This is a genomic window from Mycoplasma nasistruthionis, from assembly GCF_006228185.1.
In the GTDB taxonomy this organism is placed as follows: Bacteria; Bacillota_I; Bacilli_A; order Mycoplasmatales; family Metamycoplasmataceae; genus Mycoplasmopsis; species Mycoplasmopsis nasistruthionis.
In genome coordinates this window covers 461,370-519,040 of sequence record NZ_CP040825.1, presented here as the reverse complement: position 1 = coordinate 519,040, position 57,671 = coordinate 461,370, and the positions used below count along the sequence as shown (strand labels likewise).

At 28.9% G+C, this 57,671-nt stretch carries 47 protein-coding genes, 1 tRNA gene and 1 other RNA gene (2 of these 49 cut by a window edge); 29 read left to right on the top strand and 20 right to left on the bottom strand.

The annotated features are described in order from the left end of the window. Together nrnA (FG904_RS02080) and nrnA (FG904_RS02075) are read left to right on the top strand one after the other, a co-directional pair. A protein-coding gene (gene nrnA, locus FG904_RS02080; RefSeq protein ID WP_139592271.1) for a bifunctional oligoribonuclease/PAP phosphatase NrnA crosses the window boundary here: on the top strand, window positions 1-883 show its 3' portion. It extends 80 nt beyond the left edge of the window; 883 of the gene's 963 nt are visible here — the last part of the coding sequence; its start codon lies off the left edge, out of view; the stop codon is at window positions 881-883. Beyond that, window positions 883-1,857, top strand: coding sequence for a bifunctional oligoribonuclease/PAP phosphatase NrnA (gene nrnA / locus FG904_RS02075; protein WP_139592270.1), 975 nt, complete (start codon window positions 883-885; stop codon window positions 1,855-1,857). Before nrnA (FG904_RS02080) ends, nrnA (FG904_RS02075) begins: the two co-directional genes overlap by 1 nt. A gap of 436 nt (window positions 1,858-2,293) precedes the next feature. Here the strand turns inward: nrnA (FG904_RS02075) and rplT are convergent, their stop codons facing one another. The 3 genes from rplT to infC are packed head-to-tail and all read right to left on the bottom strand — an operon-like array spanning window position 2,294 to window position 3,491. Then, on the bottom strand, window positions 2,294-2,647 hold the full coding sequence (gene rplT / locus FG904_RS02070) for a 50S ribosomal protein L20 (protein WP_139592269.1): 354 nt from the start codon (window positions 2,645-2,647) through the stop codon (window positions 2,294-2,296). 57 nt (window positions 2,648-2,704) lie between these two features. Further along, complete coding sequence (gene rpmI, locus FG904_RS02065; RefSeq protein ID WP_139592268.1) at window positions 2,705-2,893, bottom strand: 50S ribosomal protein L35; 189 nt, start codon at window positions 2,891-2,893, stop codon at window positions 2,705-2,707. Further along, complete coding sequence (infC, locus tag FG904_RS02060; protein WP_139592267.1) at window positions 2,874-3,491, bottom strand: translation initiation factor IF-3; 618 nt, start codon at window positions 3,489-3,491, stop codon at window positions 2,874-2,876. The genes rpmI and infC overlap by 20 nt, the downstream gene beginning before the upstream one ends. A 389-nt stretch (window positions 3,492-3,880) precedes the next feature. On the opposite strand from infC, the gene whiA reads away from it, so the two are divergent. Further along, the gene (gene whiA, locus FG904_RS02055) at window positions 3,881-4,756 is read left to right on the top strand and encodes a DNA-binding protein WhiA (protein WP_139592266.1); all 876 of its coding nucleotides are present in this window, start codon (window positions 3,881-3,883) and stop codon (window positions 4,754-4,756) included. Between the two features lie 18 nt (window positions 4,757-4,774). Then, window positions 4,775-5,335 carry a thymidine kinase gene (locus tag FG904_RS02050; protein WP_139592265.1) on the top strand — a complete coding sequence of 187 codons (561 nt, stop codon included), beginning with the start codon at window positions 4,775-4,777 and terminating at the stop codon, window positions 5,333-5,335. A 77-nt stretch (window positions 5,336-5,412) separates the two neighbouring features. On the opposite strand, the gene rpsT is transcribed toward FG904_RS02050, so the two are convergent. The 10 genes from rpsT to nadE form a co-directional block, all read right to left on the bottom strand. Next, entirely contained in the window at window positions 5,413-5,673 is a 261-nt protein-coding gene (rpsT, locus tag FG904_RS02045; protein ID WP_139592264.1) for a 30S ribosomal protein S20, read from the bottom strand. 50 nt (window positions 5,674-5,723) lie between these two features. After that, window positions 5,724-7,217 (bottom strand): hypothetical protein, encoded by a 1,494-nt coding sequence (locus FG904_RS02040; RefSeq protein WP_139592263.1) that lies wholly within the window; start codon window positions 7,215-7,217, stop codon window positions 5,724-5,726. A 501-nt stretch (window positions 7,218-7,718) separates the two neighbouring features. Further along, an RNA gene (gene rnpB / locus FG904_RS02035) (RNase P RNA component class B) lies at window positions 7,719-7,992 on the bottom strand. Window positions 7,993-8,012: 20 nt separating this feature from the next. After that, the gene (locus FG904_RS02030) at window positions 8,013-9,257 is read right to left on the bottom strand and encodes a CNNM domain-containing protein (protein ID WP_139592262.1); all 1,245 of its coding nucleotides are present in this window, start codon (window positions 9,255-9,257) and stop codon (window positions 8,013-8,015) included. A 41-nt stretch (window positions 9,258-9,298) separates the two neighbouring features. After that, a complete protein-coding gene (locus tag FG904_RS02025) occupies window positions 9,299-10,759 on the bottom strand; it encodes a DnaB-like helicase C-terminal domain-containing protein (RefSeq protein WP_139592261.1) in 1,461 nt (486 codons plus the stop codon). Further along, entirely contained in the window at window positions 10,746-11,207 is a 462-nt protein-coding gene (gene rplI, locus FG904_RS02020) for a 50S ribosomal protein L9 (RefSeq protein WP_139592260.1), read from the bottom strand. Before rplI ends, FG904_RS02025 begins: the two co-directional genes overlap by 14 nt. Window position 11,208: 1 nt before the next feature. Next, window positions 11,209-13,194, bottom strand: a complete 1,986-nt coding sequence (locus tag FG904_RS02015) for a GGDEF domain-containing protein (protein WP_139592259.1) — start codon at window positions 13,192-13,194, stop codon at window positions 11,209-11,211. Window positions 13,195-13,303: 109 nt separating this feature from the next. Beyond that, window positions 13,304-14,311 (bottom strand): ZIP family metal transporter, encoded by a 1,008-nt coding sequence (locus FG904_RS02010; protein ID WP_179950145.1) that lies wholly within the window; start codon window positions 14,309-14,311, stop codon window positions 13,304-13,306. Further along, a complete protein-coding gene (locus FG904_RS02005; RefSeq protein ID WP_139592258.1) occupies window positions 14,311-15,036 on the bottom strand; it encodes a YebC/PmpR family DNA-binding transcriptional regulator in 726 nt (241 codons plus the stop codon). Before FG904_RS02005 ends, FG904_RS02010 begins: the two co-directional genes overlap by 1 nt. A 14-nt stretch (window positions 15,037-15,050) precedes the next feature. Next, on the bottom strand, window positions 15,051-15,833 hold the full coding sequence (nadE, locus tag FG904_RS02000; protein WP_139592257.1) for an NAD(+) synthase: 783 nt from the start codon (window positions 15,831-15,833) through the stop codon (window positions 15,051-15,053). Window positions 15,834-16,123: 290 nt separating this feature from the next. On the opposite strand from nadE, the gene FG904_RS01995 reads away from it, so the two are divergent. The 10 genes from FG904_RS01995 to FG904_RS01950 all read left to right on the top strand — a co-directional run bounded on the left by FG904_RS01995 (window position 16,124) and on the right by FG904_RS01950 (window position 31,678). After that, complete coding sequence (locus FG904_RS01995) at window positions 16,124-18,454, top strand: class I tRNA ligase family protein (protein ID WP_139592256.1); 2,331 nt, start codon at window positions 16,124-16,126, stop codon at window positions 18,452-18,454. Window positions 18,455-18,464: 10 nt separating this feature from the next. Continuing rightward, window positions 18,465-21,209 carry an endopeptidase La gene (gene lon, locus FG904_RS01990; RefSeq protein WP_179950144.1) on the top strand — a complete coding sequence of 915 codons (2,745 nt, stop codon included), beginning with the start codon at window positions 18,465-18,467 and terminating at the stop codon, window positions 21,207-21,209. A 13-nt stretch (window positions 21,210-21,222) separates the two neighbouring features. Next, the gene (locus FG904_RS01985) at window positions 21,223-22,671 is read left to right on the top strand and encodes an amino acid permease (protein WP_139592255.1); all 1,449 of its coding nucleotides are present in this window, start codon (window positions 21,223-21,225) and stop codon (window positions 22,669-22,671) included. 84 nt (window positions 22,672-22,755) lie between these two features. Then, complete coding sequence (gene prfA, locus FG904_RS01980; RefSeq protein ID WP_139592254.1) at window positions 22,756-23,832, top strand: peptide chain release factor 1; 1,077 nt, start codon at window positions 22,756-22,758, stop codon at window positions 23,830-23,832. Further along, window positions 23,832-24,557, top strand: coding sequence for a peptide chain release factor N(5)-glutamine methyltransferase (prmC, locus tag FG904_RS01975; RefSeq protein ID WP_139592253.1), 726 nt, complete (start codon window positions 23,832-23,834; stop codon window positions 24,555-24,557). The genes prfA and prmC overlap by 1 nt, the downstream gene beginning before the upstream one ends. Window positions 24,558-24,567: 10 nt before the next feature. Further along, window positions 24,568-26,073: a 2,3-bisphosphoglycerate-independent phosphoglycerate mutase gene (gene gpmI, locus FG904_RS01970; protein WP_139592252.1), complete on the top strand. Its 1,506-nt coding sequence runs from the start codon at window positions 24,568-24,570 to the stop codon at window positions 26,071-26,073. A gap of 111 nt (window positions 26,074-26,184) precedes the next feature. Beyond that, window positions 26,185-26,988 carry a TMEM164 family acyltransferase gene (locus FG904_RS01965; RefSeq protein WP_139592251.1) on the top strand — a complete coding sequence of 268 codons (804 nt, stop codon included), beginning with the start codon at window positions 26,185-26,187 and terminating at the stop codon, window positions 26,986-26,988. Window positions 26,989-27,333: 345 nt separating this feature from the next. Further along, a complete protein-coding gene (locus FG904_RS01960) occupies window positions 27,334-28,371 on the top strand; it encodes an NAD(P)-dependent oxidoreductase (protein WP_139592250.1) in 1,038 nt (345 codons plus the stop codon). Beyond that, complete coding sequence (locus FG904_RS01955; protein ID WP_246051793.1) at window positions 28,364-29,428, top strand: aquaporin; 1,065 nt, start codon at window positions 28,364-28,366, stop codon at window positions 29,426-29,428. Before FG904_RS01960 ends, FG904_RS01955 begins: the two co-directional genes overlap by 8 nt. A 111-nt stretch (window positions 29,429-29,539) precedes the next feature. Continuing rightward, the gene (locus tag FG904_RS01950) at window positions 29,540-31,678 is read left to right on the top strand and encodes a Tex-like N-terminal domain-containing protein (protein WP_139592249.1); all 2,139 of its coding nucleotides are present in this window, start codon (window positions 29,540-29,542) and stop codon (window positions 31,676-31,678) included. Between the two features lie 132 nt (window positions 31,679-31,810). Here FG904_RS01950 and FG904_RS01945 read toward each other — a convergent pair. Further along, window positions 31,811-31,885: transfer RNA gene (locus tag FG904_RS01945), tRNA-Gln, on the bottom strand. Window positions 31,886-32,078: 193 nt separating this feature from the next. Here FG904_RS01945 and FG904_RS01935 point away from each other — a divergent pair. Next, complete coding sequence (locus FG904_RS01935) at window positions 32,079-33,053, top strand: hypothetical protein (protein WP_139592248.1); 975 nt, start codon at window positions 32,079-32,081, stop codon at window positions 33,051-33,053. A gap of 23 nt (window positions 33,054-33,076) precedes the next feature. Here FG904_RS01935 and FG904_RS01930 read toward each other — a convergent pair whose 3' ends face one another. From FG904_RS01930 to gmk, 5 genes are read right to left on the bottom strand one after another with little or no spacing between them, the layout of a single operon-like run. Continuing rightward, on the bottom strand, window positions 33,077-33,742 hold the full coding sequence (locus FG904_RS01930) for a ribulose-phosphate 3-epimerase (protein ID WP_139592247.1): 666 nt from the start codon (window positions 33,740-33,742) through the stop codon (window positions 33,077-33,079). Further along, window positions 33,742-34,590 carry a ribosome small subunit-dependent GTPase A gene (gene rsgA, locus FG904_RS01925; RefSeq protein ID WP_139592246.1) on the bottom strand — a complete coding sequence of 283 codons (849 nt, stop codon included), beginning with the start codon at window positions 34,588-34,590 and terminating at the stop codon, window positions 33,742-33,744. Before rsgA ends, FG904_RS01930 begins: the two co-directional genes overlap by 1 nt. Beyond that, complete coding sequence (locus FG904_RS01920; RefSeq protein ID WP_139592245.1) at window positions 34,590-35,585, bottom strand: serine/threonine-protein kinase; 996 nt, start codon at window positions 35,583-35,585, stop codon at window positions 34,590-34,592. Before FG904_RS01920 ends, rsgA begins: the two co-directional genes overlap by 1 nt. Then, a complete protein-coding gene (locus FG904_RS01915; protein ID WP_139592244.1) occupies window positions 35,572-36,351 on the bottom strand; it encodes a PP2C family protein-serine/threonine phosphatase in 780 nt (259 codons plus the stop codon). The genes FG904_RS01920 and FG904_RS01915 overlap by 14 nt, the downstream gene beginning before the upstream one ends. Next, the gene (gene gmk / locus FG904_RS01910) at window positions 36,341-36,955 is read right to left on the bottom strand and encodes a guanylate kinase (RefSeq protein WP_139592243.1); all 615 of its coding nucleotides are present in this window, start codon (window positions 36,953-36,955) and stop codon (window positions 36,341-36,343) included. The genes FG904_RS01915 and gmk overlap by 11 nt, the downstream gene beginning before the upstream one ends. 114 nt (window positions 36,956-37,069) lie before the next feature. Between gmk and truB the strand changes: the two genes are divergently transcribed. From truB to lepA, 11 genes are all read left to right on the top strand, one after another. After that, window positions 37,070-37,912 (top strand): tRNA pseudouridine(55) synthase TruB, encoded by an 843-nt coding sequence (gene truB, locus FG904_RS01905; RefSeq protein ID WP_139592242.1) that lies wholly within the window; start codon window positions 37,070-37,072, stop codon window positions 37,910-37,912. Next, a complete protein-coding gene (locus tag FG904_RS01900; protein WP_139592241.1) occupies window positions 37,912-38,730 on the top strand; it encodes a YcsE-related riboflavin metabolism phosphatase in 819 nt (272 codons plus the stop codon). Before truB ends, FG904_RS01900 begins: the two co-directional genes overlap by 1 nt. Next, window positions 38,730-39,572: an FAD synthase gene (locus FG904_RS01895; RefSeq protein ID WP_139592240.1), complete on the top strand. Its 843-nt coding sequence runs from the start codon at window positions 38,730-38,732 to the stop codon at window positions 39,570-39,572. The genes FG904_RS01900 and FG904_RS01895 overlap by 1 nt, the downstream gene beginning before the upstream one ends. A gap of 152 nt (window positions 39,573-39,724) precedes the next feature. After that, entirely contained in the window at window positions 39,725-42,892 is a 3,168-nt protein-coding gene (locus FG904_RS01890) for a hypothetical protein (protein WP_139592239.1), read from the top strand. Window positions 42,893-43,036: 144 nt separating this feature from the next. After that, window positions 43,037-43,303, top strand: coding sequence for a 30S ribosomal protein S15 (gene rpsO, locus FG904_RS01885; RefSeq protein ID WP_139592238.1), 267 nt, complete (start codon window positions 43,037-43,039; stop codon window positions 43,301-43,303). Window positions 43,304-43,422: 119 nt separating this feature from the next. After that, window positions 43,423-43,743 (top strand): hypothetical protein, encoded by a 321-nt coding sequence (locus FG904_RS01880; RefSeq protein ID WP_139592237.1) that lies wholly within the window; start codon window positions 43,423-43,425, stop codon window positions 43,741-43,743. Continuing rightward, window positions 43,736-45,376, top strand: a complete 1,641-nt coding sequence (locus FG904_RS01875) for a DAK2 domain-containing protein (RefSeq protein WP_139592236.1) — start codon at window positions 43,736-43,738, stop codon at window positions 45,374-45,376. Before FG904_RS01880 ends, FG904_RS01875 begins: the two co-directional genes overlap by 8 nt. Next, window positions 45,376-46,386, top strand: coding sequence for a phosphate acyltransferase PlsX (gene plsX / locus FG904_RS01870; protein ID WP_139592235.1), 1,011 nt, complete (start codon window positions 45,376-45,378; stop codon window positions 46,384-46,386). The genes FG904_RS01875 and plsX overlap by 1 nt, the downstream gene beginning before the upstream one ends. Beyond that, window positions 46,379-47,071, top strand: a complete 693-nt coding sequence (gene rnc, locus FG904_RS01865; RefSeq protein ID WP_139592234.1) for a ribonuclease III — start codon at window positions 46,379-46,381, stop codon at window positions 47,069-47,071. The genes plsX and rnc overlap by 8 nt, the downstream gene beginning before the upstream one ends. Before the next feature lie 15 nt (window positions 47,072-47,086). Then, the gene (locus FG904_RS01860) at window positions 47,087-50,020 is read left to right on the top strand and encodes an AAA family ATPase (protein ID WP_139592233.1); all 2,934 of its coding nucleotides are present in this window, start codon (window positions 47,087-47,089) and stop codon (window positions 50,018-50,020) included. A gap of 247 nt (window positions 50,021-50,267) precedes the next feature. Continuing rightward, on the top strand, window positions 50,268-52,070 hold the full coding sequence (lepA, locus tag FG904_RS01855) for a translation elongation factor 4 (protein ID WP_139592232.1): 1,803 nt from the start codon (window positions 50,268-50,270) through the stop codon (window positions 52,068-52,070). Between the two features lie 77 nt (window positions 52,071-52,147). On the opposite strand, the gene FG904_RS01850 is transcribed toward lepA, so the two are convergent. Continuing rightward, a complete protein-coding gene (locus FG904_RS01850; protein WP_139592231.1) occupies window positions 52,148-54,604 on the bottom strand; it encodes an MIP family Ig-specific serine endopeptidase in 2,457 nt (818 codons plus the stop codon). Window positions 54,605-54,822: 218 nt separating this feature from the next. Between FG904_RS01850 and FG904_RS01845 the strand changes: the two genes are divergently transcribed. The 3 genes from FG904_RS01845 to FG904_RS01835 all read left to right on the top strand — a co-directional run. Further along, on the top strand, window positions 54,823-56,730 hold the full coding sequence (locus tag FG904_RS01845; protein WP_139592230.1) for a M13 family metallopeptidase: 1,908 nt from the start codon (window positions 54,823-54,825) through the stop codon (window positions 56,728-56,730). A gap of 340 nt (window positions 56,731-57,070) precedes the next feature. Continuing rightward, window positions 57,071-57,346 (top strand): hypothetical protein, encoded by a 276-nt coding sequence (locus FG904_RS01840; protein ID WP_139592229.1) that lies wholly within the window; start codon window positions 57,071-57,073, stop codon window positions 57,344-57,346. Next, window positions 57,328-57,671 carry the 5' end (the start) of a putative immunoglobulin-blocking virulence protein gene (locus FG904_RS01835; protein WP_139592228.1) on the top strand. Its footprint extends 3,229 nt past the window's final position, so only the first 344 of its 3,573 coding nucleotides appear in the window; it begins with the start codon at window positions 57,328-57,330; its stop codon lies beyond the right edge, outside the window. Before FG904_RS01840 ends, FG904_RS01835 begins: the two co-directional genes overlap by 19 nt.

Genomic DNA, 57,671 nt, shown 5'->3' with positions numbered 1-57,671 from the left:
TGATGGAGACTGTTTAGGTTCACAAGCAGGATTAGCAGAATTAATTAGAACAAACTATCCAAACAAAAAAGTTTTTACAGTAGGTAATAACTTACATTTATTTGATTTTATGGAATATCACTTCGATAAAATTGAAGATGTTGACTTTAACAACTCATTAGGTATTGTGGTTGATGCTTCAAGTGGTGATAGAATTGAATGTTCAGAATTATTATATGAAAACAAAACAACAGCTAAATTAAGAATTGACCACCATCCAAATGGTGCTGATATTGATTATGACTACAACTGAATCGATGAGCACTTTGTAGCAGCCGCTGAAATGATTGCTCAACTTGCATATGATGCTAAATGAGAAGTAACACAAAAAGCTTCAGGACATATTTATTTAGGAATTAACACAGACTCTGGAAGATTTTTATTCCCAGACACATCAGCTAGAACATATAAGTTAGTGGCATTTTTAATGGAAAACGGTTTCCACCCTTCATCAATTTTAAGAGAACTATCTAAAAGAAGTTCACAATCTTTAAAATTCATTGGACGTATTTTAAATGGATTTAAAAAAGAGGGAAGAACTTTATACTATGAAATTGATGCTGAAACATTAAAGGAATGTAACATGGACTCTTTTGAAGCGGCACAATATGTTAATGAACTAGCTAACATTGATGATAACTCATGTTGAGCATTATTTATTCAATTAGAAGATGGAACAGTAAGAGGAAGACTACGTTCAAATGGACCATTAGTTAATAAAGTTGCTAACCAATTTGGTGGTGGAGGTCATGACAATGCTGCCGGAATTACTCTACAATCATGAGACCAAGTTCCAACAGTATTAGAAGCTCTAAATAAAGCTATCGAGGAGTTTGAAAAATAATGGTTATTGGAAATTTACAATTAGTAACAGAACAACTGTTAAAACATGACAGTATCGTTATTTTTCACCACATTCGTCCTGATGGAGACTGTTTAGGTTCTCAATTCGGACTTAAAGAATTGTTAGAAAAAAACTTTCCAAATAAAAAAGTTTATGCAATCGGAGATGCAAAGGGTTCATTTAAATTCTTAGATTTAGTTATGGATCAAGTTCCATCTGATGAAGTTTTAAAAGAATCTTTAGCTGTTGTTGTGGATGCCAACTTTAAAGAGAGAATAGAACTAAGAGAGGTTCTAGACAAAGATTTATTTAAGCAAGTTATTAGAATTGATCACCACCCTAATGATGATGATTTAGGTGAAAATGCTGTTAGATGAGTTGATTCATCATATGCAGCTGCTGATGAAATGATTACAGAAATAGCAGTTGCAAATAATTGAAAAATAACAAAAAGAGCAGCTAATTTATTATATTTAGGAATTAACACAGACTCAGGAAGATTCTTATTCAATAATACAACAAGCAGAACTTTAAACTTAGCTGCTAAATTATTTGATGCAGGTTTAGATTTAGACTTTATGCATACAAATTTAGCTAAAACATCACTAGAAGATTTAAAATACAATTCATTTTTACTTTCAACTTTAAAAACACGTGATGGTGTTGCATATATTCAAAATTCAGTAGCAGATTCAGCAAAATACGGCAAAACTCCACAACAATCAGTAAGAGTTAATTCAATTGCTAATATTGAAGGATATCCATTCTGAGTTCAATTCACAGAAGAAGAAAACGGAAAAATCAGAGTAGAGTTCAGATCTAATGGACCAATTGTTAGAAACGTTGCTATCAAATGAGGTGGAGGAGGACATGAAAGAGCCTCTGGAGCTATTATTGATTCATTTAACTTAGTTGAGGCAGTTATTGATGACTGTGTAGCAGAAGTTAAACGTTACAAAGCTGAAGCGAAATAATGATTTTATACAACCTTAACTCAGGTTGTATTTTTTTGCAAAGAAAAAACCACAATTGACTACATTGTGGCTTTATGTTACAAAATTTTATTATTTAATGAATGTTTAGATGTATATATAATGTTGAGATATGGGAGAATTAAGCTATTTATAATTAGGGTGACAAATCCTAATTTGGTTATAAATAACTTAGACGAAAGTAAACATCATTAAATTGGTAGCGACGTTTTTATTGCGAATCAAACGTCAAATACTTGAATTTTGGATAAACTACTGTTTATCTGTTTATATTATAAAATATTTTATCTAATTGCTAATTAAATAGTTCAGTTTTTCAGAAAAATGTCTGGCACTACAGTGTAATGCTTTTAGTAAATTTAGTTGAAAAAAGTTATATAAAATAAATAAAAAAAGCAACCTAAGTTGCTTTATATTATTACTTGCTTTCTTTAACAATTGCAACTAATTGTGCAAATGTTTTAGCATCGTTGATTGCTAATTCTGAAAGCATTTTACGGTTAATTGTTACGTTAGCTCTTTTTAGTCCGTTAATGAATTTTGAATAACTTAAACCTTCAGCTCTTGTAGCTGCATTAATACGAGCGATTCATAATTTACGGAAGTTTCTTTTAACTTGTTTACGGTCTCTAAAAGCGTATGTTCATGATTTAACAACTGCTTGTTTAGCAACTTTGTAACCGATTGATTTGTGCCCGAAATATCCCTTAGCTAATTTTAGTCATTTTTTACGTCTTGCTCTTGTAACTGTTCCACCTTTAACTCTTGCCATAGTGAAATCCTTTCTTTAAATTTGATTAATATGTGATTTGTTTTTAAAAACGTTTAATTAAAACATATGTTTAAATCTTTTTAGATCAGATTTTGACATTTGTACAGATTTACGAGATTGACGTTTTTGTTTAGTTGTTTTGTTTTGCGCTAAGTGTGAACGGTAAGCTTGTTCTCTAAGAACTTTACCTGTTCCAGTAACTTTTACACGTTTTTTTAACGCGCTTTTACTTTTCATTTTTGGCATTTAATTCTCCTTCTTTAGCTTCTTGATTTTGTTCAAGATTCTTTTCTTTTAAGTACTTTTGAATTTTGTTTTTATTTGGTTGGAGATTCATGTCAAGGAAACGTTCGTTAACTAATTTAGGTTCAGTAGTTTTATCAGCAATGTCAGCTAATGTAGCATAGAATTTTTCTAAAGTTCCTAATCCTAAATCTTTTCTACCTATTTCACGTCCTCTTAGCTTTAATGAAACCTTAATTCTATCACCCTTAAGAATGAATTCTCTAGCCTTACGGCTTTTTGTCATCAAGTCATTTTCACCAATCATTGGTGTCAATCTAACTTCACGATTTTGAATGATAGTTTGCTTTTCTTTGTTTTCTTTATTTTTCTTTTTACGGTCATATTTAAACTTACCGTAATCTAAAATACGACAAACAGGTTTAGGGTCTACCCCGATTAAAACTAAGTCCATTTTTTGGTTTTTTGCCTGTTCAATAGCGTCTCTTGTAGGCATTACTCCGATTTTTTCTCCATCAGCACCGATTACAAAGACTTGTCTGTATGGAATATCTGAATTAACGTAATGCTCAGAAACTGGCTTTTTTCCTCTTGGTTGAATAATTGCTCCTTAAATAAATTTGATAAATAAAAAGTGGTTTACCCACTTCTCTACTAAAAAAGGTATCTGAATTGTGATACGTTTAATTGTAGCTAAACCCAAGGCTATGACCATCAGGTGAGAAGTGTATTCTACTTTCTGCAATTTAAACATTATATTGCTTATTTATTTTATCAAATTCCTTAAATTAATTAACTATAACATTTCAACACAAACCTTGTGTTTTTTAGATTGATTAAACTTTTATGCCTATATCTTGGGAATAAAAGAAAATATAAAAAAAGTTTAATTTTTTATGTGAAAAAAATTATTTTTTGCTTGAAATAAATTTTAAAAATAAACAAGAAAATTAGGCTAATTAAAACTGCTTTTCTTTTATAATTTTACAAATGAAAAACATGCCTAAAAACTCATTTTCATGAGAGATCAAAAAAGAAATAATTAATAATATTTCAAAAAAACAAGAAATACTAACCTTTGTTAAAGGTTTTCTTTTTTGTGCCCCTCTTGATCCTGAAAGTGCTTATTTTTATGTTCAAATTAAAAACCCTTATATCTATGAAAAGTTTGTTAGAAAACTTGAATTAGCAGGTATTAATTACAAAATTAAACCAAAAGCAAAAACTATTTTATTTGTTGATTCAGCTCAAATAGATTTTGATTGAAATTTAAATTACAACGATTATTTAACTTACTTTTTTGCGGGGCTGTTTTGTGCGCGTGGAAGCATTTCAGCTAAAGAGTCTACTTCATATCATTTAGAACTTAAAACTAATTATTTACCTCATTCTGAAGCGGTTTTAAATAAGTTAAATAATTATGATTTTAACTTTAGTCTTAGTCAACGAAATGATAGTTATTTGATTTATATAAAAAATAAGGATAAAATTATTGAGTTTTTATCAGCAATAGGAGCTAAAGAGTCATGATATAAATTTCAAAATATTATTATTCAAAGAGATTTTGAAAACATGACTAATCGAATTAATAATATTGATATTGGAAATATTGAAAAAATAGCAATCAGTACCATGAAATACATTGAAAACATTCAGTATGTTTTTGATAATGATTTAGCTGATAAATTTAGTGATCAACAAATGTTGCTGTTTGAAATCAAAGACAGAAATAGGTGAATGTCTTTTCCAGAATTGTGTGAAGAATTAGCTAAGCATGATGTAGTGATTACTAAAAGTGGTTTAAATCATTGATTTAGAAAGCTTAATAAAGTAGTTTTAGATCATCAAAATAAAAAACAAATTTAATAACAAAAGGAGTAAAAAATGAACTTAAAAAATGTTGATGCAACATTGGATGTTATTACTGGTCCGATGTTTGCTGGAAAAAGCGAAGAATTAATTAGAAGAATTAAAATTTTAACTATTGCTAAAAATAAAGTTTTGATAGTTAAGCCATCATTTGATACTCGTTTTGGAATTGAAAAAATAACAAGTAGAAATGGTAATTTTATAGAAGCCATTCCGACCGATAAAAGTTCAGAAATTTTAGGTTTTATAAAACCTGACACTGATGTAGTAGCTATTGATGAAGTGCATTTTTTTGATGACAACATTGTTAAAGTTATTGAACAATTATTAAAGCTAAACATTTCAGTTATAGTTTCTGGGCTTGATATGGATTTTTTAAACAGACCTTTTGGTGTTATGCCTAACATTTTAGCAATTGCTGATTCAGTGAGCAAATTAAAAGCCGTTTGCATGGTGTGTCATAAATTAGCAGGATATTCATTTAGAAAAGTTTCAAGCAATGATTTAAATCTACTAGGTGATGATGAATATGAAGCTAGATGTAGAAAATGTCATTGAGCAGGATTAACAAAATAAGCCCTTGGTGGCTTATTTTTTTGTTGTTAAAAGCAATAAAAAAACAAGCCAATAGCTTGTTAATATATGTTTAATAATTATTTGTTTTTGTTAACAAATTCATCTAAACGTGAGTGTTTTCTTGCACCTTTGTTAGCGTGGAAAACACCTTTTGAAACTGCTTTAGCAATTGTTTTGTGAGCAAAAGCGACTAAATCGTTAGCTTTTTCATCTTTAGCTAAAACTGCTTCTCTTGCTTTACGGATAGCTGTTTTAACACGTGATTTCATTGCTGAGTTTTTAACACGAGCTGCTTCCATTTTAGCAATACTTTTTACTTTAGATTTAATATTAGCCATATTAACCTCCCTTTTTCATATTGAAAAATCTTATGTATTATACCAAAAAATTAATTTTTAAATGTTTTGAAATAATATGTTCCGATTTGTGATAATAATTTTTCTGAAACACCTGCAACATTGGTGTGTGTAATACCTTTTTCAGGCTCATCTTTTATTTCATAGATGTTAATTACTTTTTGATCTAACTCATTTCCTTCTTTAAAGAAGTAATTACGCTTCATTAGTTCATATTCAAAATATGTAGCTGGTGTATAGTTAACAAAATCAAAATTAATTAGATTTAAACTATTTTCTTCCATGTAAGCATAAAACAACTCGTTTGCTAAGTCAATGTGGTTAACAAATGAAATTAAAGCAGTTTTATCAAATGAATCAGCAGTATTTTCTGGATTAGCTTTTAAATAAGCATCTAAAACAGCATTTTTAATAACTTCATCATTTCATCATAAGTCAGCAAAATCGTCATATGTGTGCATTAATTCAATGTTGATTGAAGTTAAATTGTATAAAGACGCCAATGAGTTTTTAAACTCTTCATATTTTTGTTGATTTTGTTGGTCAAATGAGTCTTTTAAGACTATGTCCAAGTAGTTTTTGTAAAAATCAGTTGCATAATCAATATATGCTTGTTGTTTCTTATCCATAGATAATGGCGATGAATTATCTTTTGAATAATATTTAGTGTAAATTGTACCTAGGTTTTGATAAAAACTATTTCTTAAAGATTCATAAAACTTATCTTCAATTGAATCTCAAGCATCATTTTTATTTTTACCATTATTGTCACCATTAGCTAAAACCAAACCGTCAACTAGTAAAACGTTTTTGTTAATTTTAATAGCATCAATTGAACCATCTGGAACATTGCTATAATTTCCTTCTGAGAAATAAGCATCTAAAGCATCACCATTATACATAATAGCACTATCAATTTGTTTTAAATCAGGTTCAATAAGTTTGTTTAATATTCCTTGTCCATCACCATCAAACTGAACTAAACCGCTACTAATTTTCTTTTGTGTAGCAGTTTCAATTAATCACTTAAAGTCATCAATAATTCTTTGATAATCACTTTCTGTGGCTGAACCAGTGAATTTGTCTGAAATATAAGTTGTGTCATTTTTTTGAGAATAATCATATGGAGAACCATATAACATATTTACACGCACAGCGTCTGTTACAACTAAGTCTTTATAGTTTTTTTGTCTTAATAAATCAAGCACGTTAAAAATTGAATAAGGTGCTATGGCATTAAGGTTTTCGTTATCAGGGTTTTTGTACTTAGTTGATAAAGTCTGAGAATTAGCAATTAATTCAGCTTCAGTGATATAAGCATCATCAGGTACTACAGTTTCACCTTGGGCATTCTTAATAGCTTTTCTTAATGGGTTGTAAGCAATCATTCCGTCTTGAGCGAAATAAGGCACAAAATACTGTCATAAGTGTTTTGGAGTATTTGTGTCTGATAAGTTTAATTCCTTATCATATTTGACTAAATGATCTCAAACTACTGGTGTATAAATAGTTTGTAAGATTTCCATTAATTCTGATTCAGTAGGTTGATTTGGTAAATCAAGTAGTTTTTGGAAATCTATTGGTTTAATAAGGTCTTTTTAATTAATTCTACAGCTTGGAAGTCGCTCCCAATTCCACCGATTGCTTTTTTGTTTACTAAAGCAACAGTGAATTCATTAATTTCATCAAAGACTTTATATGTAAAATTTTGTTCAAGAACATTTTTATTTTCGGATGCGATATATGATTTGTAGTTAAAAAAGCAGGCTTAAATGGTGAAGATGCTTTAAAAATTGCAACTATACCAATAACCAAGGCAACAAGCCCAACTACAAAGTAATATCAAGTTTTTTTAAATATCTTTACTAAATTTCAGCCTATATTTTTAAGGCTATTTAATGAGGTTTTCTGTCGGCTCATAAATCCTTTACTTAAAATTTTTATTAATATATTTATTAATTGTACCCCCATTTTTCTAATGGTGAAACAAAAAACAAAAAAACATTCTTCCAAAGGAAGAATGTTAGCATAATAAGCCGTGTTCTGTTCTGATTACTCAGTGCTGACAATTTATCTAACGTTAAAAACGCTCCTTAATTACCTTCAATTAAGTAATTAAGATTCCCCTACCAAAATTTGGGTTTCTAGCTCGCGGAGTTTACCCGTTTCACAATTCTCGTCTCTGTGGCACTAGTCGTCTAAGCTATAGCTTCTTAGGCTATACACGATCACTACTACCATCGCAGGTAGTGCTAGCACGGACTTTCCTCTACAAATTAATGCAGCTGTCAGCTAATGCTGCAAATATTATAGCACAACCATTAAAGTTTATAAACTTCAACTATAGCAGGTTCTTTTTTGTTTTTAGGTATTTCAATAACTTTAAAACTAATTTCATCATTTAAAGTGAATTTAGTGTTTTTAGTTAATTTTTGACGGTTTGTTTTTTGAAGCAAGTATTCTCTTAGAGTTAAATCATGTTCTTGATCTGAAATTAAGTCTTCATCAATTTCAAGCTGTTTAAATATGTCTCACATAATTAAATCAGCTTGAACATGTGATTTTTGAAGAGAAATTTCATAAATTTCTTCATCATCATCATGCTCATCATAAATTTCTCCAATAATTTCTTCAACAATGTCTTCAATTGTAATAATACCAATTGTTTCGGTACTGTTGTTGTTTTCAACAATAAAAGCCATTTGAGCTCTAGCTGCTCTAAGTTTTTCTAAGGCACTAGATAAAATCGAGTTAGCCGAAATTAAAGGAACGTTTTGCATATAATCAATGATGCGTCCTTTTTTAAGACTGAATATGTCTTTTAATAATACAATACCAATTAATTGACCATCTTTTTCAACTGGTATTCTTGAATAATTAGTTTCTGCAAATAGTTCTAAAGCTGTAGCGATGTTAGCTTTGTAAGATAAGGTCGTTACATCTTTAAGCCTTACATAGTGTGATAAAACTTTTGTTGAGTCTAAATCTAACGCGTTTTGAGCTAAAATGCTTTCTCCGGTTTGTAAAACCCCTTCTTCATTAGCTAAAGAAAGCATATTTTTAATATCTTCTTCTGAGTTAGTTACATAGACTTTTTTGCTAATTTTTGACATCGGATAAGTTAATGGGAAAAATATTCAAAACATTACTTCATTAAATAAAGCAAATATCTTTAAGTAAATAACAGGATTCTTTTTAGCTATTAACTTAGGAGTAACTTCTCCAAAGATAACTAAAATGGGTGTTACTATTGCTGTAGAAATAATAACGTTTAAATTTTCATCAATACCAATGGCTTTTGACAGTAAAAAGGCCATTAAAGTAGACGAAGCAACATTAACTAAATTGTTTCCGATTAGAATTGTTGTTAAAAGTTGATTATATTTTTTAACTTGTTTGTGAATTAAATTAGCAAAGCGTTCTTTATTTTCTTGCATTTCATGAATTTTTACTGGTGAAATTGATGTGTAGGCAGTTTCTGAACCACTAAAAATACTACTTAAAACAAATAAAAGAACTAAAACAATTACTAAGACAATAAAAACTCATAAATCTACATTAAGCATATTGTCTCCTAATTATCTGCAAACAGGAACTACTATCCATTTTATACCTCATAATCTGAATTTTCATCGGTAAACTTAACGTTCTTACCGGTGTATATAATTGTTGAATTGCTAGTAATACCATTACGGTTTTTAGCAATGTCTAAGTTAATAGAGATGCTGTCTAACTTAGGTGCATCTTCACCTTCTTTTCGTTTAAGTTGTCTCTTACTTAAGAAAATAACAATGTCAGCATCTTGTTCAATTGCCCCCGATTCTCTTAGGTCATGCAATTGAGGTCTTTTGTTTTCCCTGTTTTCAACATTACGTGATAACTGAGAAAGAGTTAAGATTGGTATTTTTAACTCTAAAGCAAGGGTTTTTAATTCACGTGAAATTTGAGCAACTTCATTTTGACGATTTCCACCCTTTAAATTACTTGAAATAAGTTGTAAATAATCAATGATAACCAAATCAAGTTTATTGTCATTTGATTTCATTAAATGTTTAATTTTGAATTTAATATCGTTAATTGTACTTTTGCTGTTGTCATCAAGGAATAAGCCATCAGATTCTTTTAACTTAGTATAAGCAGCACTAAGTTTTTGAATTGAAGCAATATCATCTCTTAAGAACTTAGCAGGATCATGCAGTTTATGCATTTCAACATTTGAAACAGTTGATAAAATACGTGTTGTTATTTCACTTGATGGCATTTCAAGAGAAATAAAAGCAACATTTTTTTGTTCATTATTTTTTTGAGCGTTTAAAACTACGTTTAGAGCTATATTTAAGGCTAAAGCAGTTTTTCCTACCGCAGGTCTAGCAGCCAAAACAATTAACTGACCTGGCATAAAACCTTTTATGACTTTGTCAATTGTATTAAAGCCAGTAGGTAAGTAATTTGTAATTGATTTACCTTCAATAATTTTGTTTAAATTAGCTTCAAAAGTATCAACAGCTTGACTAATATCAATAAAATCACTGTTGTTAAGTGAAAGTTTACTGATGTTAGTCATTAAATTTGAAATATCTGTTGATAAATCATCTCAAGAAACTTTTTTATTTGTTGCTAAGGTGTTTAGTAAGTTTTGTGTAAACGATTGAGTTGTTCTTATCTTTTGAAGTTCTAGTAAGCGCTCTAAGTTTGAATTTAAGTTATCAGGATTGTAAAGCTTAGAGTTAATATTGTTTAAAAGTTCTAAAGATAAAATATTGAATTCATAACTTGACTTAAATCTTTCAATTAGGTCTTTAAGTTCAAAATAGTCAATAAATCTTGCGGTTTGTAAGTAAGTCTGTTTCATTAAGCGATACAGAGTTGCATATTCAGGCACAGCAAATGCACCAAAATCTAAATAACCAAAAACTAGATCTTGACGATCATTTTCTTTTAGCATTAAAGCTAAAACTTCTTTTTCAACTTTAGGGTCTACAAATAAAGTGTTATCAACAGGATATAGTTCTTGGGGCACTAATTTATAGTCGGTATAACTAAAATGTTTTTTGCTATTTTCTGACATGTTTTAAAGCAATCTCCACTCTAATGTTTGCTTTAATGTCTTTGTATAAAACTGCTTCAACATCATGCGGTCCTTCTTGTACTAAATGTACTTTAGATAAAGCATGTTTATCTAATTTAAATCCTAAATCTTTTAATTTCTTATCTAAATCTTTTGTTGAAACTGAACCGTGAACGTTTAAATTTGAATTAGCATCAGTGTTGGCTTCTAAAGAAAATTTAAGATTTAATTGTTCTAATTTTTCTTTTAATTCTAAAGCTGCTGAACGTTTTGAATGTTCATCTGCAACCAAATTGTTTAAACGTCTATCTAAGTCACGTTGTGTTTTCTCATTTAAAGGAACAGCAAAACCTTTTGCTACTAAAAAGTTTGTTCCATATCCTGGAGCTACATCAATAATTGTGTTTGCTTTTCCATCTTTGCAATCTTTAAGTAAAATAAATTTCATTTTAATTATCTCCTGAAGAAATTATGGCGTGTCTGATATTGTCAATAAAATCATCTAATTTTTCATTTGAAACAGCTGCTGCTGATGAAAAGTGTCCACCACCACCAACTTGCTCGCAAATAATTTGAACATTTGTATTAATGCCACGAGCACTAAGTTTGTAATCATTAGTATTTTCTAATTTAGCAACCACAAATGAAGCAACACGACCTTTAATTCTTAAAATTTCATTTGCAGCAATTGAAATAACATCGTTTGGGACTTCTAAGTCGCTATATGCTAAGAAGTATCCTTTTTTAATTTCTGTTGTATTTTTTAATATTTGTTTAACTTGATTTTCAGTATCATCATCAAGTTTTAATAAATCACCACTTACAGCAGCATTTGCGCCTTTTGATTCCAATCATCCAGCGGCTTCAAAAGTTCTAATTGTGGTTGATTTAGTGAATTGTGCAGTATCTAAATAAATACCATTTAAAAGTAATTGAGCAGTTAATTCACTGACTTTAATTTTGTATTCCATAAAGGTAATTACTTCAGCAATTATTTCTGAAGCACTTGAAGCAGTAGTATCGATATAAACATTTGATAAAGGTGCTACATCTAAACTTCTGGCAAGTCTATGGTGGTCAAATACAAATACGTTTTGACGGTCAGCATTAATTAAAGCATTTTTATTATCAGTCCTATTGACGTCAGCATTGTCAACAAAAATTACTAAAGCGTTTGAGTCAGTAATTTTTGTTGCAGTTTGAGCATTTATAAAAATTCCACTGTCTAATTTATCTTGTTCTATTAGTTTTTCAACTAGTTTATTTGTTGTGGAGTCTTTTGTTTCACAACAAATATAAACTTCTTTATTGTAATTTTTTGCTATTTCATAAATACCAAAAGCAGAACCTAAAGCATCTAAATCAGCAGTTGTATGACCGTAGATAATTACTTTTTTAATATTGTCTGAATTTAACTTGTTTTCTAGTTCTGAAGCAACAAGCTTAATTTTAGTACGTGAATTATTTGAAAGAATTTCGTTATTTGACCCAAAATACAATGGGCTTTGAGTATCTGAGAATATCGCTACCTGATCACCACCCCGGTTTTGTGCTTGCAATAAAGCTTTCTTTGATTGTTCAAGTTTTTCTTTTAAAGATGATCAACCATGAGCAAAACCTGCACTTAATGATAATTTATTAACAGTACCTTTTTCTAATCTGTCATTAATGTTGACAAATAAGTCAAATTTATCATTCATCATTTGTTTAAGTGATTTTTCAGTTGTGATAATAACAAACTTTCCGTTAGTGTATTGACGATAAATAAAGTTGTATTTTTCCATGTACTCAGTAATTGTGTCAATAACAACTTTAGAAATTTCAAACAATTGCTCTTCAGATAAAATTGATTGATACATTTGGTAGTTGTCAATTTCAACTTCACCAATAACTGAACGTTGTTCTCATGATTCGACTTTGAATAAATGTTCAGTGCTTATATCTTTAACAATGATTGTGTTTGAAAGCGGTCAACATTGAATTTGAAAAATATTATTTCCGTTATTAAACTCAAAGACTTCTTTGTTTAAGTCGATTTTATCTTTTAAGTTCGGATTAATCCCTTTGAAAAAGTCTTCAATAAACTTACCAACAAAATCCTTGTGGAACTTGTTTTTAATAAAGTCTGATGTTCAAACAATTCTTTGGTCTGTATCATAAATAACAAAACCAATGTTGTTATTAGTCATGATATTTTCGACAAACCCATTAAATGATTTTTTAACAAACTGTCTTGATTTAACAAATCGATAAATTGCAATAATTACAAAACTTAAACAAAACAGTAAAATCAGTATCATAGCAAGAGTAATTGCGGTGTTTTGAATAGAAGGATGTGTTGAAACTAAAGAAATGGCAATGATTGTTAAAATAAACCAAGCAAAAAATGCCACAACCGTTAAAACTAACAACCAAGTCTTAAATTTTATTTTCATTTTATCCTTTCTAATTTAATTTATTAATTAAATTATAACTTTTTTAATTGAATAGCACCATAAATTTCAAAACAATCAAAAAAGCACTGCAAAACAGTGCTTTTAAACTTTAATGACTATGTGCGTGGAATGAAAGAACAATAGCAGCAAAAATAATTCCGGCAAAAACTGAAATTAAAACAACAAATCAAGTTTTCTTAGATAAATCACGGTGGTAAAACTCTGGTATGAATTCAACGATTGATGTGAATAGGAAAATTCCGGCAATTGTTGAAAACATAATTGCTTTTAGTCATCATGTTTCAGCAATTCATTGACCAGCATAAGCACCAATTAGCATAAATGGCAGGAATAATGAAAGCCCTAAAAATGACAATAATAAGGCTTGAATTGGACTAAATTTAGCTTCTCTAAGTCTAAAATAGAAAATTGTTTCTTCTGGAATTAAGTGAACAATTAGTGAAATAAAGTAAGCAATTGTCAATGAATCATTATTTCCATTTGCTGCAAGCTGTAAGTTGTAGCCTAATAAAATTCCTTCAGGAATTCTGTGTGTTAAAAGTAATAATAGTGCTATTACTTTTAACATTGGATTTGTGTTGTTTAATACTGCTTTTTCAGCATTTTCTTGTGCTTCATCTTGAGTAAAAATATAATCAGGGTGAGAGTGTTCACCATGGTCGTGTGAGTGTACAAAAACACTCATTGTTCCATCTTTTTGTAGTCTTTTGTTGATTCTTGCTGTAATTACAAATTTTAAGAAAAATGAAAATGTAATTCCAAGTAATAAACCTATTACTAAAACACCTGCATTTCAGGCATAAATAGCTGTTGTCGATAACTCATTTGTTTCAGCATTTTCAGCGACTGTTTCAATCGATTCGCGTAAGAAACCAAAAGTTGCTAAAACAATGAAAAACCCAGTGCTAAAGGCATATAAGTAAAAACTAAATCCTTTAGTTTTATTTTCTTTTACCTTAAAAATAGGGAAGATAAATGATAAAACTGTTGGAACAGCTAGTAAACACAGTAATGTTAAAATAACAATTATAAATAATGCAAGTCCTGAGTTCAGACTGCTTGATAACTGTAAATAAAAAGTGTTAATAAAAGTCATTATTTAACTTCTACATTGTGGAAAACGTCTTGAATGTCTTCATCATCCTTTAATTTTTCTACAAAATCTAGTAATTTTTCTGCTTTTTCAGCTTCATATTCAACATACATTGAAGGTAGATAAGTTACTTCACATTGAACATAATCACTAACTGATAAATTATCTTCAATAGCATTTTTTAGGTTTGAAAAATCTTCAGGTAGTGAAGTAATTACATATGATTGTTCTTCAACTACAACATCATCTGCCCCATTTTCTAGAGCGACCATCATAATTTCATCTTCAGCTACTAAATCTTTAGCGATTTCAATAATTCCTTTTTTATCAAATCCATATGGAATTTGACCTGGTTTACCCATTGACCCGTTTTGTTTGTTGAAGTATGATTGAATGTTTGAAGTAACTCTGTTAATATTGTCTGATAAAGTAACAACAATAAAAGTTGCTCCACCAGGAACTGTTGCTGTGAATGTTTTTTCAACAAACGCATTTGCGTTTTTATCTCCTGAAGCTTTAGCAATTGCTTTTTCAATGTTGTCTTTTGGCATGTTTTTTGCTTTAGCTTTAGCAATTGCTAATTTTAAAGCTGGGTTCATATCAGGATTTGGTCCTAATTTAGCTGCAACATAAATTTCTTTTGATAACTTTTGGAAAATTTTTCCTCTTGCAGCATCTTGTGCACCTTTTCTGTGTGCAATATTAGCGGCGTGTGAATGTCCTGCCATGTTAACTCCTTAAATTATTGAGGTTTATAAATTGCATCTCTCTTATGCTGAGAAATTTTGTGTTTATGTTCGATTTTATTAATGATTGTTTCTGGTAGATTTTGTTTGACTAAATCATAATTATCTAAGTGGTCAAGGTAATAATCAAGCTGAGCATAACTAAAACCTAATTCTTTTTCATCAGTTTGACCATCTCATAATCCTGCTGATGGATCTTTGTTAATAATGCTGTTAGGTACATTCATTAATTTAGCTAAGAATTTTACTTCACCTTTAGTTAATTGACTAATTGGTAGCAAATCAGCTCCACCATCACCAAACTTAGTGAAATAACCAATAAATGTTTCATCATAATTATCAGTTCCTAAAACTAAAGCATTTTTAGCTTGTGCTTGATAATAAAGGGTTGTCATTCTTAATCTTGGTTTAATGTTTGCGATTGAAAGAGGGTGTGTTGATTTATTAGCTTGTGTAATTGCATAAAATGTTTCAGTTAAATTAATGAATGTAAATTTGTCATCAAATTGTTTTTCTAATTGATTGATGTGATTTAAATCACTATCACTCATTTTGATGATTGGCATAACAAAACCATAAGTGCTTTGTGGGAAAACTGATTTAGCAATAGCATAAACTAAAGCTGAATCAATTCCACCGCTAATACCAACTATAAAGCCGTTCGCATTAGCTTCTTTTGCGTGATTTTTTAAAAACTCTTGAATAGTTTTTAAATACTGTTTCGCTTTGATTTCATCATAAATCGGATTTAGACCGTTATATGTTGTAAATTTAGCCATAAAACCTCCAAAATACTTAAAAGAATTTTACTAAATTTTGTAGTTTTTAAAAAGTAGCAAATAACTTTAAAAAATAAGCTTTTGAAAGATTACTGTGTAGTAATATAATACCAGTTTTTTCCACATTTGTAAGTTATAAAGTGAACTATTTAGGGGTTTTTATTAAAATTAGTTTTTTGCTAGTTTTACAGTTTTAAAAGTTTATAATATAAAAAATAAATAGGGCAGAAAAAACTGATTAAAAAGTTTTATTTTTTTACTAACAAAAAATGGCTAAAAAGGGAGAAAAAATGGACAAATTCAATTTTAAAGAAATTGATCAAAAGTGACAGTCAAAATGAATGGAATCGAAGTATTTTGAACCAAAAAATGACTATAACCTACCTAAAAAATATATATTAAGTATGTTTCCATATCCTAGTGGAAAATTACATATGGGTCATGTGCGTAATTACTCAATTGGAGATGCTATAGCACGTTATTATAGAAGAAAAGGTTTTAATGTTTTTCATCCTTTTGGTTGAGATGCATTTGGTTTACCAGCGGAAAATGCTGCTATTAAAAATCAAGTGCACCCAAGAGAATGGACTTATCAAAACATTGCTTTAATGGATAAAGAAATCCAAAAGCTAGGAATTTCATTTGCTTGAGATTATGAATGTATAACTTCAGATGAAACTTACACAAAATGAGAGCAATTTTTATTCATCAAACTATGGGAAAAGAAATTAATTTATAAAAAGAAAAGTTTATTAAATTGATGTGAACAAGATAATACTGTTTTAGCCAATGAGCAAGTAGTGGACAATAAATGCTGACGTTGTGATGGTGAAGTTATTCAAAAAGAAATGGATACTTATTACCTAAAAATTACAGCATACGCTGATGAATTGTTAGACGATTTAAAAACTCTAGAAAATCACTGACCGCAACAAGTTTTATCAATGCAAAAAAATTGAATTAACAGAACTGAAGACTACAAAGTTACTTACATGTTATATTCACCATTTTTAACAAACATTGAAAAAATTGAAGCTTTTGAGTCAAATTTAGATTTTATTTCTAATGCTTCTTACGTTGCAATTTCTAATAAGCACCCACTTGTAGAAGAACTTAAAAAACAAAACTACTTTACAAATGATCAATTGAATTTATTAGAGCAGATAGATTTAAATTTCATTAAAAAAGATTTTAGCCAAAAAACATTTATTGACACTCCGTTTAAAGCCATTAACCCAATTGATAGAAGCTCTTTAAAAGTTTTAATTACTGATTTTGCATCATTTAACCCTAATAAACCGGTTGTTATTGTTTCACATTTAAACAAAACACACAAAGCTTATTTAGAATTTAATAAGCTAGAGTTTGATGAAACCTTAAAATCACAAATCAATGAAAAATTATTAATTAAAGAAGTTCACTATAACTTAAGAGATTGAGGGATTTCGCGTCAAAGATATTGAGGAACTCCAGTACCATTAGTTCACTGTCAAGATTGTGGCACTGTTCCAGTTAATTTAGATGATTTACCTGTTTTATTACCAAATGATGTTCAATTCACAGGTCAAGGAAATCCTTTAGATACAAGCAAAAATTGACTAAATACAAAATGCCCTAAATGCCACAAAGAAGCAAAAAGAGAAACCGACACACTTGACACATTTTTCGAGTCTAGTTGATACTTCTTACGTTATTCAACACCAACAATCCTTAGAAATGATGTAATTTTTGACAAAGAGAAATTGGAGTACTGAAATTCAGTAGATGAATACATCGGTGGAATTGAACATGCAATTCTACACTTGCTATATGCCAGATTTTTTACAAAAGCTTTATCAGATTTAAATCTTGTAAGTTTCAGAGAACCTTTTGCAAACCTTTTAACACAAGGAATGGTGCTAAAAGATGGTGAAAAAATGTCTAAATCAAAAGGAAATGTTGTAGAACCTAGTCAAATGCTTGAAGAATATGGTGCAGACACAGCTCGTTTATTCATTTTATTTGCAGCTCCGCCACAAAAAGAACTTGAATGAAGTGATGCCGGAGTTAATGGTTGTTATAAATTCATAACAAGATTATTTGAAAAATCTAAACTAATTGATTCGAATATTGATGTTAAAAATCTAGATTTATCAAATTTAACACAACAAGAAAAAACAGCCAGATTTAAGCTTCATTCAGGTGTTAAAAAGATGTTTGAAGTTTTTGAAAACAGAGAAAATGGTTATTCATTTAATACATTAATTTCATGAACAATGGAAACATTAAATGAGTATGTGGAAATTGAAAGAAAAGATTTAATTACTGAATTTTTCTACATAACTTTAAACATTTTAGAGCCATTTATTCCTCATTTTGCATGAGAGTTATCAGAGAAACATTTTAATTTAAAAAACTTAACAGACTTTAGCTATGATGAAAGCGCTTTAGAATTGGATGAAGTAACTTATGGAATTACTGTAAACGGTAAGGTTAGAGCAGAAATTAGCGTTTCTAAAACTATGCAAAAAGATGATGTAATATCGCTTGCATTAGAAAAAGTTGTTAAATGAACTGATGGAAAAGAAATTGTTAAAACGATTTTTGTTCCAAACAAATTAATCAATTTAGTTGTTAAATAACAAAGGATATATGAAAGGAAAATTAGAAGATATGAAAATAGCTCCTTTAATTAATTTAGATCCTAAATATGTTGCTATCCCAAAAGGATACCAAAAGGTATCTGTAAAAACAGGTGGTAGCATGCAATTGCAAATAGGTTTATCTGTTGGCGATGAGTTAGATTTAGAAACTAAAAAACTTTTAAAAGATATGAAGATAAACTCTAAAGATTATGTTACTAACAGAGTTATCTTGACATATGAAAATGACGAAAGTGCACTTCAACATTATTTAGACTATACAGTTGATGGAGATAATGTTGTCGGTTCATATGCTGTTTATGCAAGAATTACATCAATGGATGTTGATGGGAAAGACAAATGAGCACTAGGTCTAGAAATAATTTCACCAGTGTTAATTCATGAAGTTTTTGAAAAAGAACCATTAGATGGCATAGTAGTTAAATTTGCAAAATTCAGCACACAAAACGAAGAAGTATGAAACCACAAAAATTCTGCATTTTATGTTGACTCAGATGTTGCTGTTAAGTTATCTACACTATTAGAAACTTTAAATAAAACAAATGCATTCTCACCAAATGTTGATGAAATGGGAGGTGGATATTTAACAGATTTATTCCAAGAGCCTACCTTGACAAATGCTGATTATGATCTTCCTGTTGTCCCAGATTCAATGTCAATTTTTGATGGTTTTGAAAGATTGATATTAGAAGGTTATTCAGGGAATATTTCCCCTGACAGTGATGAATTTAAAAAAGTTTTATTAAATACTGTTTATAACTCACTATCTGTTGAAAAATTTCCGGACAAATTGCGTTTATTAGAATTACCACCACGTATCCCAGTAGTAGCAGCTGTTTTGGGTAAATTGAGTGAGTACTTAGTTAATTCAATGGAATTAGACGGCAAAATTAACACAAAAATGTCTGACCGTCTAAAAAAACAACAAACAGAGTTTTATTTACGTGAAAAAATTAAAACAGCCCAAGAAATGCTTGAAGACATTGATGCACCAGTCGAAAAAGATGACTATGCTTTAGCATTGGAAGATAAAGTTTTATCTCAAATGTATCCTGAGAATATTCAAAAAATCATTAAAGATGAGACAAAAAGATTTTCAGAAATGGTAGCAGTATCACCTGAAGCAAATATTGCAAAAACATATGTTCAAAACCTAAAACAACTTCCATGAAGAAAAACTCAAAAAGAATTTCTTGACATTAATAGAACAAGAGAAGTTTTGGATAACAATCATTATGGACTACAAGAAGTTAAAGAAAGAATTACAGAATATTTAGCTGTAATTATTAATTTAAAAAATCAATCAAAATCTTCTAAAGAAAAATTGTTAGATATTAAAGATACAGACTATCAAGTAGATCTAGAATTATTTACCGGAAAAGAAAACGAAGTTCACAAGAGAGAATTTAATAATGTTCCAATTCTTACATTAGTAGGTCCACCAGGTACTGGAAAAACTTCATTATCAAAAGCTATTGCTGAAGCTTTAAACCGTAAATTTGTCAAAATCTCATTAGGCGGAGTTCATGATGAAAGTGAAATTAGAGGTCACAGAAGAACTTATGTTGGTGCAATGCCTGGAAAAATCATTAAAGGTATTAAACAGGCAGGAGTTTCTAACCCTGTTATATTACTAGATGAAATAGACAAAATGGCATCAGATTTTAAAGGTGATCCTGCTAGTGCTATGTTAGAGGTTTTAGATCCAGAACAAAACACAAGATTCCAAGACCACTATTTAGAAGTTGAGTATGATTTATCTAAATGTATTTTTATTGCTACAGCAAACTATTTTGAAAAAATTCCTGCAGCCTTAATTGATCGTGTTGAAGTTATTGACTTATCAGCATATACCCTAAATGAAAAAGTTGAAATTGCAACAACTCATTTAATGCCAAAAGTATTAAAACAAGCAGGATTAAAACCTGAAATGATGCAATTATCATCTGAAGTTTTAAAATATGTAATTAAACATTACACAAGAGAAGCTGGTGTTCGTGGCTTAAAACGTGTATTAGATAAGATTGCACGTAAAATAGTTGTCAAACAAATGGATAATAAAAAGCTTAAAAAATATGTAGTATCAATCGAAGATATTTCAGATTTATTAGGAATTATTCAATACAGAGACGAACAACCTGAAACTGAAACAGAACCAGGAACAGTTACAGGGCTTGCATATACATCATTTGGTGGATCAACTTTACCTATTGAAGTAACAACACATAAAGGTAAGGGAGAAATTAAATTAACAGGTTCATTAAAAGAAGTTATGCAAGAGTCAGCTAAAATTGCCTTAACATATGTAAGAGCAAATGCTGAAAAATTTGAAATTCCTTCAGACTTTAATTTTGATGAAACCACTATACATATCCACGTACCAGAAGGTGCTGTTCCAAAAGATGGACCAAGTGCCGGTGTGACTTTTACAACTGCAATTATTTCCGCTTTAACAAAAAGAGTTGTCCCTTCAACTTATGCTATGACAGGGGAAATAACTTTAAGAGGTAAAGTTCTTGAAATTGGTGGATTGAAAGAAAAATCATTCGCAGCTACACAAAAAGGAGTAAAAACAGTATTTATTCCTGAAAACAACGTTAAAAACTTAAAAGATATTCCTGATGAAATCAAGTCAGAATTAACTTATGTACCTGTTAAAAATTATTCAGAAATTTATGATGTAATTTTCGGCAATAAAAAACCTTTAAACAAAGTGACTTTTAAAAATAAGTAGTTAATTTTAATTAATGGAAAAACAATTTACAGAAAAAAGCTTTACATTTTTCATAATTAATTTTGTCGTTGGTGTTGGTTTTATAACAACAATATCAACAGTTGTAAAAATGAGCTATTGAGGGTATTTAGTTTTAATACTTTCGGCTTTTTGTGTTTTTGGTATTGCTTTGGTATTTTCAAGATTAGCAAATACATATAACGATCATTATGGCGGTTCATATTCATTTGCTCGCCATTTAGATGATGATGTAGCTAATCAAGCTGAAGTTAAATCTAAAAATGTTTTTCTTAGGAATTTAGTCTTTTTTGTTGGATGAAATCAATTCATACAAACACCCATTCTTTCAGCAGTAGCGCCATTGTTTTTAGCAGAAGTTGCAAAAACAGCGTTAAATGCATTTGGAATAAATGAAGTTAATACGCCTAACTATAGCTTAATAACATGAATAATAAATATAGTATCAATTGGTTTTTTCATTTTAATTATTTTAATATCAACAATTGGTTTAAAAACAAACCAAGTAGTATTGTATATTTCATCAGCAGCTAAATGAATAATGTTAACTATAGCAATGGTTATAATGCTAATTGCTGTATTTAAAAATTCTCAAACAACTAATGCGGTCAATAAAATAGAAACCACCAAAATAACTTCGACTTTAATTTTTGGAAATATTTTACTATTCATGTACGCATTCGGTGGAATTGAAGACGCGGCAGCTATGGTGAAAGATGTTAAGTTCAAAAGTTTTAACAAAGTCTTACTTTATGCTTTTGCTTTTATCTTTGTTTTTTACTTAGTATTTTTTAGCCTGTACTTATTTTTACCTAAATCAAACGGCATTGACAGTTCTAATATTTCCAATATTTATCAATATGGACTTGGTGGATATGGTATTGTTATTTTTGTTATCGGTTTTCTATTAAATGATGTTGGTTATAAAATTTTTCAAAGCGTTTCAACTGCTAGAAAAATTGTTCCATTAGCAGAAGATCAATATTTATTCCCTGCTTTAGCTAAAAGAAATCAAAAAGGCGAATTTAGAAATGCTATATTATTTGGAACTGCTTTAGTATTAATTTCAATGTTTTCATTATGATTAATACCTACAATAGTTTCTAGCAAAGAAGTTAATGAGCAAATATTAAATGCCACAATTATTTCTTCATCAATTGCTTTATTTGTTCAAGATTTAATAACTTTTTCAACAGCATTTGGTTTAGAAAGGAAAAACAGAATTCCAACCATTCCAATTTGAGAAAAAATCATTTATATGCTTACAATGTGCTTAATATCAGCGATTTTATTATTCACATTTATACCTAATATTTTAGGTGGTTCATGATCATTAGCAAACACTATTGGAATATTGATTTATACAGTGTCTTTAGTAATGGGATTTATATTTAAATTTATTACTAAGATAATGATGAAAAAATCTGTATTAAAACAACCGTAGTAAGCGGTTGTTTTTTGTACTTTTTTACTGTATAACTAACAGTGAATAAATTAAAATTTAAAATCTGATAAAATTAAAATACTTATGGAATTAACTATGTATAACTCACTCATGCAAATTAAACAAAAGCATGAAGAATTAGAAAAAAACTTGCAAGATCCTGAAATTATTAATGACATTAAAAAGTACACAAAAATCAATAAAGAACTAAATTCAATTCAAGATATTGTTGATACTTTTAAGAAATTTTTAGACGCTGAAGCTAACTTAAGAAATGCTAAAGAAATGCTTCAAGAAAAAGATGAAGAATTAGTTATGTTAGCAAAATCTGAAATTTCAGAACTAGAACCTTTAATGGATAAACTTTCAGAAGAACTTAAAATTTTAATCCTACCCAAAGATGAAAATGATGACCGTGATGTTATTGTCGAAATTCGTGGAGCAGCCGGAGGAGATGAAGCAAATATTTTTGCTGGGGACTTATTTAGAATGTATACAAAATGAGCTTCACAGAATGATATGAAAATCACCCTTCTAGAATCACAAAATGCTGAAGCAGGTGGATTTACTTTAGTAACTTTCTCAGTTAAAGGAGTAAAACCTTATTCAAAATTAAAATTTGAAAGTGGTGTTCATAGAGTTCAAAGAATACCAGCCACAGAAGCAAAAGGAAGAGTACATACTTCAACAGCCACAGTCACTGTTATGCCTGAAATTGATGATGATATTCAAATTGAAATTAAATCAGAAGATGTAAGAATTGATGTTTATAGGTCAAGTGGTAATGGTGGACAATCAGTTAACACAACTGACTCAGCAGTTAGATTAACTCACTTACCAACAGGAATTGTTGTAACTTGTCAAGAAGGTAAGAGTCAAATTCAAAACAGAGAAATTGCATTTAGAGTTTTAAAATCAAAACTATACGACATTGAACTACAGAAAAAACAAGCTGAAGAATCGGGTTATAGAAAATTAGCCGGTTCAGGTGCTAGAAGTGAAAAAATCAGAACATACAACTATCCACAAGATAGAGTTACTGATCATAGGATTTCACATTCTACAAGTTTATTCCCTGTTATGGAAGGTAAATTAAACCCAATTATTGATGCCTTATTAACAGAAGAACAAAATGAAAAAATTAAAGAAGCTGGAATTTAATGCCAACAAAGCAAGATTTATTACTTGAAAAAAGAAGATATGGATTAAAACAGACTGTCACAGAATTTGAACTTAATCAATTACAAAAAGATACACCTGTTCAAAAAATAATTGGTTATATTGAAATGGCTGATGTTCGAATTTATGTCAAAGATTTTAATGTTTTAATTCCGCGTTATGAAACAGAGGAATTAATTTATCTTGTTTTAAATAATCATAAAAGTAATAATTTAAAAGTCTTAGATTTATGCACTGGTTCAGGTTTTATTGCGATTAGTTTAAAAAAACATAATCCAAATTGAGATATGGATGCACTGGATATAGAACAACAAGCAATTTTGGCTACAAAATTTAATGCTAAATATAACAATGTTGATATAAATTTATTTGAAAATGATTTTTTAAATAACTTTGAAATAAATCAAAAATATGACATTATTGTGTCTAATCCACCATATATTGACTATGATGAACAATTAGCAAACAGCGTTTTAATGCATGAACCAAAATCTGCATTGTATGCACCTGAAAATGGTTTTTATTTTTATCGAGTTTTATTAGAAAATCTAGATAAATACTTAAAGCCCACAGGTACTTTATATTTAGAAATTAATTCATTTCACACAAAGCAATGGCAATATTGATCACAGTTTTTTGATATAAGAATTTTAAAAGATATTAGCGGTAAAGACCGTTTTGCTGTTGTTAAATTCAAAAACACTTAATAGAGGAACTATGAAAAAAACAGTTTTAATTGTTATTGACGGTTTAGGTTTACGTCAAGAAACACAAGGAAATGCTTTTGCATTAGCAAATACACCGACTTTTGATGACTTATTTAAAAACTATCCAAATAGTTTAATACAAGCATCAGGGCAATATGTCGGACTACCAGCAGGTCAAATGGGTAATTCAGAAGTTGGACATTTAAACATTGGTGCTGGAACAGTTGTTTATACTGGTTTATCTTTAATTCAAAAGGCTTTAGATGATAACTCATACCCTAAAAATAAAGCATTTTTAGAAGCTTTTGAAGCAGTTAAGAAAAACGATGCAACCTTACACTTAATGGGGCTTTTATCACCAGGAGGAGTTCACTCGCTTGAAAATCATCTATTCAAACTTTTAGATGCGGCTCATGATTATGGACTAGAAAAAGTTTCTGTTCATGTTTTTGGAGATGGTAGAGATGTTGCTCCACAATCAATATCAGAGTCAATTACTAAATTGCAAGATTTATGTGATAAATATGGATACAAAATTGTTTCAATTTCAGGTAGATTTTATGCAATGGATCGTGATTCAATGTTTGATAGAGTTGAAAAAGCTTATGATGCAATCTTGGGTCATGCGGAAAATTCATTCACAAATGCAACTGAATATGTTCAAAATCAATATGATTTAGGAATTTATGATGAATTTTTCAAACCAGCTGTAAATTCTACTGTGGATAAATCAGCTTTTGTTAAAGATAATGATAGTATCATTTTCTTTAACTTCAGACCTGATAGAGCAAGACAACTAACTCACTTATTTATTGGTTCACCCTTATATCAAGTTAAACCAAGCAAAGAAGTTGCGATTGACAAGTTTGTTTCAATGATGAAATATGAAGGAATTAATACAATTGTTGCATTTGAAGAAATGAATATTTCAATGCCAATTGGTAGAGTTTTAGAATTAAACAACTTAAAACAACTAAGAATTGCTGAAACACAAAAATATGCCCATGTTACATATTTCATGGACGGTGGTAATGATATTGAATTTAAAAATTCAAAAAGAATTATGGTTGATTCATTAAAAGTCGAATCATATGCAGATGCTCCTGAAATGTCAGCGCAAGGTATCACTGATGAATTATTAGCTAACGCATTAGATTTTGATGTTACTATTATGAACTTTGCTAATCCAGATATGGTTGGTCATACAGGAAACTTACAAGCAGCTATTAAGGCAGTTGAATTTTTAGACAGTCAAATTAAAAGAATTTTAGATTGAACTAATGCTAATGACGTTACAATTTTCATAACAGCAGATCACGGAAATGCTGAAATTACAGAAGATGCTAATGGAAAACCTGCAACAAAACACACAAGTAGTCCAGTAATGCTAATTACAAACGATAAATCATTAAAACTTAAAGATGGTAAATTAGCAAACGTAGCTCCTACTGTTTTAGACTACATCAACATTGCAAAACCCGCTGAAATGGATGAAGAATCATTGCTTATTAAATAAATTTATAAAAACGCTTATTCAAGCGTTTTTATAATGCAACTTTGTGATTTTAAATACTGTTAAAATACTTCAATTTAACCAAAATAAGCGGTTTTACTGTACAATTAAGTTATGAATTCACAATATCCTAATTTAAGTGAAAAGTATTGGTATTTAAAACATGGTTTTTTCTCTTGAACAGGAACTTATTCAGTTTCAGAAAACCAAATAAACTTTACCAATACTAAGCTGCCTATTTATATATTTTTACTTTTATCGTTATTGTTAATTTTAATTTTATGAATGACAAAGAGATATATTTATCAATCATTTATTAATAACGCAAAATTAACCACTAAAAAACAAAAAAACTTATTATTAGCCTCTGGAATTATTATCTTCATTTTCATGATAATCAGAATGTCTTTAGTGTTTATAAGCCACTTTCCTAGACAATGAGAAGGATTACCACTTCATTTTTGTCGCATTATTTGTTTAATGATAGCAATCATTTTTATTCTAAACAAACCACAATGAATGAAATATATTGCACCAATGGCTATAGCAGGAGCATTACTGGCTTTAAGCTTACCGGACACTATTTCAATTTATGAACCAAAAGAAAACTTTGTCGCTTTTGGTCAAACTTTCAGCAAAGGTTCAAAAGTACAATTCCATTTACTATACAACAATTTTTATTACTGGGATTTTGTGCTTTGTCATGTTTTTGTTTTAATCACACCAGTAATTATTAGCATCTTATACCCTTACGATTTAAGATTTAAAGACACATTAATTACAACTGGTATTTTTGGTGGATTATTATTTTTCTCATTCCTTTTAAACCTTATTTTAGGGACTTATGGTAGTGCTGAATGAAGAAGTAATTACTGATATGTAGGAATGAATGTATTAACCCATTTGCAAACCTTCTAGGACCTTTAACAAAATTTGGAGTATCAACAATTAGCTTTTTAATCCTAGGATTTTCATATTTACTACTTGCAGGTACTATTTTTCACTTCCAAGATGCATTAGAATTTAACTTTAGAAAAAAATTACTTTTCATAAAAATAACAAAACAGCAAACAACTAAAAATTACTATCCAATTACACTAAAATAACTAAAAAGTTAAAAAAAACACCATTTTTTAGACTAAAAATGGTGTTTTTGTTTTTTATGCTTGACTTTCAGCTATGCTAAAATTCAAGTAATTAAATTAATTAAATAATTTATAATTAAAATAATCTGATTATATTACATAAAAATAGGAGTTATACATGAAAATAGCGTTTTTTGACGCCAAAGATTATGACATTGAATCATTTAATCTTTACAACAATAATCGTCATGAAATTACTTTCTTTAAAGAAAATTTAAACTTAAATACAGTTTCTTTAGCTAAGGGATATGACGCAGTTTGCTGTTTTGTTAATACTTATGGAGACAAGGTTATTTTAGAAGTATTGTCAAAACTAGGTGTTAAGTACTGATTCCAAAGATCAATGGGATACAACAAAATTGACGTTGCAAAAGCTAATCAATTAGGGATTGAAGTTTTCAGAATTTTTAACTACTCAGCTGAAAGTATTGGTGAATTTGCCTTTGCAGGTTTATCAGCTCTAAATCGTAATTTAATTACAGCTAACAAAAGGGTTGAAAACTACAATTTCTCATTAAATGGGCTTGAAGGAAAATGTATTGGTAATTCAACAGTTGGAGTTATTGGTTCAGGTAAAATCGGTCAAACATTTATCAAAATAGCTAAAGCGACAGGAGCAAGAGTTATTGTATTTGATTCATTTGCACAACAAAACTTTCCTGACTTAGCTAACCAATTTGGTTTTGAATTTGTTTCATTAACACAATTGTTAAAAGAATCAGACTTTATTTCAATTCACTGTCCATTACTACCTTCAACAAGATATTTAATTAATCAAGCAGCTATTAATATCATGAAAGACGGAGTGGTTATTGTTAATACTGCTCGTGGTGAAATTGTTGATATTAAAGCAATGTTAAATGGATTAAATTCAGGTAAAGTTAAAGGTTATGCAGCTGATGTTTTAGAACGTGAAGAAGGTCGTTTCTATGAAGATGTTTCAGCAGTTAAAGCTGAATTAGAACAATTAGACCCAGAGTGAAAAGAATTAATCGCTCATCCAAATGTTTTAATTACATCTCACCAAGCGTTTTTAACCGACTTAGCTTTAACTCAAATTGCTAAAGCAACTTTAGATCATGCAGATGCTGCTGCTAAAGGTGATTTTGCAAACGCATTAAGACTCCTAGATAACGGAAAGGTTTTAAATGGATAAGCATTTAGAAAATGTAAATCAGCACAACGTTACCTTTAAAAGCACTTTAGCAAAGGTGTTTTCACCTTTTAAGCTTACAGAAGCAAAAAGACAAAATGCTGAAAAACCAAAAGATGCTAAAACATGAATGATTCATGGTTTATCAGAATATTTTGGAACAATTTTAATTTCATTATTATTAGCAGGGTTAAGTACTTTTGTAACTAAAGATAGAGTTATTGAAGAATATTTAATTCACCCAATCATTGTTGGATTTTACGCAGGATTTATTGCAGTTGGAATTTGTTTATTCTTATTTTTACGTTGAAGTTGTGATTTAAACCCAGCGGTAAGTATTTTCCGTTATTTAAACGGTACAAACAACGGATATTACACAAGCTTTAAAATTTTCATTCAAATCTTGGGTGCTTTTACAGCCGGTGCAATTATTTTTGGAATTGGTAAAATCGGAAATCCTGAAGGATTATCAAACTTACCTATTTCAGCTGTGAATTCAGCTGCAAAAGTATTTCCACCATTTAAACCAGCAACAGGAAATCCAGCAAATATTTCAAGCGCTATTTCAGCAGGAACAGCATGAATTTTCTTTATCGAAATGATAATGACAGGAGTTTTATTATTCCCAATTTTTTCACCAAACATCAACAATAAATATCGTGATTTAATGATTATGTTCATTATTTCATTAAGTGTTTGAATGGGATTATTAGGAGGAACCGCTGCAATTAACCCGGCACGTGGTTTTGCACAACAATTCCCTGCTTTACTAAGCCTTTCAACAGAAGGTGGAGTTAACCATTTAGGTAGTCATATTGGTGTAGCTAACTATGGATTTGCTGATGGATTAGCTGCTAAAGGACACGTATTTCAATCAATTATTTATGGAACAGTAGCAATGATTTTAGGTGATTTATTAGCTCCAGTATTTTACTTATTTGTACAAGGTCTAACAAAAACATTTATTAACCCATTCATTGTTAAAGTTATTTCATTCCACAACTACAAATCACAAGTTATGGAAAAACCGTCTGATTACAATAAACCTGATAATAATTAAGAAAAATAATAATTTTTTAATCGTTTCACTAAATTTAGTGAAACGATTTTTATTTTTAAATAAAGATTATAAAAATGCTTATAATTAGAAAACTACAAAAAAGGAGAAACTATGGCTAACAAAAACCCTAATGAACTAGTTGCTAAAGAACTTAATATTACTGTCAAACAAGTGGAAGTTGTTTTAGAAATGTTGAATCAAGGTGACACTGTCCCTTTTATTTCACGTTATCGTAAAGAACTAACTGGCGGATTAAACGAAGAAGTTATTTACAAAATTGAAGAAACTTTTAAATATAAAAAAGAATTATTAGAACGGCAAGAATCAATTATTAAAATCTTGACTGAAAAAGATTTATTAACTGAAGATTTAAAAAATAAAATTCTAAACACTCAAACCAAAAGCGAATTAGAAGCACTTTATGAACCGTTTAAAGTCGGTAAAGTAACAAAAGCTTCAAAAGCCATTGAACTTGGTTTAGAACCATTAGCAAAGGCTATTTTTGAAAATAAAAATCCTAAATTTGATCGCATTAGAGAAGCTAAAAAATATGTGGATAATGCAAATATACCAAGCGTAGAATTTGCCTTAGAAAACGCTAATTATATTATTGCACAATGAATTTCACAGGACTTTAATATACGTGAAGGTATTAAACAAAATATTATAGCTTATGGAACTATTAATACATCAAAAGGTAAAAAAATCCAAGAAGACACTACTAAAAAGTTTCAAAATTATTACGAATACAAAATTCCAATTAAGTACATTAAAAACCATAATGTTTTAGCAATCAACAGGGCTGAAAAACTAGGTTATATAAAAGTTAATTTTGACTATAAACAAGAATATTTAGAAATCATCATTCTAAAGGTTATTGACAAATCAAGAAACAACAAAAATAACGTTTATGATGCTTTAAAAGACTCATTAAAACGTTTAATATTACCAAGTATTGAACGTGAAATTTTTAGTGATCTATTTGAAGTTGCACAAAGTTCAGCAATTCAGATTTTTTCAAACAATGTTGAAAAATTACTAAAAGCCCCAGCAGTTTCAGGACATAATATTTTAGCCATAGATCCAGCTTTTGTTAATGGATGTAAATTAGCTGCATTATCTGAAAATGGAGAAGTTAAAGGTATTGATGTAATTTATCCAAATGAGCCTAGAAAACAAGTGGATAAAGCTCGTGAAATCATGACAAAGATGATTAAGCAGCATAATATTGACATCATTGTTATTGGAAATGGAACAGCATCAAGAGAAACAGAAAGGTTTGTGGCTGATTTAATTAAACATTTAAACTTAAACATTAAATATGCCATTGTTTCTGAGGTTGGAGCTTCAGTTTATTCAGCATCACAAGTTGCGATTGAAGAATTTCCTACACTAAGTGTTGAACAACGTAGTGCAATTAATATTGGGCGTAAATTCTTAGACCCATTAAATGAACTTGTTAAAATCGATCCTAAATCAATCGGTGTTGGACAATATCAACACGATGTTAATCAAAAAGAACTTGAAAGTTATTTAAATTTCAAAGTCAATAAAGTCGTTAATGAAACAGGGGTTGACTTAAATACAGCAACAAAAGCTATTTTGACTTATGTTGCAGGATTAAGTAAACGTCATGCACAAAATATAATTGACTACCGTAATTCAAAGAAAAATCCAAAATTCGAATCTCGTGATGAAGTTAAAAAAGTTGCAGGAATTGGTGCAAAAACGTTTGAACAATGTATTGGTTTCTTAAGAATTTTTAATTCAGATAATTTCTTAGATAAAACTATTATTCACCCTGAGTCTTATAAGATAGCTAACAAAATTATTAAGGACTATAACCTAGAGTTAGATGAAAGAGGAATTGATGTTTCATCAATTAAAATTGATGAGCTTGTGTCAAAATATAATATTGATCAATATTTAGCAGAATTAATTTTAAAAGCGTTTGCAAGTCCAATTAAATTAATTTCAGATCAAAAAGAAGGATTTATTTTAAAAGATTCATTAACTGAACTTTCAGATTTAAAAATTGGAACAAAAGTTAAAGGAACAGTTGAAAATATTACTGATTTTGGAATATTCCTATATATAGGACTAAAACAAAGTTTATTTGTCCATCAAACAAAATTAAAACTAGAACCAAACCAAAGCATTTATGAGAAATATTTACCTGGCGAAATTTTAGAAATTGAAATTACAGAAATTGACCCTGAAAGAAATAGACTTTCAGGAGTTGAAATTTAATATTAGATTAATATCGACCCAAAAATCAAACAAGCATTAAATAATGCTTGTTTTTTTTGTTGCAAAAATTTTAAAAAAAAGCAAAAAAATAACTTAGCAATGCTAAGTTATGATTACACTTATTTAGTGATATGGCTGCCCCAGTTAGATTCGAACTAACGCATGTCGGAACCAAAACCCGATGCCTTACCGCTTGGCTATGGGGCAATAAATGGTGGGGGGAGAGGGATTCGAACCCCCGAATCCTAAGAAAGTGGGTTACAGCCACCCGCATTTGGCCGCTTTGCTATCCCCCAGATACTCAATAATTATAACATCTTTTTTCTTAAATAGAAGTATCTAATTAAAAAATATTATTAATTAATTACTGGTAAAATAATTATACACAAAGGAAGTTCAAATGTCAAGAAAAATATTTTTATTTACACCAATTTTAGCAGTATCACCAGCTTTAGTTGCTGTAGCTTGCAACAATAGTCAAAACCAAGTAGAAACAAGTAGTTCAAGACAAGGTTTTTTAAACAAAATAATTCAAACAAAACTTGAAGCAATTCCTGAAACTTTTAAAACATATCAAGAGTTTAAAAAAGAAATTAATGCTGATGTTAATAAAAGTTTAACTAATAATCAAGTTGCAAATATCCAAGAAAGATTTAATGATTTTATAAAGTTAAATAATGTTTTAACTACCTTAAAAAATCATCGTAAAACACTAGGTGCATCTATAAATACAATAACTTTTACCAGTTTTAAACAAAAAGCTTTGTTTTCACAAAATAACTTAGATACTTTGCTTGTAAGTTTTTTTCAAGCTTTTAACAATTCTACAGTAAAAGAATTGATTACAAAAACTTCAGAGTTTAATTTAAAATTTGAAAAAAATATTCAAACTATTGAAAAAGCGAATCAAAATATTAATAAAATAAATGTTTGAAATCAAAACTTATTTGCCTTATTTTCAGACACTTCACATTTACATAATTGAAGTGATCTGGAAAAAGAAAAGCTGTTAACTATTTTTCTTGTAAAACTTAAGTCAAATATTAATAAAAGTTGAAACAATTATCAAAACGCCCCTGAAATCGCTTTTTATCAAAAAGATTTTGTTGGTTATTTTCAAACACAACAAACTAATTTTGACGACATCAACAACTTTCTAAAATTATTGTTATACATTTTCAAAAATCATAATGATTTATTTAAAAACATGGTTCTAAAAATGACTGAAGTAGCAGAAAAAAATGAATCAAATAAAGAAGTGGCTGAAAGTGTTTTAAATCAATATAATAAGTTCTTCAACTTTGATTCTACATTATTCACCAATTCACAACATTCAATTGAAAGCTTTATCCAAAGTCTTTCAGAAAGCAATTAAAAAAGTCCTTTCGGACTTTTTTATTATTTTGCGAATTTTCCTAAAACTGAATCAATTCTTTCTTTAGTTGGTTCAACAACAATATAAGTTCCAGCAACACATGCATCAGCACCAGCACTAAAACATTCAGGACCTGTAGTTGAGTTGATTCCACCGTCAACTTGAATTAAATAGTCATAACCATTTAAATCTCTTAAAGCTTTTAATTCAGCAATTTTATCTAAGGCTGAAGGCATGAATTTTTGACCACCAGCACCTGGTTCAACTGACATAACTAAAACAAGTGATAATTTAGGTAAAAATTGTTTTATTTCTTCCACAGTAGTGTTTGGTTTAATAGCTAAACCTAATTTTAAATCATGATAATTTTGTTCTAGAAATTCTTGATACTTTACTAAATCATTTGAAATGGCTTCATAATGGAATGTAATAAAATCTACGTTATTTTTAACTTGATCCACATATTCATAAGGATCAACAACCATTAAATGTGCATCTTTAAGGTGTTTTGAATGATTTTGATCAATGTTAATAATTTCGTCCACTTCAATAGCTGTATTTGGCACAAATTTACCATCCATAACATCATAGTGAATTCATTTAATTCCGTTTTGTACTAATGTGTCAGCCATAGCTGGTCTTTTGTCTTTTTCGACATTTAAAAGACTAGGAGTAACATATTTTTTCATTATTTTGTTCCCTTTAATTCGTTTTGCATTTTAATATAGTTATTATATCTGATTTGTGGTATTAAATCAGTGTTTAAGTTCTGTTTAATAGCGCAGTTGCTTTCAGATTCGTTGATATGTAAACAATTTCTGAACTTGCATGTTTTTGACAATTCTTTGAAAGTTTTAAAACTTTGAGCTAACTCTATAGGGCTTAAAAACAAATCAAGAGACGAAAAGCCAGGTGTGTCAATTAAATAACCATTTAACAATTTAGATATTGCCACGTTTCTTGTTGTGTGTTTACCTCTATTGAGTGCTTTTGAGATTTCTTGAGTTTGATAGTCAAAATTTCCAAGCTTGTTTAAAGTGGTTGTTTTTCCGACTCCTGTTTGACCCATAAAAACATTATATTTATCTGTGAATAAGTTTTCTGGTAAATTCAATTGTTGCTCATTTTTATTATCAATTAAATAAACTGAATAACCCATTTTTTGATACAAATCTTTTATTTGATTAGCTAAATCTAGATCTAAATCCACTTTAGTTAAAAAAATAATTGGTTTTATATCTTTGCTTTCAATAGTTGCTAAATATTTATCAACTAAATAGTTTTGAAATTCAGGTTCTTTTATTGACATAAAAACAATCATTTGATCAACGTTGGCAACTTTTGGTCTAATAAAAGAATTTTCTCTTTCTAAAACCTCAACTATTAAGCCATTTTCAACTATAACATTATCTCCGACAACTGGACTAAAGTCATTTAATCTTAATTTTCCAGCAAGTGGAAAAACAACTTCTTGTTCCTGACCTTGACATTTTAAAGTGTATTGATTTGCTATTATTTTAAAAATTTTACATTGCATTAGAACAATCCTAAGAAGTATAAAGCAATTCCAAATCCAATAATAATTAGCAAAATAATAACGATACAACTAATTAAAAATGCATTAGAGTTAATTCTTTGAGATAAGGTTTTTTTGGGTTTTAAAGTCTTAGGAACAAGAGGTTTTTCAAATACTCTAGAAGCATCTAATGAAGTTTCTAAATCATTAATTAAGTCATAAACAGATTCATATCTGTCTTCCGGACGTTTAGCAGTAGCTTTAATAACAACGTTAGCTAATGGTTGAGGAACTGTTACAAAATCTTTTGGTGATGGGAAGGTGTTTTTGTAGTGCATTGAAATAGTATCTTGATCTCTTGCACCTTCGAATGGATATTGACCAGTTAACATTTCAAACATTAAAACACCAAGCGCATAAATATCAACTGCTTTTGTGATTTCAGCATTTTTAATACTGTATTCAGGAGCTGCATAAAATGGGCTACAAATTACAGCGTTAACTTTTGTTAAACGTTGTGAATCTTTAGTTAAAGAAATTCCTAAATCGATGACTTTAACTTCATTGGTATTGGTTAAAATAATGTTTTGACTTTTTATATCCCTGTGAATAACTCCATTCGCATGTAATTCACCAATTGCTTCAGCGGTTTTTTTAAGAAAATTTCTTGCTCTTTTTGCATTCATCGCACCTTCAGCACGAATTACATTAAACAAAGTGTTTCCTTGAATATAATCCATAACATAATAGCTTTCTTTGTCTAAAAAGCAATATGAATACAGTTTTGGAATGTAGTTTGATTGAATTTTTCTTAGTAAATTCACTTCTTCTTTAAATCTTTTTACAGTAATTGCATCAGCCATTGGGTGAAGGTATTTTAAGGCATATTGTTTTGAAGGGTCTTCATTATCAACTACTAAAAAAACACAACCCATTCCACCTTGACCAATTATTCTCTTGATTGTGTATTTTTGATAAATTGTAGAATTTTCAGGGACAAAATTATTTATATTCATTGTTTGCTCCTAACTCTAAATCTTCAAAAAATTCAACAACAATAGCACTCATATTGTCAGTTGGATTTGAATAATTTGCATTTTCTATCAATTCTTGAACTATTGCTCTTGGTGGAATTGGTTTATTAAGCAGAAATTCTATTTCATTTTTACTTAACACTCCATGAATACCGTCTGATGTTAATAAAATTTTAGAAATATTTTCAAAACCATTTTTTTGTATTTCATAAACTTCGATTGTAGTTGTAAAACCTGGTGAAATAGCACTAGTTAAAGATTTTAACTGTTCCATTTCGAGAACATCAGGCTGTTTACCAATTTTAAGAAGTTGATTTTCTAAATTTTGATCAACAGTAACTTGAACTAAATCTTTATCTTTTTTTAATACATAAGCTCTAGAATCACCGACATTAAAAAATAAAATAGTTTTCAGAGATTTTAAAATCAATGCACCAACAGCAGTTGTTCCTAGGTTCTGTGAATTACGTCCAGGAATTACATATTCTTTCAAACTTTCTTTAGATTGATTAATGCTTTGATAAATTCATTTTTTAGCATCAGAAACTTTTTGAATTCGTTTAGTTTCATTAAAAAGTTTACTAAAGGTATCTACTACAACACTAGCAGCAACATCGCCTAAATAATGAGACCCAATTCCATCACAAAGCAAAGCTAAAGTCACGTCTTGTTCATGCAAGACGTGAACTCTATCATCGTTTTTCTTTCTTGGTCCAATTACTGAATCAGCAAAATATTTAATGGTCAAGACCTAACTCCTTGTGCAGAATTTTTCTAATTCTATTTGCAGCTTTTTCAGGGACGTCATTGATAACAACATATTTGAATTTGTCTTTTTGTTCAAGCTCTTCTTCTGCCTTCTTTAATCTTCTTTCTAAAGTTACAGAGTTTTCAGAACCACGATTTAAAATTCTTTTCCTTAAATCATCAGTTGTTGGAGGTGCTAGGAAAATTGTAATCAGATTATATTTTTCGCTTTCTTTTGAATCTGGATTAGCAAATTTTTTCATAATGGTTGTTGCACCAAAAGTTTCAATTTCAAGTAATGGAACTTTCTTTTTCTTATAAATTTTGTCTAATTCAGAATATAAAGTTCCGTAATAATTTTCAAAGTGAAAAGAAAATTCAATGAATTTTCTTGATTTAATTTTGTTTCTGAATAAATCAGTGTCAATGAAATAATAATGAACTCCGTTTAATTCACCATCACGTGGTGCTCTTGTTGTTGCAGAGCAAGATAGAGAAAGGTTTAATTCTTCAAAGTTGAAAAGCAATCTTTCAACTGTACCTTTCCCTACACCACTTGGTCCTGTAAAAATAATAATCGGTAATTTCTTGACATCTTTATTCATAATTGTTAAATATTATAACACTTTTAAAATTGACTGATTTATTAATCATTAAAAATTTTATTTTTAATTTAAAAAAGTATATTATTTAAGTACTTAAACCATATTGGGGGCTTCATGTTTTATAAATTTCATAAACAATCAGGCACTTTTGCTAATAATTCAGTTCGTAAGTTATCAAAGTCATTAAACACTAAAAAAATAGGTCATAGTGGCATTTTAGATCCACTAGCAAGCGGTTTAATGATAGTAGCGACAGATTTTGAAACAAAATTATTAGAGTTTATAGACAATAAAAATAAAACATACATTGCGACATGTTTGTTTGGATATACAAATGACAGTTTGGACACTGATTTGCCTTTGATACAGATTGATACACCAAAAATAACTAAAGAAATGTTTGAAGAAGCAATTCAAAAAGCAAAAGCATTTAAAACACAAATACCACCAATTTATAGTGCTAAAAAAATAGATGGTAAAAAAGCTTATGAATATGCAAGAAATAATGAAAAAGTCGAACTAAGACCACAACAAATAGAGGTTTATAAATATCAACTTTTAAACTTTGATTACTCAAAACAAGAAGCAAAAGTATTAATAGAAGTATCTGAAGGAACTTATATTAGAACGTTGTTAAATGACACTGCTAAGTTAGTAAATAGTTGCTGTGTTATGTCATCTTTAGTAAGAACTAAAATAGGTGAAATAGAATTAGATAATCTATCAGAGAATCAAACTCAAAAGATTGATTTTTGGGATTTAATTTCTATGCCTACTATTAAATTAATGCCTGATATGTTTATAAAATTATCAAATGGTAATCCAATACAATTAAATACTAAAATGCCTAACACCAAGGCTTTAATGATTAATTCACTAGGTTTAGTAGCCAGCGTTGGTGAAATTAAAGAAAATATTTTTTATCCTAAAAAAACAGCATTAGAAAGGATTTTATAATGAAACAATTAAAAGATGAAATTAAAATAGCTGCATTTGATGTTGATGGAACAATTTTACCTAATGGACAAAATCAATTTTCATTAAATACAAGAAAAATTTTTCCTTTATTAAAACTTAACAACATAGTTTCGGTAATTTCAACAGCCAGAGAATTTGCAACAATCGGAGACTTCTTAGAACAATTAGACCCTGTTGATTACTTTATTGGAGCGAATGGTGCATTTATTTGAGACAATGTTAAAAAAGAATTTATTTACAAAAGCACTTTAAATAAAGAAGATGTTTTAAAAATCTATGAATATTTAAAAGATAGAATTAATGCATTTGCAGTTTCAGATTTTGACAAAGTTTTCAAATCCCCATCAATGCCTTTAAATTCATGATTTATAAAGCCTTTTATCTCAAATTATTATGATTTTGATGAAACAAAATTAAGCTCTGATAATTTATATGTAATTACAATTAACACAGATACAGTTAAAGAAACATCAGACTTGGTTCATAAATTTATTGATGAAAACAATTTAAACATGGAAATTTCTGCAAGATGATCTAGAGGCATTTTTATCGGACCTAAAAATGTGTCTAAATCACACACACTTTCAGTTTTATGTTCTAAATTAGGTTTAGAAATTGACAAAAACTTAATAGCTTTTGGAGACAGCTCAAACGATTTTGAAATGTTAAGAGATGCAAGATATGGTGTAGCTATGGAAAGAGCTAATGAAAAAATCAAATCTGTATCAGATGATATTGCTTTAGATTGTGAATATGATGGAGCTTATTTAAAACTTAAGGAACTTAAATTAATTTAATGCAAGACTTGGTAGTTTATAAATTAGAACAATTTGAAACTAAAGAAAATGATTGTTTTATTTTAGGTTCATTTGAAAGTTTTCATTTAGGACATTTGCAACTTTTTAATAAAGCTAATTCACTACCTGGTAGAAACATTTTAGTCACATTTAATGTTGAAAGTGGAATGCCAAAATTCGAAGAAAATTATTTTGCTAATTCAAAAGCTAAATATTTTCAACTTGCTCGGTTTCCTTTTGATGCAGTTATAGAATTGGACTTTTGAGAAATTAAGCATCTTGAAGGTGCAGAATTTATTAAACTTTTATCTCAAAATCAAAAAATAAATTTAATTGGTGGCAAAGATTTTAAATTCGGAAATGGCGCTAAGTGAAATTTGATTGATTTTAAATATGACAATGCTACAAACCACATTGTAGACTTTGTAAAAATTCAAAACACAAAAATTTCAACGAGTTTAATTAAACAAAACCTTGAATTTGGAAAAGTTGAATTTGCAAATTCTATGTTAGTTTTTGAATACCCAATTTTAGCTAAGGTTTTGGATCAAAATTTATTGGATATTGATTACAAGGTTCTAAAACTGCATTCAGGTATTTATGCATCAAAGATTTATGTTGATAATTTAGTTTTTTATGCCTTAATTCATGTTGGTTTAAATAAACAATATCATTTCCAACTAATTGATTTTGAACAAAGCAATAATTGAATTGATGCAGAAGTTTATATTGAAGTTTTTAACGAAATTAGACTTATTATTTCAACAATTGATGATCAAATTATTGAAAGCGACTTAGATAATGCAAAACAATATTTTTTAAATTTACTTAACAAGAAGTAAAAACCAAATCAGCATTTAGCTGATTTTTTTGATTTAAAAAAACAAGTTTACAAGCTTTTGAATAAATATAGTTTGTTCTGAAATTTAATTTGGTCTTGATATAATTTAATTATTAAGGAATTTATAGTTTATAACTATAAAAATGTAGAGATATGAAGAGAAAAACAATACTTTTAACACTAACTTCAAGTGTTTTAATTTTACCGATAATATCTGCAGCTTGTCAGACAAACACAGCTGAAAGTAAGTCAGAAGTAAAAAACCCAACAACTAATAATGATGAAATCACTAAAAGACTAATTAGTCAGGCAGAAGAAAATCAAAATAATAAAAATAAACAAAAAGAAACAATAAATACTTCCGAAGAAACTAACACACATAAAACAGAAATTTCTGAACCAGAACAAACACCAGAAACTCCGAGAAATTCAGTTGATGAAAAAACAAAAACTGAAGGACAAAAAGAAGAAGAAACCATAAACACAGAAACAGTAAATCCAGAAACCTCAAAAAATTCAGAAATTAACACAGAACAACCAGAAACACAAGAACAAACCAATCCGAATAACCAAAACCCAGGTGATAATAATCAACCAAAAGAACCTGAAACACCTGAAAAACAAAGTGATGATAGCAGACAAGTAAGCCATGATGTAATTTCAGATAACAATAATGTAGTTGAAAACGAAAATAAAACCTCAGAAAACAGTGAAGTGAATAACTCAAATCCTGATCCAGAAACATCACACATTGAAGAAACCACAACACAGCCAGTTGAAAATCATGAAGCCTCTGAACCTGTTAATGAACCTGAAGAAACTGAAACTCATGACCAAAATCAACCTCCAATCGAAGAAAATAATGAGGAAGTTGTTTTAGTTAATGAAAATAGAATTAATCAAAAGGGCAAATATTTTAATCCTGCTTTATTTGAAGTAAGTTCATCTGATAAAGAAGCAGAAGGATTTAATTACGGAACTGCTCCTTTAATTCATAAGAAAAACAGTGCATTAACTGAAGACGATTTAATTGATATGTTTAATTACATTGCCGGTAATGGAGTTTTAGAAGAATTTTCATTTGGAGATAGACAAATTTCTTCTAATTTAATGTCAGGAGCTTATGCAAGATGGATTAATGATAATTGAATTAATTTCCCAGCATGATCATTAGCCAGTGGTTCTCTAGACTTTCACAGAACTGCTGATAACAACACAGTAACTGGAATTTCACATGGAAAATATGCATCAAATTGATACACCAAAAATGCCCTAAGCGATTCATATAAAGATTTTGTAAGAAATGGTTTAAACAAAATTAAAGATGGTATGAAAGATTATGAAAAAGCTTATGCTTTATGACTTTATACTCTTGAATACTTTAAATATGACATTAGCAGACTAGTTTCAACTATTGAAAAGGATATTTTTGATCAATTAACAGTTTGTGCAGTTTATGCTTCTTCTTATGGGTATTTATTAAACTTAGTTGGGATTGAAGCAATTGCTAATATAACAGGAAAATTAGTTAATGGTGATTCTCACTTAGTTGTTTATATTAAACTTCAACTACCAGGCGATGATAAACCAAAATGATACTTATCAGATGCAACTTGAGGAGATGCTTATTCGGCAGGATTATCTCCAAACGATGACAATCCAACAATTGATAAAGAAAATACTTCTTATCAAGAGTTTTTATCACCAATAGGAGTTAATCTAACTGAACCTATTTTTTCGCAACAATTTAGTGATGGTGCTTTTTGAAGACTAAATTGAGATAGTTTTAAAAATACAGAAGATTGACATTATGGTCCTTACAAGCTAATGAAGTTTGACAAACGTTCAATTTACGGTTTTGTTTATGAAAACTCAAATTGATTAAATTTACGCAGTAGATATGAATATTACAATGGAAAATGATATACATTAGCCCAATCTTCATCTGATAATAAAAAATATCTTTACAAAAGAGATTTTTATAGTCCTTATGACGAAGAATACAGAGTTTTACAAGATGTTTATTTAACTGATTTATTTACAGATCCTAAGATTGCTAAAGGTATTGAAAATGCCCCTGGTAAGCCTATGTTGGCTAGTTCAAATGACAATTTAATTTTTTATGGTAAGTCAGAAAATCAAAACTATTTTGCAGTTGTAAATTTAAGCACTAATCAGACTAAAGTTATTAATATTCCCAATTCTGAAAACAAAGAAATTGGCAGATATTATCTTAAGAATAAAAACATTTACTACTCATTCGCCGGGGAATTAAATACAATTTTTAAATTGGATTTAACAGACGAATTAAAAACGTTTATTTTTGAAAAACAAACTATTTCACAGTTTGAGTTAGAAAAACTAACAAAAATTATTAAAAACGAAATAAATTTATTAGTAGTTGGTGATTCAATTGGGCAAATTAATTATCTTGACAAATTAAGATTTATCCAATATCTTGACAAAGTTTCTAAAACCCAAAATACCAGTGCTCAAGACTTAAAAGTAAAATATAACGAAGTTAATGCTAAATACGATGAATTAGTTAAGAACTTATATAAAACAAATAAAAAGCTTTTATTTACAACAAAACTTCCAAATCAAGTTAGAAGATCAGAAGAATTCTTAAGACAATATGGTTATAACTTTGAGGGGGTTTCTGCCTTTATTAACTATTCAGACTTATTGGCCGGAAATAACAGCGTGAGATATGATTTGATGTTTTCAGAAACTGAAAACGGAACATATCAAAACATTTTAACCGACATTGAAGCTTCAGAATTAAGACTTAACTCTAAAGTTCAATTACGCTCAGGATTTTACAAAATAAAAGCTTATTTAGTAGGAAATTCTGATAATTTTGCAATGACAAATAGTGTCAACATAATAATCGATTCAAATGCTCAACCTAGTCCTTTAAATAGCGGTTTAGTTGATCAAGATTCTAGATATATAAACATCGATTCTAGAACTAAGGAATTAATTCAAAATAATATCCAACTAAATGCTACAGTTTCATCGGAAAACAACTTTTCTATTACAGCAGAATTAGGTTATATAAGCTTAAAAGACCAATCAAAAAAAGTTATTCAAACGTATAATAATATCACATCATCAACTTCAATTAATCACACAATTTCACAAATAAACAGTGATAATTCCGGAATTTATTACATCAAAGTTATAAAAACACAAAACAACAGTCAAAATGTTTCAAATTCATATTTAAAATACTATTATGTTCTTGACCAAGAAACTTATTCAAACAAAAATCAAGACACTGCAAATGACAAATTGCAACAAATGCTAGAAGTTATTTAAAATTTGACTTTTAGTTTTATTTAAATCAAAATTAATATACAATTTAAGCAGTAAATTATTACATAACATAAATTTTAAGCTTGGACTTAAACAAGATTTAAGTTCTAGGTTTAAAACATTTAATAACCTTACAAGGAGATTACAATGGTTAACAAAGCAAGAAAAGCTGAATTAGTTGCAAAATATGGAAAAAATGCTAAAGATACAGGAGCTGCAGAAGTACAAATCGCTATCTTAACAGAAGATATCGAAAGTTTAAAACCTCACTTCAAAAACAACCCTAAAGATAACCACTCAAGACGTGGATTCTTAGCTAAAATTTCACAACGTAAAACACTTTTAAGAAACTTAAAAGAAAACAACTTTGAAGCTTACAGCAAATTAATTGACGAATTAAATATTCGTAAATAATTCCACAAAAACGCATTATTTCAATGCGTTTTTTTCTGTGACTTTAAGTTTTATTTTTTCAATTTTAATAATAAAATTATTAAAATACATTAATTTATGCATTTTGAAAGGACAAACTTATGGAACTTAGAGATATTCAAGAGTTAACAATTAACAACCTTTCATCTATTCCAGGAATTATTCGACTACATAATCCTGTTTTAGATTCTGACCTTTCTTCTTGCCAGTATGGTGAGTGTGAAAGTGATTTAAATTCATTAATTGATGTACAACTAACCTCTAAAGGTTATGACATAAAAGTTGCAGTGACGTTAATTGAGGGAGTATCTGCAAAATTTATCAGCACACAATTATTCAAACAACTATCACTAGAATTGTCAAAACGTAAAGTTAAAATTAACAATTTACTGGTGGTAATTAAAGGAGTTCAGAATGAATAAGGATTTTATTTTGAATGGTCAAAAATTAGCTAAGGCTTTAATATCAGGTGCAAACGCTCTTTTAAATGCTAAGAATAAAATCGATGCTTTAAATGTTTTCCCAGTACCAGATGGAGATACAGGAACTAACATGTCAGCAACAATGGCAGTTACTGTTAATAATTTAGCTAAAAATGAAAATGCTTCAGTTGAAAAAATAACAGCTGACTTAGCTCATGATATGCTATTTGAAGCTAGAGGTAATTCAGGTGTTATTTTGTCACAAATTTTCAAAGGTTTTGCGCTAGGTTGCAAAGGGTTAAAAGAATTAAATACAGCAGGTTTATTAAGTGCTTTTAAGAGTGCAACTGAAAGAGCTTATAAATCAGTTTTTAAACCCGTTGAAGGAACAATTTTAACAGTTATTCGTGAAACAACTGAAAACTTGGTTAAAGAATTTCAAAATCAAGAAGTTTCTTATTTAACTTTCTTTGCTAAAGCGCTTGAATTTATGCGTAAAGCATGTGATGAAACACCTAACAAACTTAAAACGCTACGTGAAGTAGGAGTGACAGATAGTGGTGGTGAAGGGTTATACATTATTTTCTGAGGAATTAATGAAGCCTTAAATGATCGCTTTGTAGAATTAAAAGAACAAAGTGATGATGATATTGAAACTTTTATTAGTGACGGTGAAGTTTATGACGGTGAATTTGGTTATTGTACAGAAGTTTTAATTGATCTTAATAATCCAGATACATTTGACAAAAATGAATTATCAGAAAAACTACTAAAAGTTGCTAACTCTTTAGTAGTTGTTTCTGATGAAAATATTTGTAAAGTTCACGGTCATGCAATTCATCCTGGAAAATTACTTAACATTGCTCAAGAATACGGTGAATTCATTAAGATTAAATCTGAAAACATGACTCTTCAAGCAAATAATTCGAAAGCTAATGCTGAAAAATTTGAACAAGCTAAACAAAATACTAAAAGAACACCATGCGGAATTGTTTCATGTAATTTAGGTTCCGGAATTATTAACAGAATGAAAGAATTAGGTTGTGACTATGTTGTAGAAAGTGGTCAAACTCAAAACCCCTCAGCTCAAGACTTAATTAATGCAGTTAATAGCGTTAATGCAGACACAGTTTTCATTTTGACTAACAATTCAAACATCATTTTAGTTGCTCAACAAGTTGCTCAAGTGATAAATGACAAAAATGTTGTTGTAATTCCAACAAAATCACAAATGCAAGGAATTACAGCAATGCTGAATTTTAATCATGAATCAACAGCTGAAGAAAATCAGGAAATGATTGAAGAAAGTATCCAAGAAGTAACCACAGGTGAAATAACACTAGCAATCAGAGATACAACAATTAACAAAGTTAAGGTGAAAAGCGGTCAATATTTAGCAATATTAGACAACAAAATTATTTCTGCCAAAGACGATTTATTAGAAACTGCTAAGTTTCTAATTAAAAAAGCAATTAAGCCTGGAAAAGAACTAGTAAGTATTTATTATGGTGATGAATCAGATTTAGCTGAAGCACAAGAATTAGAAAATTATATCAATGCGACATATGATATCGAAGTTGAAGTAGTCGAAGGAAATCAACCAACATATCACTTCATTATAGGGGTAGAATAATGGAATATAAATACAAATTAGTCTTTGATGTTAATGGTAATGATTTAGGGCCATTACAATGTTTTTTAGCAGTTCAAGATTTTGTTAAAAAATACAAAGACACTCAAGTTACTTTAGTAGGTGATGTTAAAGATTTTTTACACTTAGTAATCGATAACGATGCTATCCAATTAATTCAAAATGATTTAAAACCTGCTGACCCTAAGAACATCAGAGGTTCAATGTCTGAAAAAACAGCTATGAATCAAGCTATTCAAATGATAATTGACAAAGAAGCTGATGGAATTTTATCAGCAGGCGATAGTGGTTTATATATTTCAGCATTAACTTTGAAAGCTAAACGTTTGGAAAATGTTTCGCGTCCAGCATTTATGCCAGTAGCTAATAAAGTTAATGGTGAAAAGTTATTATTTTTAGATGTAGGTGCTAATATTGAAACAAAACCAGAATACTTAGTTGAATGAGCTTATTTAGCTAATTGTTTTTATAAAACCATGTTTAAAAATGAACCAAAAGTTGCATTATTAAACATTGGAACTGAAGATTATAAAGGTTTAGATTTTGTAAAGCAAGCACACAGTCAATTAACTAACCAAAATGACTTAAATTATGTTGGGTTTAGAGAAACTAGAAATTTATTTAAAGATGATTACAATATAGCTGTAATTGATGGTTATGCTGGTAATATAATGCTTAAAAGCTATGAAGGTGCTGTTATGACTTTCACGGGTGCTTTAAAAGAAACAATTTATAGTAAATTTTTATACAAACTAGGAGCATTTTTACTAAAAGGTGCATTTAAAAAAGTTGCTTCAACGCTTGATTATCGTTCAGTAGGGTGTGCATGAGTTTTAGGTGTTAATGCACTGGCTTTAAAAGCACATGGTTCAAGTGATCATGTATCATACTTCAATGCATTAGTCAGCTTAAGAGAAGCAGTTTCAAAAAACGTTTTAGAACAACTAAAAACATCACTAGTTAAACAAGTTGTGGAGCAGGCTGATGAATAATGTATCAAACGAAAATGTTACTTTAGAAGACTTTTTAAAGCAATATAACATTGTTCCAAAAAATCTTATTCATTATATATTTGCCATTACTCACTCATCTTACACTAGACAACCAGATGAAAGTTATGAAAAACTAGAATTGCTTGGTGATGCAATTTTACAATTCATTTCAACTCATTATATTTACAAAAAATATCATGACGTTCTTTCAGCAGGTGATTTAACACGTTTAAGATCAAAAGGTGTTTGCACAACGACTTTAGCTGAAATATCCAAGGAAATTGGATTGGTTTCATTATTAAAAACAGGACCAGGCAAAATGCGTGAGTCTGTTATTAATTCAGCCAAAGTTCAAGCAGATATATTTGAGTCCATGGTTGCAGCTATTTACCTAGATCAAGGTTTAAAATCAGCCACTGAATTTGCAATTAAATACATCGGACCAGTAATTCAAAGAGTTCATGGTGAAAACAACAAAGATCCTAAAGGACAATTACAAGAATATTTCCAAAGTTTAACAAAGGAAACAATTCATTATCAAACCGAACTTTTACCAGATGGCGTTACTTTTTATTCAAAAGCAAAACACAATAATAAAACTTATGGTGAAGGTAAGGGATTAAACAAAAAAGAAGCTGAATTAAATGCAGCTTCTGATGCTTTAACCAAATTACATAAAAATTAAATCAGGGAGCATTAAATGAAATTAATTAAATTTGAAGCGCATGGATTCAAATCTTTTGCAGACCCAATTACACTTACATTTGATGGTGGAGTAGTTGGAATAATTGGGCCAAATGGTTCAGGGAAAAGCAATGTTCAAGATGCTATTAAATGAGTATTAGGAGAACAAAGATCTAAAGAAATGCGTGGTGAATCAATGCAAGATTTAATTTTTGCTGGTTCAGCAACTGTAAAAGCTTTAGACACAGCTACAGTTACTTTAACTTTTGATAATAGAGATTCAAACAATTCTATTCCAGAAGAAATAGTTACAATCACAAGAGAATTGTCACGTGGAAAAGGGACAAATAACTATTATTTAAACGGAAAACCATGTAGACATAAAGATATTAAAAAAATAGCTATGGAAACAGGGGTTGGAAAAAGTTCTCTAGCCATTATTTCACAAGGTACAGTTTCATCTATTGCAGAATCAAGCGATGAAGAAAGAAGAGCTATTTTTGAAGAAGCAGCCGGAGTTTCAAAATACAAAGTAGAAAAATCAGAATCAATTTCAAATTTAACAAAAGCTGAAAACTCACTAGCAATTCTAAGACCGAAAGTTAAAAGTTTATTTGACAGATTAGAACCATTAAAAGAACAAGCTGAAAAAGCACAAATCTTTTTAGATAAAAGTAAACAGTTGGAAAAAATTGAAGTTGGTTATTTAGTTTACGACATTGAAAAAAACAGCAAAATAATCGATGAAAACAAATATGAAGTTGAAGAATTCGAATCTAAACAAGCTGAATACGAAGACAAAAACAAGACCTTAAAAGAAGAACAAGCAACAAAAAATGAACAATTAAAAGCACTTAATAATTCTAAAAAGTTAAATGACGAAAAAGCAAAAACTGTTGAAACTAAAATTAAAAAGATTGAACAAGCAATAGCAACAAGAAATGCAAGAACAGATTTAATTAAAAGTGGTGATTTAGAAGTTAAAACAGAAAAAGACATTGAACAACTTAAACAAGATTTAGATTTCAAAAAATCTTTAAAATCAAACACTGAAAAACAAAATGAAGAAGAAAAACAAAGCATAGATCGAATTCAAGAAACTATTAACAACCAACAAGAACATTTAAAAACTGCAAGAGCAGATAGTTCTCAAATTGAAATAAGTTTAAATAAATCTAACTGAGAAATTAAAAGATTAAAAGAAATTAAAGATAAAAGAAATAACTTACACAAAGGTACAAAAACAGTTGTTAATAATAAGGCTTTATTTAAAGGTTTTAAAGGTCTAGTTTCAGATTTACTAAAAGTTGAATTAGAGCACATAACAGCTATTGAAACAATTCTTTCAGCAGCATTTCAAAATGTTGTTGTAGACACACCTGAAACAGCTGCTAAAGCAGTTAAGTTTCTTAAAGAAAACGAAGGTGGTAGGGCTACTTTTATTCCACTAACTTCAATTAAACCTAGAGAAATTAGAGATGATCATCTATTGATGATTCAAGGAAATGCTGGATTTGTTGCTGTTGCTAGTGATTTAGTAAAAACAGAACCACAGTTTGATGTTTTAAATAAATTTCTTTTAGGTAATGTTATTGTTGCTAAAGATATTGATGCAGCTAATGTTATTGCTAAAATTGTTGACAAAAAATATTTAATTACAACCTTGGATGGTGATGTTGTTAGAGTCGGTGGAGTTATCCATGGTGGTTCAGCGCAGTTAAGCGACAACGAAATTGGTATTGATTCAAAAATTAATAAATATGAGCAAGAAAAAATTGAATTTGAAAATCAGAAAAAAGAAATAGATTCTAAAATTAGAAAACTAACTGATTCTTTAAATAGTAATTATGACTTATTAAATAAATACAAAGAATTTGAAAGAGAATCAAAACAAAAAATTGATTCTTTAGAAACAGACATTATTAAAATTAGTGAAATTATTAGTTCGTCTAATATTCAATCCGAATCTGCAGTAACTCAAGATCAATTATTGACTGATTATAATGAGTTGCTTGAAGCTGATGCACAATTGAAAAAGGATACAAAAATTCTAGAAGGACAAATCACTATTACTATTGCTGACATTGGCTTAATTGCTCAAAAAATAAATGAAGAAGATAAAGCTTTTAGTTTAATACAAAAAAGTTACAACAAAAAGAGTCTTGAGTTAGCAAATGCTAAAAGAGATAAAAATGCCAGCGAAGAACGTTTATCTGAAACATATGAACTTTCTTATGAATATGCTAAACAAAATTATCAATTAACAGGTAACCCTGATTTAATTTATGAAGAAATTAAACAACTAAGAAGAGACATTAAAGAACTTGGTAATGTTAATATTAATGCTATAGCAGAAGTTCAACAAGTTGAGGAAGAATATAATAGAAACAATTCTAACTTAATCGAACTTGAAGAGGCTAAAAATAAATTATTTGAAGCTATTCAAAAACTTGATGAAGAAATAGTTACAAGATTAACAAAAGTTGTTAATGACGTTAATTTAGAATTTGAAAATGTATTCAAATCAATGTTTGGTGGTGGTAGAGCAGAAGTAAAATTTGTTGATCCTAGTGATATCCTAGAATCAGGAATTAGCATTTATGCTCAACCCCCAGGTAAATCAGTTAAGAGTTTAAGATTATTCTCAGGTGGTGAAAAAGCCCTAATAGCAATTTCATTATTATTTGCTATTTTAAGAGCTAGACCTTTACCTTTATGTTTATTAGATGAGGTTGAAGCTGCACTTGATGAAGGAAACGTTATTCGTTACGCAGAGTATTTACAAGAATTAAAACATCAAACTCAATTCTTAGTAATTACACACCGTACAGGAACAATGTCAAAAGTTGACCGTATCATCGGAGCATCAATGCAAAACCGTGGTGCTACAACATTTGTCACAGTTAAATTATCAGACGTTGAAGAATATATTGACCCTGAGTATTTATAATTCAATAAAAGCCTATAAGGCTTTTATTTTTTTACTTTTAAAGCTCTGTCACTAGGCTAAAAGTAAAAATTAACAATAATTTAATTAATTTATAAAGATTTATAGTTAAAACAAACAAAAAATACTTTTAAACCTATATCATAGGCTTAAAAAGAAAAAATGAATGTTTTAAAGTGTCGAAATAACTAAAATTATTACACACTGTTTAAATTGCTTTATCTTTTAAATTAATTTAATATAATAAAAAATGAATAAGTCAAAAATCAGAAATTTTTCAATTATAGCTCACATTGACCACGGTAAAAGTACTTTAGCTGACCGTATTTTAGAATATACAAACACAGTAGATAACAGAGAATTAAAAGCTCAATTTCTTGATTCGATGGAACTTGAACAAGAACGGGGAATTACAATCAAACTTAATGCTGTACAAATTAAGTATAAAGACTATATTTTTCACTTAATTGATACACCTGGACACGTTGATTTTACCTATGAAGTTTCTCGTTCATTAGCAGCTTCGGAAGGTGCTTTATTACTTGTAGATGCAACCCAAGGAATTGAAGCACAAACTTTAGCTAATGTTTATTTAGCATTAGAAAACAACTTAGAAATCTTGCCAATTATTAACAAGATTGACTTACCAAGTGCTAATGTAGATTTAGTTAAACAAGAAATTGAAGAAGTTATAGGTATTCCGACTGATAATGCTATTTTAGTTTCTGCTAAAACAGGGCAAGGAGTACCTGAACTTTTAGAAGCAATTGTTAATTATATTCCTGCTCCTAAAAACGCTGATGATGAAAAACCTTTAAAAGCATTAATCTTTGATAGTTACTTTGATGCTTATCGCGGTGTTGTTATGCTTGTTAGAATCTTTGAAGGTGAATTAAAAACAGGTGATAGATTTAAATTCATGTCAAAAGACAATCAAGACAAGGAATATCATGTTATTGAATTAGGGGTTAGAAACCCTTATGAAACCAAAAAAGATAAGCTTGTTGCCGGAGAAGTTGGATGAGTGTCAGCAGCAATTAGAGATGCTAAAGAAGTTCATGTCGGTGATACAATCACTTTAATTAATAATCCTACACCAGAAGCACTTCCGGGTTATAAAAAGATGAAGCCGGTTGTTTTTACAGGATTTTACCCAATTGACACACGTGATTACATGGACTTGAAAGAAAGTTTAGAAAAAATTTCTTTATCAGACTCTTCTATAACTTGAGAGCAAGAGACTTCTAAAGCTTTAGGATTTGGTTTTCGTGTTGGATTTTTAGGAATGTTGCACATGGAAATTCTGCAAGAAAGATTAGACCGTGAATACAAGGTTGGTATTATTGCAACTTCACCTTCTGTTGAATACAGAGTTACTACAACAAAAGGTGAAGTAGAATTAATTTCAAACCCAACACTATTTCCTGATCGTACTTTTATTGAGACAATTGAAGAACCGTTCATTGAAGCAAGTATTTTTATTCCTAATGAATATATTGGTAATGTTATGGAACTATGCCAAAATAAACGTGGTATTTACAAATCACTTGAAACTGTAGATTCAAGACGTTCAAAAGTGGTTTATGAACTACCGCTTGCTGAAACTATTTTTGATTTCTTTGACAGATTAAAATCAACAACTAAAGGTTATGCATCATTCGAATATGAATGAATTGGCTATGTAGCTAGCGATTTGGTTAAAGTTGATATCTTATTAAACGGTGATAAAGTTGATGCTTTCTCTATTATTTCACACCGTGATAAAGCTTATGAAGCTGCTAGAGAACTTTGTGTTAAGTTAAAAGACGCTATACCTCGTCAAAACTTTGAAGTTCCTGTGCAAGCTACAATTGGTGGAAAAATTATTGCTAGAGAAACAATCAAAGCATACCGTAAAGACGTTACAGCAAAATTATATGGTGGAGACGTTACACGTAGACAAAAGCTACTTAAAAAACAAAAAGAAGGTAAAAAACGGATGAAAAAACTTGGTTCAATTGAAGTTCCGCAAGAAGCCTTCTTATCAATCTTAAAAACAAATATTGAAAAATAAATAAAGCACCAAACTGGTGCTTTTTTGTCACAATATATAAATTTCCAACTTAAACAGTTAGTAATTTATGGTTAGTGTTAATTATTTTTTGGGAATAATAATGTTGATAATTCAGGATAGTTTTGATTTAAAGCATGTTTATATGAGTATCTTTGGTGTATATACTTAATATCAGTTCCATCAATTAAGTCGTAAGAAAATACTTTTAAATTATTGCTTTCAAATTCTCTATTTTGAACAAATGAAGCCATTAAAGGTGTGTATAAATTTATATTTTTTCCATTATCTAATAAAAAGCGATTGCTTGTAGGCGATTGACCTCAAATTATACCTGTAGGCAGAGTTTGAGAATCTAAAACTAGTGATCCACTCATACCACCAATTACTTTGTTCGGAGAAAAACCTTTATATATAACGCCGTAATATTTACTTTGTCCCATTTTATTAAACTCAGTTCCTCTATTTGCAACAACTGTGTTGTTATATGTTGTGTCTGGTAAGAAGAACGGTCTGTTAATGCTAAAGTTTAAGTTATTTTTATCATCATCATATAAATTTGAAACAGTAGAAATTGACCCATTTTGGTTAGGAAAACCTGCAAAATAAGTATTTAGTGCAAATTTATATCTATCTGAATTGACAATTGATTTTAAATTATCATTTAAGGAATTTATTTTATTAATTGTATCTGCTTTTCCATCTAATGCATCTTGTAAAACATCCCTAAAAATTGGCATATTTGGTTTATTTTTAATGTTTAAGATATTTCTTCTTAAAAAATATAAATCATCAAAATTAACGGTTGCATATTTGTTATTATTAGTGTTTACTAAGACACTTGAATTAGATAGTTTTTGATTTTGTTTTTCCAGTAGTTTGATTGCATTTTGTAGATGTAATAAAACTAGTTTTCATTCCAAATTAGCATTGTTGCCTGTTAAAGGTGAATTGTTGTCAAAATCTGACAAACTTAATGGTGCATCAGATAAGTTTATATCCAACTCTAAAACAGCAAAATCGGTGTAATAATTTTCATTTAGATCACTTATGTTATCCATAAAATTTTGAGCTAAGAAAAATGTTTTGGGCATTGCTGTAGGGGTAAAAAACCTATAAGCATACTTTTTGTTTTGTAAGTGATATTTATTAACAATATTTAAAATATTAGGGTTATTTGTATTTTGTAAATCAATGCCAATACCAAAATGTTTAATTGGATTATTTAGCCTATTTGGCTGCTTATACATAGTGTAATCATTTTGTGAATAAATATCAACAGCAACATGATAATTAGTAGCTAAAAACAATTTATAGTTATTGTTATTATCTAATTTGGCAAAGTCTAAAATTCACGCAGTTCCACCGGAGGTTGTTCCATCAAGATATTGTCAAGTTAAAGTATAAGATCTATTTAAAATCATGTTAATGTATTCACTATTGTTACTTAACAATAATGAATTGTCAATTTGTGTGTCATGATAATATTTTAAATCTGGATTGTTTGCATAATAATTTTGTATTTCTTGATCTGATAAAATTTGGTCATTTGTTTGCTGATTTTCAATGTTAACAGTTGTATTCTGATTTACTTTTAAGATAAAATCATTCAACTGATTTTTATAATCAATTAACTGTTGTAAATTGTATTTTGATATTTGCTCTTGTTTGGCAAATAAATTAATTTTTTCGTTAATTAATTGTTGATTAGTTAAATTCAAACTGTTAATTTGTTCTTTCAACCCTATAATATCAGCTCTAACAGTGCTTAATTTACTTATAACTTCTTGATATTTTTCCCTAAAATGATCAATTGTTTTAATTAATTTGTTATTGTGATTTTCTGCTAAATCAAGCTCTAAAATTTCAGACTTTCAACTCTTAATTTGGCTAGTAGTTTCTAAATATTTTTCTGATAAATTACTGTCAATTATATTTTGATTTAAACTTTCAAATTCTTTTATTTTTCTAACTAATTCAACCAATTTATTTTCAATTATGTTTAAATAATTTTCATATCTTGTAAATTTAGTAAAAGCATCTTGAATTTGATTGTATTTTAATGCTTCTATGTCTGTATTTAAGATGTTTAAATCATTTATTAAAGTTTGATTCAAATTTATTTCAATTGAGGCTTGAATGTTATTAATTCTATTTAAAAGTTGATTTAATTTGGTTTTTAATATATTTTTAGCTTCTAAAAATAAGTTAATTAATTCATCAGATTTTGAATTTAAAATTCTTAAAGACTGCTGATTTTCAATCCTATTAGCTTGTAAAATTATTTCTTGAAATAAATCGTTGTTTGTAAATTTATTTTTTAAAAATTCAAGTTTCCGATTAAATTCACTCAAATCTAAATCAGCCTTGTTTTCAGGCTTAAAAGAAATTTTACCTAAGTTATTATTAGTGTCAAGAATTGGTAAGTTATTGATGCTGCTTTCATTTACATTTTTTTGATTATTTCCACAAGAAACTGATGCCAAAAAGGGTATAAACATGGTTAATACACTAAACAACAAATTAATTTTTTTCATAATTAAATAATATTACTTTTTAGGTTTTTAAGTCTAACAATGAATAACAAAAAAACACTTAGGTTTATTATCAAATTAACAATAAAATCACTTAATTTGTTAACTAAATCAGTAAAAATAATTCAGGACAGAAAAATTCCTTTGTTTTTAAGTAAATAATTAATATTTTAATTATGTTTAATATAATAAATATATTAAACACTAACAAGGAGGAAATAATGCAAAAACCAAGATTACAAGATGATTTTTATGATTTTGTTAACTATGATTGATTGCAAGAAACAAAAATTCCTGAAGATCGTTCATCAATGTCAGCTTTTGGTGAATTAGATTTAAAATTAGAAAAACTTTTAAAAGGTTTAACTCATGATTGAGCAACAAATCAAAAAGATATTCCTAATAATGCTCACATTCAAAACTATGTTAAGTTTTATCAAATGATTTTAGATAATGACACAAGAGAAAACCAAGGTTGAGAACCTGCAAGAAAATACTTAGCAGATTTAGAAAACTTAAAAGACTTTCACCAATTAAATGCAAACTATAAGCATTTTGCATTTAAATATTCATTCATGCCCTTAGATTTTGGAGTTGATGAAGATTTTATTAACAACAAAATTAAAGTTATGTGATTAGGTGAACCTTCACTTATTTTACCTAACAAAGACACTTATGCTGATAAAGAACAAAAAGATAAGTTATTAAGTGCGTGAAAAAACATGGTTCATGATTTATTAGTAGATTATGGAAAAACAAAACAAGAAGCTAATCAATTAATTAAAGATGCTATTGAATTTGATTCATTATTAGTGCCGGTAGTATTGTCATCAGTGCAAAAAGCTGATTATGTTTCTTTATATAACATGAAAGAAATTTCATGATATAACAATAAATCACACTTTTTCAAAATTCATACATTAGCTAATCGTTTAGTTGGACAAAATGTTGAATCAATTAGTTGTGTTAACCCTGAGTTTATTAATAAACTAGATCAAATTTTTACTAAATCTAACTTTAAAAAATATAAAGCTTTATTCTTTATTAAAAACCTAATTTTTGCAGCTAAATATTTAGATGAAACTAAAAGAATTAAGTCTGTTGAATATGCAAATGCTGTTTATTCAATTGATAAACCGAGAGAATTAGAACTTTATGCATATGACACTGCTGAAAAATACTTCTCAATGCCTTTAGGTTTATACTATGCTAATGAATACTTCGGGGCTCAAGCGAAAGCTGATGTTGAAAAAATGGTTTCAAACATGATCAACATTTATAAAACTCGTTTAGAAAATAATACTTGATTAAGTCAAGCAACTAAAGATATGGCAATTAAGAAATTGAATAAACTAGGTGTTATGATTGGTTACCCAGAAGAAATTAGACCTTTCTATGATAAATTTATTACTCAAGGGTATGATGAAAATTCATCAGTGCTTGAAAATGTTGTTAAATTTAATCAAATTAAAGAAGAATACGCCTTTTCATTATATTTAAAAGAAACAAATCCCAATTTATGAGGTATGTCGCCAGCTACAATTAACGCTTACTTTAATCCATTTGCAAACCACATAGTTTTCCCAGCAGCTATTTTACAAGCTCCATATTATGACATCAATCAATCATCATCAGCAAATTATGGTGGAATTGGTGCAGTTATAGCTCATGAAATTTCGCACGCATTTGATAACAATGGTGCTCAATTTGATGAAAATGGAAGTTTGAATAACTGATGAACAGAACAAGATAAAGAAAAATTTGCAGAAAAAACTCAAGCTGTTATTGAATTATACAATTCAAGAATTACACCTTACGGACCAGTTAATGGTAAACTAACAGTTTCTGAAAACATTGCTGATATTGGTGGTGTTTCATGTGCTTTAGAAGCAGCTTCATTAGAACAAGATTTTGACGCTAAAGCATTCTTTGAAAACTGAGCTAGAGTATGAAGAAAGGTCGAAAAAGAAGGTCTAGCAAGAAGACTTTTAGAATCAGATGTTCATGCTCCAGCAAAAGAAAGAGGGAATGTCTTAATGATGAATAATGATTTATTCCATGAGACATATGAAATTCAAGAATCAGACCAAATGTACCTAGCAAAAGATAAAAGAATTAAAATTTGATAATTTTTATAAATTAAAAAAATAAATATTTTTAAAGATTTAAAGATATTAGATATATTTAAACACTTCTAAACCTACAAATAAGGCCTAGAAGTGTTTTTTATTTATTAAAAATTAATTTAATTAAACTTAAAAAATATGATATTATTTAAATATATTTAAAATATATTTAAATAAAAATATTTAATTTAAAAACAAAAAAGTTTTTTAATTTTAAATATATTTAATATAATTAAATATATTTAGATTAATCAAATAAATTAAAAATAGCCTTTTTTAACTTTTATAATTTTTATGTAATTAATTCGATTACAAAAATGAAAGGTTAAAACGGGTACAAGAAATGATTAAAGCTAAAAAAATTAAATATGCTAAAAAAGCTGCAATCATATTAGGTGGATTATCAGTTGTTACTGTTTTAGGAACTGCTACTTTTTTTATAGCTGACAAATATAATAATGGTTCTGCAGTAAGTCAGGTCGTGACTAAACCTAACTTATCTAAAATAGTTGTTAACATTACTCCTAAAAAGATCAACAAGCGCAAGCTTCAAATACCGATCATAATGTTGATCGTGTTGAAAATGAGAGCGATGAAAAAATGAAAAAAACAACTTTAATCTTCAGAAATAGTGCGAATAATGAAGATGTTAAAAAAGTTGAATTCATTTCATCAAGTAATGAAGAACTACAACTGCAAATTCAAAACCTAATACCCAACGGTTATAACTTTGATAGTTCAAAATATTCTGTCAATGAACCTATATCTGCGACACTAGGTTCATCAGACAATATTATTTGAGTTGTTAGAGAAAAACAACTTGAAGATACTACTTTTGTATTCTTTTCAACAGGCGAAGGTAAAACAGAAAATGTTATTGATACTGTTGTAAAAAGAAATGAAGATATCCCTACTGGTTTCAATGTTAATTCAGTTGTACCAAC